This window comes from Kocuria rosea, assembly GCF_023715525.1.
Classification (GTDB): domain Bacteria; phylum Actinomycetota; class Actinomycetes; order Actinomycetales; family Micrococcaceae; genus Kocuria; species Kocuria rosea_A.
The window spans coordinates 112,409-168,157 of record NZ_JAMBOG010000006.1; the positions used below are offsets into that span (position 1 = coordinate 112,409).

Here is a 55,749-nt window from a genome sequence, read left to right on the forward strand (position 1 = left end):
CCCGCGGTGGCGGCGCTCGGCGTCGTCGTCCGTGGCCTCGGGCAGGGGCTCACCCCGCAGGACGACGGCGTCCGGCCCGGCCATGCCCACGAGCACGGGCGGGACGGGCTCCCCCTCCCCCGGGTCCTCCTCGCCCTCGAAGCGGCTCACCCAGGGCACCACGGCGCCGTAGTCGAAGCGGATCCGCAGCTCCTGGTACATCTCGACCTCGCCCGTGAGGCCCTCGACGCGGCGGACCACGTCGGTGCGGGAGGTCAGGGGCATGAAGTCGGTCACGCGCACGGAACCGGCGTCCGTGACCCAGACCGTCTGCAGCACGAAGGTGTTCTCGACGTAGAACCGCTCGGCGACCTGGGCCCCGCCGTCGTCGTCCTCGAGGAGCTCGCCGTCCGCGCCCTCCCGGACGGTGCACGCGGGGGCGAGCAGCCACCGGCCGTGGTCGGCCTCGCCGAGCAGGGCGCCGAAGACCGAGGGCGAGTCGAACCGGGGAGCGCAGAACCAGTCGACCGACCCGGTGCGGGAGACCAGCGGACCGGTGCGCATGTTCGAGAGCAGGGCGTAGTCCTCGATCAGTGAAGCCATGCCTCCAGATTCCCACACTCCGCAGGGACCGCCGGACGGACCGGCGGCTGGGCGGGCGCCGCGTCCTTCCCCGTCGCACGCCCGGGGGATCCGCGCGCGGAGCCCTCGTGACCGGCTCCCCGGCCCGCAGCCCCCGCGGCGTCCCCCTCCGCCGGAGGGCACTTGAAGGATACCCCGGAGGGGTATAAGCTGGAGGCCGACGACCCAGGAGGACGCATGAGCCAGACCCTTCCGCCGCACGGCTACACCCAGGACAAGGACGCCTACCTGAAGCGGCTGCGCCGCATCGAGGGCCAGGTCCGCGGCATCCACCGGATGGTCGAGGAGGACAAGTACTGCATCGACATCCTCACCCAGATCTCCGCGATCCAGTCCGCGCTCAAGGCCGTGAGCCTGGGGCTGCTCGACGAGCACCTGAGCCACTGCGTCGTGGGCGCCGTCGAGGCCGCCCGGGAGTCCGGGGACGCGGCCCGCGTCGACGACAAGCTCCAGGAGGCGTCCGCGGCCATCGCGCGCCTGCTGAAGAGCTGACCCCGGCGGCACGCCCCGCGCCGGAGCACCGAAGAACCCCACCCCAGAGGAGAGCACCGTGCAGACCACCGTCAACGTTTCCGGGATGACCTGCGGCCACTGCGTCATGTCCGTCACCGAGGAGCTGAGCGAGCTGGCCGGCGTCGAGTCCGTCGACGTCGAGCTCGTCGCGGGAGGCGTCTCCCCCGTCACCGTGACCTCCTCGCGCGAGCTGGGCGACGACGAGATCGAGGAGGCCGTCAAGGAAGCGGGGTACTCCGTTGTCTGAGGCCGGCACCCGCGCCCCCGTCCCCACCGAGGCCGCCGGACCGCTGCGCACCCTCGAGCTCGGCATCACGGGCATGACGTGCTCCTCGTGCGTGAGCCGCGTCGAGCGCAAGCTGGGCAAGCTCGACGGCGTCGACGCCTCCGTGAACCTCGCCCTGGAGTCGGCGACCGTCCGGGTGCCCGAGGGGGTGAGCGACGAGGAGATCGTCCGGACCGTCGAGAACGCCGGCTACGGGGCCGTCCTCAGGGCCGCGCCCCGCCCCGGGGGCGCCCAGGGCGGCGACGGCGCGCCCGCGGGCAGCTCCGACGCCATGACGAAGGTCGCCGGGCGCGAGGCGTCGTCGCTGCGCTCCCCCGCGTCGCTGCGCCGGCGCCTGGTCTGGGCCGCCCTCCTCTCCGTCCCGGTGCTGCTGATCTCCATGGTCCCGGGACTGCAGTTCCCCCACTGGGCCTGGGCGGCCGCGCTGCTCTCGCTGCCGGTCGTCACCTGGGCGGCCTGGCCGTTCCACCGCTCGGCGGCCGTCAACGCCCGGCACCTGACCTCCACCATGGACACCCTCGTCTCCCTGGGCGTGTCCGCCGCCTACCTGTTCTCGCTGTGGAACCTGCTGCGGGACCCCGGCATGACGGGCGACGCCGTGCCCGGCCACGCCATGGCGATGGGCGAGCACCCGCTCTACTTCGAGACCGGGGCGCTGGTCACGGCGTTCCTGCTGCTCGGGCGCTGGCTGGAGGCCCGGGCGACGGCGAAGTCCGGCGAGGCGCTGCGCGCGCTGCTGGAGCTCGGCGCGAAGGACGCCGTGGTCCTGCGCGACGGCGAGGAGACGCGGATCCCGGCCGAGCGGCTGCAGCCCGGCGACGTCGTCGTCGTGCGCCCGGGCGAGAAGATCGCCACCGACGGGGTGGTCCTCGAGGGCCGCTCCGCCGTGGACGCCTCCCTGCTGACCGGGGAGTCCGTGCCCGTCGAGGTGGGCCCCGGCGACACCGTCACGGGCGCCACCATCAACACCGACGGACGCCTGCTGGTCGAGGCCACCCGTGTGGGCGCGGACACCACCCTGGCCCAGATGGGCCGGATGGTCGCGCAGGCCCAGACGAGCAAGGCCCCCGTGGCCCGCCTCGCCGACCGGATCTCCGGGGTCTTCGTCCCCGTGGTCCTGGCCGTCGCGCTGCTCACCCTGGCCGGCTGGCTCGTGGCGACGGGGGACGTCGACGCGTCCTTCGTGGCCGCCGTCTCCGTGCTGGTCATCGCCTGCCCCTGCGCCCTCGGCCTGGCCACGCCCACGGCCCTGCTCACCGGCACCGGCCGCGGCGCCCAGCTGGGCATCCTCATCAAGGGCGCCGAGGTGCTCGAGGACACCCGCACCGTGGACACCGTGGTGCTCGACAAGACCGGCACCGTCACCAGCGGGCAGCTCGCCGTGACCTCGGTGACGCCCGTGTCCACGTACTCGAAGGACCAGGTCCTGGACCTCGCGGCCTCCGTGGAGCAGCACTCCGAGCACCCGATCGCCCGGGCGATCGCCGCCGCGACCCCGCACCGCTTCGCGGCCACCGGCTTCGCCTCGGCGCCCGGCGGCGGCGTGCGCGCCAACGTGGCGGACGGGATGCGCTCCCGCTCGATCGTCGTCGGCCGCACCACCTGGCTGGAGCGGAACGGCGTGCGCCTGGACGAGCTCCAGCGCGAGGCCCTGCGCCGCGCCCAGGAGGGCGGGGTCACCACGGTCCTCGTGGCCGTGGACGGGGCGCTCGCCGGGTTCGTGGACCTGCGGGACACGGTCAAGGGAGGCTCCCGCGCCGCGGTCGAGGAGCTCAGGCGGCTGGGCCTGCGCCCGATGTTGCTGACCGGGGACAATGAGGCCGTGGCCCGGGCCGTGGCCGAGGAGGCCGGCATCCCCGCCGGGGACGTCGTCGCCGACGTCAGCCCGGAGGGCAAGGTCGCGGTCGTGCGCGACCTGCAGGACGACGGGCACGTGGTGGCCATGGTCGGCGACGGCGTCAACGACGCCGCGGCCCTCGCCCGGGCCGACCTGGGGATCGCCATGGGCTCCGGCACGGACGCGGCCATCGAGGCCGCGGACATCACGGTCGTGCGCGACGACCTCCGGTCCGTCCCGACGGCGATCGCGCTGTCCCGCCGGACCCTGGCCGTCATCAAGTCGAACCTGTTCTGGGCGTTCGCCTACAACGTGGTGGCCATCCCCGTGGCCGCCGCGGGTCTGCTCAACCCCGTGATCGCGGGCGCGGCGATGGCGTTCAGCTCCGTGTTCGTGGTGCTGAACTCGCTGCGGCTGCGCGGTTTCGGCCGCTGAGCCCGTCCGGGGACCCGGCGCACGGCAGCGGCCCGGGAGGGATTCGAGGTCCCTGCCGGGCCGCTGCCGCGGCGGAGCGCGGTGGTCCGCTCAGGCGTCGGTGCTGCCGGGATTGGCCAGGATGTCGTCGCGCTGCTCCAGCACGGGCAGCTCGGACTTGCTCATCTCCTGCGGCGACTGGGTGCTGGAGTCCTCCGGTCCCGCCTCGGCCTGGTTCTCCACGAGGCGCCGGTCGACCTCCTCCTGGAACGCGTCGGAGTCCATGGCCTCCGCGCCCTGCCACTCGTTGCCGGTGCCCCGCTCCTGGTCCGCCCCGGAGGGGTCGGCGCCGTCGTCGGTCGGTGGGGTGGACTGGTTGCTCATGCTGGCTCCCGCCATCGGGTCTCGAGCAGGGCGCGGTCCGCTCCTGCTGCTTCAGGTGCAGTTCAATCTACCGAGGCCCCGGGGAGCGGCCAAGGACGCCGGCGGCCGGGGCGCTCCGCCGCTCAGGCGTTGGCGCCGCCGGGGGTGACCGGGGCGTCGTCCTGGTCCTCCGGGCGGGGCTGCGTGGTCCCGCCCTCGTCCTGCCCGTCGCGCTGCTGCCCGAGGCGCTGGTCGACGACGTGCTGGAGGCCCTCGGTCCCCGTGCCCTCGGGCTGGCCGGCGGAGTCGACGGGCGGGGTGGACTGGTTGCTCATGCTGGCTCCCGTTCTCCGGTCCCGCGCGGGGCGCGGTCCGCTCCTGCTGCTTCGGACGGGTTCCAATCTAGTGAGCCGGGGCCCCGCTGCCAAGCATGCTGTGCGTCGGCCGGCGGGCGGGCCGGGTCAGGCGCGCGGCGCGGTGGGCCCGTCGTCGCCGGGGCGCTCGGAGCCCTCCGCGGAGCGGCGGCCCAGGAGGTCCTCCCCCTCGGTGTCCGGGCGGAGCCGCTGGCCGAACTGCGCCTCGTCGGTGCGCTGGGCGGCGGCCTCGCGCTCCCGCTTGGCGCGCGCCTCGGCGTAGAGCTTCGCGGAGGAGCGGTTCACGCCGGTGCCCTGCCCGAGGTGCGCCTCGTTGGGCTTCTCGACGATCATGAGGGTCGCGCTGACCACCACGGCGACGATGAACACGATGCCGGCGGCGACGAAGGCGAGGTCCAGGCGCAGGGCGTTGTCGGTGCCGCCGCTCGCGAAGATCGCCACGGCGACGAACGCGACCGCGGCCAGCACGGCGGAGAGCATGAGCGGTCCCTTGACGTCGGCCCGGGAGCCCTTGCGCTGTGCCACTCGTCCTCCTGTGTGGTGTTCCTGCGGGCGCTCGCCGGCGGGGTAGCCCCCGGCGTGCGGTAGCCCAGTCTACGCCGTCCCCGCGGGGGCCCGTCCCTGCCGGTCCTCGTGCCGGAGGGTCAGCGCGGCCAGCAGGTGGGCCACCCCGATGACGACGGCCGCTCCGCCCACGACCCCGAACAGCGCCTTGGCGCCGAGGTCCACCACGAGCACGAGCCCGGTCGCGGCGAGCACCGTGACGAGCCCGGCGATGGTCCAGTCGCGGCCCAGGGGGAAGCCGGTGCGGAACTTCAGGCCCAGGGCCAGCTCCGTGAGCCCGGCGACGCCCATGATCAGCGCGGCGTAGAGCACGAGACCGCTCGCGGTGTCCCCGCCGAGGACCGTGAGAATCCCGCCCACCGCGTACAGCACGCCGTAGGACTGCGGGACCTGCCGGCTGGGTCCCATGTCGACGTGGTCGTTGCCGTTGAGCCGCAGCTGCAGGAAGACGCTCGCCGCGCCGGTCAGCAGCAGGTACAGCCCCACCCCCCACGCCACCACGGCGAGCGAGGGCTGCTGCCAGAAGATGGTCACGGCGCCGAAGGCCAGGGCCACGAGCGCGCGCAGCAGCGTGGGCGCGAACAGGTCACGGTGGATGCCGGTGCTCGGGTCGGGGATCACGGTGCGCCTTTCGGGAGGGGAGCCGGTCGGGCCGGAGGACAGTCTAGCGAGCCGCTCCGACGGACGGCCGGGCGGGCCCGGCGAGCACGCGGGCCAGGACGGCGAGGGCGTCGGGCAGCGCGTCGGCCCCCCGGGCCGCCCCGGTGGCCCCGAAGCCGACGACGACGCCGCGGCGCCCGCCGCGGGCGGCCTCCGCCCAGTAGGAGCCCAGCGCCGCGACCCGCACCCCCGCCGCGGCGGCGCGGGCGACCACGTCCTGCTCCTCGAGCGGGACCTCGCCGGTGAACTCGAGCACCGCGTGCAGCCCGCCGTCCATGGGCACCGCCCGGATCCCGGGCACGCCGGTGAGCGCGGTGGTGAGCAGGTCCCGGCGGCGCCGGTACTCGCGCCGCATCCGGGCGGTGTGCCGGCGCAGCCCGCCGCCGGCGAGGAAGCGCGCCATCGCGTCCTGGACCACCGCGGAGGCGGGGTTGCCGAGGTCGGTGCGCAGGTGCAGCAGCTCGTCCCGCAGGGCCGGCGGGGCCAGCAGGTAGCCCACGCCCAGCCCCGGGGCGAGGACCTTGGTGAACGAGCCCAGGGTGGCCACGTGCCCGCCGGCGCCGAGCAGCCGCCCGGGCGCCGGGGCCTCCGCGGCGGCGCCGGGAGCCCGGTCGAGGGAGGCCAGGGCCGGCAGGGGCTCGCCCACGTAGCGCAGCTCGGAGTCGTAGTCGTCCTCCACGACCAGGGCGTCGTGGGCGCGGGCCCACCCGAGCAGCTCGAGCCGCCGGGCCGCGGGCATCGACGCGCCCAGCGGGTACTGGTGGCTCGGGGTCACGACGACCGCGTCCGGGGCCCGCTCGACCTCCCAGGCACCGCCCCGGGACCAGGCGCCGGCGGGCAGGCGGGCGGGGTCGAGGCCGTGGTCGTCGATGGGCACGGGCAGCACCTCGTGGCCGAGCCGCTCCGGGACCCGGCGCAGCGAGGGGTAGCCCGGGTCCTCGACGGCGACGCGCAGGGGCCGGCCGGCGTGGCCCTGCAGCACGGCGAGCAGCAGCTGGAGGCCGTCGCGGGCGCCGGTCGTGACGAAGAGCTCGCCGGGGTCCCGGACCACGCCCCGCATCAGCCGCAGGTGCTCGGCAATCTGCTCGCGCAGCGCCTCGGAGCCCTGGGGCGGGGGCGGCGCGGCTCCCGCGGCCGCCGCGGCGGCGTCCCGCCAGGCGGCGCGCCACGGCGGGGTGGCCAGGCGGGCCGTGTCGGGCCGTCCCGGGGTGAGGTCGATCATCGGCCGCCCCCGCGCCGGGCGCCGCGGCACCGCCGGCGGGGCGGGCTCCGGGCGGGCGGCGGGGGACCCGGCCCCCGGGCGGGCGAGGTCGGGGTGGACGACCGTGGCCCCGTTGGTCGCGTGCAGGTATCCCTCGCCGTGCAGCTGGTCGTAGGCGGCGACCACGGAGCCGCGCGAGATCCCCAGCCGCGCGGCGAGCCCGCGGGTCGAGGGCAGGGGGTCGCCCGGGCGCAGGGTGCCGGAGACCACGAGGCCTCGCAGCTGCTGGACGAGCTGGGCGGGCAGCGGCGCAGGGTCGTCGCGGTCGACGTGCACGGGCAGCTCGACGTCGTGGGGATGGCGCAAGGGCTTCCTCCTTCCGGACAGAAGTGGTCCATTGAATTCTACCTTTGGTGGACCTGGGAATGGACCACTTTCGGCCCGAGGATGGAGTCCATGACCGATCTGCAGACCTCCCCTGCCCAGACCACCGCCGCCACCCCGCTCACGGGCTCCCCGCTCGTCAAGCGCGGCCTCGCCGACATGCTCAAGGGCGGCGTCATCATGGACGTCGTGACCGCCGAGCAGGCCCGCATCGCCGAGGACTCCGGCGCCGTCGCCGTCATGGCCCTCGAGCGCGTGCCCGCCGACATCCGCGCCCAGGGGGGCGTGGCCCGCATGTCCGACCCCGACCTCATCGAGGGCATCCAGGCCGCCGTCTCGATCCCCGTCATGGCGAAGGTGCGGATCGGCCACTTCGTGGAGGCCCAGGTGCTCGAGCACCTGGAGGTCGACTACATCGACGAGTCCGAGGTCCTCTCCCCCGCCGACTACGTCAACCACATCGACAAGCAGCACTTCACCGTCCCATTCGTGTGCGGGGCCACCAACCTGGGCGAGGCCCTGCGCCGGATCGCCGAGGGCGCCGCCATGATCCGCTCCAAGGGCGAGGCCGGCACCGGTGACGTCTCCGAGGCGACCAAGCACATCCGCACCATCCGCGGGCAGATCGCCGAGCTCCAGGCCATCCACAAGGTGTCCCCGGACGCCCTCTACGTGAAGGCCAAGGAGCTCGCGGCGCCCTACGACATCGTGCTCGAGGTCGCCCGGACCGGGAAGCTGCCGGTCGTGCTGTTCACCGCCGGCGGCGTGGCCACCCCGGCGGACGCCGCCATGATGATGCAGCTCGGCGCCGACGGCGTGTTCGTGGGCTCCGGGATCTTCAAGTCCGGCAACCCCGCCGCCCGCGCGCAGGCCATCGTCAAGGCCACCGCCTTCTACGACGACCCCGAGAAGATCGCCGAGGCCTCCCGCGGGCTCGGCGAGGCCATGGTCGGGATCAACGTGGGCGACCTCCCCGCGCCGCACCGGCTCGCGGAGCGCGGCTGGTGAGCTCCGCTCCGCGCGTCGGGGTGCTCGCCCTGCAGGGAGGGGTCGCCGAGCACGCGGCCATGCTGCGGGAGCTCGGCGCCGAGCCGGTGCTCGTGCGCACTCCGGAGCAGCTCGCCGGGCTGGACGCGCTCGTCCTGCCCGGCGGGGAGTCCTCGACCGTGGACCGGCTGCTGAGGCTGTTCGGGCTGCGGGAGCCGCTGCGGGAGGCGGTGCTCGGCGGCCTGCCCACCCTGGGCACGTGCGCGGGGCTGATCCTGCTGTCCGGGGGGATCGAGGACCCCGCCCCCGGCCAGCAGACCCTCGAGGTCCTCGACGTGACGGTCGCCCGCAACGCGTTCGGCGCCCAGACGGCCTCCGAGGAGGCCGAGCTCGCCTGGGGCGGCGAGGGGGCCCCCGTGCGCGCGGCGTTCATCCGGGCCCCCGTGGTGACCCGCGTCGGGGACGGGGTCGAGGTCCTGGCCCGGCACCGCGGCGAGGTGGTCGCGGTGGCGCGGGACCACGTCCTCGGGATCTCGTTCCACCCCGAGCTCACCGGGGAGACGGCGGTGCACGAGCACCTGCTCGCCCTGGTGGCGGCGCGGCGGGCGGCCCCCGCCGCGCCGTGAGCGCACCCCGGGGACCCGTCAGTCCTTCTTGCGGGCCGGGACGATCATCACCGGGCTCTCCCCCTCGTTGAGCACCGCCTGCGAGACCGAGCCCATGAGCAGCCCACGGAACCCGCCGTAGCCGCGGCTGCCCACCACGACGAGCTCGGCCGAGCGACTGGCCCGGACCAGTTGGTCCGCCGGGACGCCCGAGAACACGAAGGTCTCGACGTCGAGCCCGGGGCGCTCGGCCCGCACCGCGGCCGCGACCTGGTCGACCAGGGCGTGGGCCGGGGCGGTGAGCTGCTCGCGCACCGCGCGGTCCAGCTCGGCCGAGCCCGTGGGCACGTTCGCGGCCTCGGGCACCACGGTGACCAGGGCCAGGCCCAGTCCGTGGCGCCCGGCGTACCGGGCGCCCGCGACGACGGCGGGGTTGTCCCCGCCGAGCCGGTCCACGCCGGCCACGACGCGTCCCGCGAAGGGACCGGCCCCCCGGCGCCCGGCCCGGGCCTCCGGGTCCCAGCGGTCGGGCAGCACGATCACCGGGCACTTCGCGTGCGCCGCCACGGCCGCCGAGACCGAGCCCACGCGCCCGCGCACGCCGTGGCGCCCGCGCTTGCCGACGACCAGCGCCGACGCGGGCTCCGACGCGTAGACCAGCACCCCGGCGGCGTCGCCGCGCTCCACGACGCCCACGGCCCGGACACCGTGCTCCTGGGCGCGGGCGACCGCACGGCCGGCGATCCTCTCCGCCTCCTCCTCGATGGCCTGGAGGAAGGGCCCGTACAGGCTGGGGTCCACGGCGACGGGGCGGCCCACGGAGACCACGACCTTCAGCTCGGCCGAGAGCGCGGCCGCCTCCTGGACGGCCCAGGCGAGGGCGCGGTCGCTGTACTCGGAGCCGTCGTAGCCGACGACGATCTGCTCTGCCATCTCGCGCTGCTTCCTCCTCCGCTCGTGATCGGGGCGTGCCGGCGCGGCCGGCGGGACCGGGCCCGGCTCAGGCGGGGTGCGACGGCACGATCATGACCGGGCCGGTGGCGTTCTCGAGCACGGCCTGGGACACCGAGCCGAGCAGCAGCCCCCGGAACCCGCCGATGCCGCGGGAGCCGACCACGACCAGCTCCGCGGAGTCGGTGGCGTGCATGAGGATGCGCGCCGGACGCCCGACGAAGATGTGGTGCTCCACGGCCAGCTCCGGGTGCTCCTCGGCGATCTCCCGGGAGATCTCGGCGAGCCGCTCGTCCGCCTCGTGGAAGTACCGGGCCTGGTTGAACTCGTCCTGGAACCAGGTGGGCGTCCCGGACAGCGCCCCGTTCACGGACAGCAGCGCGAGCTTGCGGCCGTGCCGCTGCGCGTACTCCACGGCCTTCCACAGGGCGGGGTTGCGGGAGCCGAGGGCGTCCACGCCGACGACCACCCGGCCGGCGAAGTCGACGTCGTCGACCGAGACGGGCCCGCCGGGCTCGAGCGCGACGTCCGTGGCGCCGCCGACGTGCCGGGCGTGGCGCCCCTCGCCGGCCTCGGGGACGATGATCACCGGGCACTTCGAGTGGGCCGCGACGGCCGCGGAGACCGAGCCGAGACGTCCGCGCAGCGCTCCGCCCCGCCCGCGCTTGCCCATGACGACGAGCGCGGCGTCGCGGGACTGCTCCACCAGGGCCTTGGCGGCGTCACCGGCGGCCTCGACGACCTCCACGGGCAGCCCGGCCCGCTCGACGAGCTCGCGCGCCTCGGCCAGGTGCTCGGCGTTCTCCTTCATGACGGCCTCGGTGAAGCGCGTCTCCAGGCCGGGATCCCCCACCCCGATGACGGGATAGGCGCCGACCAGACGGACCGACATGCTCTGGGCCCGGGCCTCCTCGACGGCCCGTTCGAGGGCGTGCCGGGCCTGGTCCGAACCGTCGACGCCGACGAGCACGGCGCCGCGCCCGGCGCCGTCGCCGGTGGCCTGGTTCTCTGCGCTCAGCTCACTGTCCATGGTGAAATCGTAGGTGATCCGCGCCACACGGGCCGGTGGAATTCGGCTTGTTACCGTGCGTTGACCAGCAGCCACGTGTCGCCCCGCGCGCGCAGCCCGAGGGTCAGCGCGCGGGCCCCCAGGTAGCCGCCCGCGTAGGCGCTCCACAGCCACACCAGCCCGGCGGCGCCCGGACCGGCGAACGCCGCCACGAGGCCCAGGAGCGGCAGGTACAGGGCCAGGTTGAGCACACCGGCCACCGCGAGATAGCGGGCGTCGCCCGCGCCGATGAGCACGCCGTCGAGGACGAACACGTAGGCCGCGAGCGGCTGGCCCACGGCGACGACGACGAGTGCCGCCGCGAACAGCGCCTGCACCCCGGGGTCGGGGCTGAGCAGGAAGCCCAGGCGCGTGCCGAGCAGGCCCACGAGCACGCCCGTGACCACGCCGAAGCCGAGACCCCAGGCGAGCAGCCGGTTCATGAGGTCGCGCAGCGCCCGGCGCTCGGCCGGGTCGGTGAGGTCGCGGGCGCCCATGTCCCGGCCCAGCAGGGCCTGGGCGGCGATGGCGAGGGCGTCCAGGGCGAAGGCCAGGAAGTTGAACACCGTCATCACGAGCTGGTGCGCGGCGAGGTTCTGCGCGCCCTGGCCCGTGACCACGAGGACGGTGGCCAGGATCGCGATCCGCAGCGACAGGGTGCGGAGCATGAGCCACGAGCCCACGGTCAGGTGCCCGCGCACGCGCGCCCACGACGTCGCCGCGCCCACCCCGTGCGCGCGGGCCAGCCGGCGCAGGATGCCCAGGAAGGCCAGGGCCATGGCCCACTGCACGGCGGACGTGCCGATCGCGGCGCCGGCCACCCCGAGCCCGGCCCCGTGGACGAGCACGAGGTTCAGCCCGGCGTTGGCGGCCGCCCCGGCCCCCGCGATGAGCAGCGGCGTCCTCGTGTCCTGCAGCCCTCGCAGCACGCCGGTCGCGGCGAGCACGACGAGCATGGGGGTCAGCCCGGGCAGGGACCAGTGCAGGTACGTCACCGCGTGCTCGAGGACGTCGCCGCGGGCGCCCATGAGCTCCAGCAGCGGCCGGGCGAGGGCCCAGCCCGCGGCGGAGAGGACCGCGCCGAGGCCCGCGGCGAGCCACAGGCCGTCCCGGCCCACCGCGACGGCCTCGGCGAGCCGGCCGGCCCCGAGGTGGCGGGCCACCGCCGGGGTGGTGCTGTAGGCGAGGAAGACCATGAGCCCCACCACGGTCTGCACCGCCGTCGCCGCCACGCCCACGCCCGCGAGCTGGGGCGTGCCGAGGTGGCCGACGATCGCGGAGTCCGCGAGCAGGAACAGCGGCTCCGCCACGAGCGCCCCGAAGGCCGGGACGGCCAGGGCGAGGATCTGGCGGTTGAGGCCGCGGGCGCGGGAAGTCGTGGTCACCGGACCAGGCTACCGACGCCCGGTCAGGCGGGCCCGCCGCCGCGGAGCCGGTCCATCTCCCGCCGGTCCTTCTTCGTGGGCCGGCCCGCGCCGCGGTCGCGCCGGGGCACCGCGGCGTGCAGGGGTGCCGGCGGGGGCGGGCTGTGGTCCACGTAGGCGGTCGCGGCCACGGGCGGGCCCACCCGCTTGACCAGCAGGCGCACGACCTCGAGCACCTGCTCGTGGCCGGGACGGCGCACGGTGACCCGCTGGCCCGGGCGCACGGGCTGGGCGGCCTTGACCGAGGTGCCGTCGATCCTGACGTGGCCCGCGCGGCACGCGGCCGTGGCCGCGGAGCGCGTCTTGAACACGCGCACCGCCCACAGCCACACGTCGACGCGGACGCTCGCGGGCTCCTGGGCCGTCATCACGGCCTGCCCCCAGGGGCAGGGACGCCGGGGGGGTCGATGGTCCCGGCCCGGTGGGGGACGTCGATGCAGGTCATGCGCTCCATTGTGCCCAACCCCAGCCCGGGCGGTCCGCGCCGGCGGCGCCGGGCCCACCGGGCAATGTGCTACCGACCGGTGTTCCGCAGCACATGTGCAGCGCGAATGCCCCTACACTGAGGCACATTCAGCGGTCGGCCGCCCGCGGGGCACGACGTCGCGTCCCGGAGCGGTCACCCACCTCCTGAGGGAAGGACAGATCCATGAAGAGCAGGTTCCGCGGGGCGGGCACCCTGTCCGTGCTGGCCGTCTCCGCGCTGGCGCTGAGCGCGTGCTCGAGCACCGGGGGCGGCGAGCAGGCCGGCGGCGACGCGAGCGGCGGGGAGATCAGCCTGGTCACCCCGGGCACGCTCACGGTGTGCTCGGACATCCCCTACCGCCCCTTCGAGTACACGGAGGACGGGCAGACCGTCGGCTTCGACGTCGACCTGGTGAACAGCATCGCCGAGGACATGGGGGTGCAGACGGAGTTCATCCGCACCGGCTTCGAGGGCATCCAGTCGGGCGTGGCCCTGGACTCGAACCAGTGCGACCTCGCCGCCTCGGGGATGACCATCAACGAGCAGCGCGAGTCCGTCATGGACTTCTCGGACCCCTACCTCGACGACAACCTCGCCCTGCTGGTGGCCCCGGACGCCGACATCGACTCCTTGGCCGACGTCCAGGGCAAGCGCGTGGGCGTGCAGCAGGCCACCACGGGCGAGACCCAGGCCGAGGAGAACAACGCCGAGGTCGTGCAGTACGAGGACTCGGCCCTGATGATCCAGGGGCTCAACACCGGCGACGTCGAGGCCGTGATCGGCAACATCTCCGTGATGGGCCCGGCCATCACCGACAACCCCGAGCTGCGCCTGGTCGAGGAGATCGAGACCGGCGAGCAGCTGGGCCTGGCCGTGAAGACCGGCAACACCGCCCTGCTCGACCAGGTCAACGAGTCGCTGGCGGCCATGAAGGAGGACGGCACCCTCGAGGAGCTCGAGGGCAAGTGGCTGGGCACCGGGGAGGCCGCCGGATCGGCGAGCCCGGAGCCGTCCGCGAGCTGACGCACGGCACCACCCCGCGGGACGAGCCGGGGCGGTGTGAGGAGCACCACGGACGCCGTGGCCCGCACGGGGCGGGCCACGGCGTCGTCGTCCGTAGGCTGGGCGCAGGACGCGGCCCGCTCGGACCGCGAGACCCATGACCCCACGACGACGACAGGGGATGCGCCCGTGACGACCGCCTCCGGCCTCGAGCTGCAGCACGTCCACCCCGGTGTCCGCCCGCAGGACGACCTGTACCGCCACGTCAACGGCGGGTGGATCGAGGCCCACGAGCTGCCGGACGACCGCTCGGCCGACGGGGCGTCCGCGATCCTCACGGACCGCAACACCGAGCGGGTGCACGAGATCATCCAGGAGGCCCCGCCCGGTTCCCGCATGGGCGCGCTCTACCGCTCCTTCCTGGACGAGGAGGAGATCGAGCGCCGCGGCCGCGCCGCGCTGGAGCCCGACCTCGCGCTGCTGGACGCCGCCCGCGACAAGGACGGGCTCGCCCGCGCCTCGGCGGCCCTGCAGCGCACCGGCGTGGACGGGCTGCTGTCCTTCTTCGTGGAGAACGACTCCCGGGACTCCTCCCGCTACTCCTTCTTCCTGTGCCAGGACGGGCTGTCCCTGCCCTCGAAGTCCTACTACACGGACGCCGTGCACGAGCGGCTGCGGGCGGCGTTCACGGACCACGTCGCGGCGATGCTCGCGCTCGCCGGCCTCCCGGCGCACTGGGGGGTGGACCCCGCCCAGGCCGCCGCCACGGTGATGGCCATGGAGACCCAGCTGGCCGCCGCGCAGTGGGACACGGTCGCGGCCCGGGACGTCGAGGAGATGTACAACCCCGTGGACGTGGCCGGCCTGCACGCGATGGCGCCGGGCCTGCCGTGGGCCGCGTGGCTCGAGGGCACCACCCCGGGCCGCGGCACGGGGATCTTCGACCGGATCATCGTGCGCCAGCCCTCGTTCGTGGCCGGGCTCGGCCGGCTGTGGCAGGCGTGGTCCGAGGAGCAGATCCGGATCTGGCACGCGTGGCGGATCGTGTCCAAGCGCGCCCCCTTCCTGCCCGGGACGTTCGTCGAGGAGAACTTCCGCTTCTACAGCACCGCGCTGTCCGGGATCACCCGCCCCCGCGAGCGCTGGAAGCGGGCCGAGTTCCTCGTCACCCGGATCCTGGGCGACGACGTGGCCCGGGCCTACACGGCCCGCTGGTTCCCGCCCGCGCACAAGGCCCGCATCGAGCAGCTCGTCGAGCACCTGCTGGCCGCCTACCGGGAGCGGATCGGGCGGCTGGAGTGGATGTCGGAGGCCACCCGGGCGCGCGCCCTCGAGAAGCTGTCCACGTTCACCGTCAAGGTCGGCTACCCGGAGACGTGGCGCGACTACTCCTCGCTGCGCCTGGACCCCCGGGACCTGCTCGGCAACGTCCGGGCCGGGCTGGCGCTGGAGCACGACCGGACCGTCGGGAAGATGGGCACCCCGGTGGACCGGGGCGAGTGGTTCCTCTACCCCCACTGGGTCAACGCTTACTTCCACCCCGTGCTCAACGAGGTCGTCTTCCCCGCCGGGATCCTCCAGCCGCCGTTCTTCGACATCGACGCCGACGACGCCGTCTGCTACGGCGCGATCGGCTCCGTCATCGGCCACGAGATCGGCCACGGCTTCGACGACCAGGGCGCCAAGTACGACGCGGCCGGTCACCTCGAGAACTGGTGGACCGAGGAGGACCGCGCCGAGTTCGCCCGGCGCACGGCCGCACTGGTCGCCCAGTACGACGGCTACACCCCCGGCGGACTGGACCCGGCCGAGCACCACGTCAGCGGCGCCTTCACCGTGGGGGAGAACATCGGGGACCTCGGCGGGCTCGAGATCTCCCTGGTGGCCTACCGGATGGCCCTGCGGGAGCGGGGGCTGGACCTGGACACCGCCCCGGTGCTCGACGGGCTGACGGGCCGGGAACGGTTCTTCTACGCCTACGCGGCGCTGTGGCGCTCGACCGCCCGGCAGCAGGAGCTGGTCAACCGGCTCGCCACCGACCCGCACGCCCCCGAGGAGTTCCGCTGCAACGGCGTGGTGCGCAACATGGACGCCTTCCACGCGACGTTCGCGACGTGCCCCGGGGACGGGCTGTGGCTCGCCCCCGGGGAGCGGGTGCACATCTGGTGACCCCAGTGCGCGGGCCCGGCCCCGGTCAGCACCCGATCTGCCCGAGCAGGCCCGTGCCGGCGGCTCACCGCACCGGCACGGTCACCCCTGCAGGGGCGGGGTGCGCGGCGGGGCGGTGCGGCGGGCGCCGGTGGCCTCGAACGCTGCCGCCAGGCGCAGGAGCTCCGTGTCGTCCCAGGCGCGGCCGGCGATCGTGAGCCCGACGGGCATGCCGATGTCGGCCATCGTGCCCATCGGCACGGTCACCGTGGGGATGCCGAGGTGCCGGGGCACGAGGTTGCCGTTGGCCACCCACACGCCGTTGCGCCACGCGAGCTCCGCGGACGCCTCGTCGACGTCGGCGTCGGCCGGGCCGACGTCGGCGACGGCCGGGAAGACGACGGCGTCGAGGCCGCGCTCGTCCATCCACTGCTCGAGGTCCACGCGGCGCGTCCGCTCGAGCCCGCGCAGCCCGTCCTCCAGGCCGGGGATCCCGGTGAGCACGGGGACGCCGTGCTCGCGCACGAACGCCGGGTAGTCGGCGATGTCGTCGTCGAAGCCGTCGTAGCGGTCGGGCAGCGCGCCGGCCGGGTGGGGGAAGATCCTGGCGCCGTCGACGTCGGCGAGGCGGTGCAGGGCGGGGTCGCCGTTGGCGGCGAGGAAGTCGTGCCAGGACCAGGCGGAGAGGTCGAGGATCTCCCGGCGCAGGTACTCGGGGCTCACGAACCCGCGGGTGGCGATGGTCGGGGCGCCGGGGCGGTCGCCCTCGTAGTTGGTCACGGCGGGGAAGTCGACCTCGACGACCTCGGCGCCGGCGGCCTCGAGGTCGCGGCGGGCGGCCTCCCAGAGGGCGAGCACCGACGCGCGCGGCTCAATGCGCCGCCCGGTCGGCCCGCCGATCCCCGGGTGCTCCGCGGTGCCGGCCTCGGGGTCGGCCCCGATGTACATGCGCGGCACGCCCAGGCGCACGCCGGTCAGGACCCGGGCGGCCGCGGCGGCGTCGGCCACCTCGAGGGCGCGGTAGGAGGCGGGGCGCACGGCCGACGCCGTCGGGATCTCGACCCAGGGCTGCACGCGCCAGAAGTCGCCGCGGGTCTCGGCGTCGTCGGCGACGACCACGTCGAGCACCTCGAACAGGTCCGCCATGGTGCGGGTGTGCGGCACGACGACGTCCATCGTCGGCACGAGCGGCCAGTTGCCGCGCACGGAGATGATCCCGCGCGAGGGGGTGTAGGCGCACAGCGCGTTGTTGGAGGCCGGCGCCCGGCCCGAGGACCAAGTCTCCTCGCCGAGGCCGAACGCCGCGAAGGAGGCCGCCGTCGCCGTGCCCGAGCCGTTGGAGGAGCCCGAGCCGAAGGCCGCGGTGAGGTGGTCGGCGCTGTACGGGCTCTCGGCGCGGCCGTAGACGCCGCGCTGCATGCCGCCGTTGGCCATCGGGGGCATGTTGGTCAGCCCGATCAGCACCGCGCCTCCCGCGCGCAGGCGCTCGATCGTGAACGCGTCGCGCTGGGCGACGAGGTGCTCGAACGCGGGCGAGCCCGCGGCCACGGTGAGCCCGCGCACCTGGTAGCTGTCCTTGGCGGTGTACGGGATGCCGTCCAGCGGGCCCAGCGTCTGCCCCCGGGCGCGGCGGGCGTCGGAGGCGCGGGCCTCGGCCAGGGCCTGCGGGTTGTCCACCACCACGGCGTTGAGGCAGGGGCCGCCCCGGTCGTAGGCGGCGATCCGCTCGAGGTAGAGCCGGACCAGCTCCTCGCTCGTCGTGCGCCCGGCCTCCAGGGCGGCGCGCAGCTGCCCGATGGTCGCCTCGACGACGTCGACGGTGCTCATCGGCGGCCCTGCCCGTGCCCGGCGCCCGTGCGGGCGGCCGGCTGCTGCTGGGTGATGCAGTGGATGCCGCCGCCGAAGGCGAAGATGTCGCGGGCGTCGACCGGCTCGACGGCCCGCCCGGGGTAGGCCTGCCCGAGGATCCGGGCGGCGACGGCGTCGTTCGGGTCGTCGAAGGCGCACAGCACGACGACGCCGTTGGCGACGTAGTGGTTGATGTAGGAGAAGTCGACGAACCCGTCGCCGGCGTCGAGGACGGTGGGGGCGGGGACGTCGACGACGCGCAGCCGGCGGCCCTGCGCGTCGGTGGCCGCCTCCAGCACGGCGCGGATCTGCCGGGACACCTCGAAGTCCGGGTGGGCCGGGTCGTCCTGGCGGTGCACCAGGACGGTGCCCGCGCCGGCGAAGGCGGCCACGATGTCGACGTGGCCGCGGGTGCCGAACTCGTCGTAGTCGCGGGTCAGCCCGCGGGGCAGCCAGATCGCCCTGGTGGTGCCCAGCCGGGCGTGGATCTCGGCCTCGACCTGCTCCTTGGTGGCGCCGGGGTTGCGGCCGGGGTCCAGCTGCACGGTCTCGGTGAGCAGGACGGTGCCCTCGCCGTCGACGTGGAAGCCCCCGCCCTCGTTGACCAGGGCGCTGGGGACCACCTCCGCACCCGACCGCTCGGCGACGAAGCGGCCCAGGTGCTGGTCGCTCCCCCAGGCGGCCCACTCCTGGGCGCCCCAGCCGTTGAACACCCAGTCCACGGCGGCCACCGACCCGTCGGCCCCGTGGGCGAAGGTGGGCCCGGAGTCGCGCAGCCAGGCGTCGTCCAGGGGGGCCTGGACGACCTCGATCCCCTCCCCCAGTGCGGCCCGGGCCGCGGCCGCGTCGACGGGGTCGGCCACGACGGTCACGGGCTCGTGGCGGGCGATCGTGCGGGCCACGGCCGACCAGGCGCGGCGGGCCCGCTCCAGGGTGTCGGACCCGGCGGGGCCGAAGGTGTCGTTGGGGGGCGGGAAGGCCATCCAGGTCCGCTCGTGGGGAGCCCACTCGGCGGGCATCACGGTGGCCGTCGTGGCGGCCGCCGCGGCGGGGTCGGCGGCGGGGCGGGTGGCAGGGTGCATGGTCTCGGTCTCCTGGGTCGGTCGGTGATCGGGGTCGGGGGCGCGGCGCTCAGGCCACCGCGGCGGCCGCGGCGAAGGCGATGCGGCCGCCGACGGCGGTCAGGCGCGCCCGGTTGGTCAGCAGCCGGGCCGCCTCGGCGGCGAAGGGGTCGGCCTCGAGGACGGTGAAGTCGGCGAGGTGTCCGGCGAGGATGCGGCCCTCCTGGTGCTCGGCGCGGCAGGAGAAGGCGGCGTCGCGGGTGGCGTGGCACAGGGCGTCGGCCAGGTCCAGGGCGTAGCCGGGCACGTTGGCGGGCAGCGAGGGGTCCAGCGCCGACCTGCGGGTGGTGGCCACGTACAGGTTGGGCAGCGGCTGGTGGGGGGCGGTGGGCGCGTCCGTGCTGATCGCCAGGGTGGCGCCGGCGGCGAGGAACTCGGTCCACGGGTAGGCCCGCTCGGTGCGGGGCCCGCCCAGCACGGCCCGCCAGTTGTCCTGGATGGCCGGGTCGGCGTGGACCGGCTGCACGGAGGCCACCACGCCGAGGGCGGCCAGGCGGCGCACGCTGGCCTCGGTGACCGTCTCCAGGTGCTCGATCCGGTGGCGGCGGTCCCGGGGGCCGTTGACCCTGTGGGCCTGCTCGAGGGCGTCCAGGGCGATCTCGGAGGCCTCGTCGCCGATGGCGTGCAGGGCGACCTGCAGCCCGGCGGCGTCGGCGGCGACCACCACCGGCGTCAGCGACTCCCGGTCCCAGATGGGCTCGCACGTGCTGCCGTCGGCGTAGGGCTCCTTCATGGCCGCGGTGCAGCTGTCGATGACGCCGTCGACGACCAGCTTGATCCCGCAGATGCGCAGCCACTCCCCGGAGAGCTCCTGGGCCAGCTGCGCCGCCCGGGCGACCTGGGCGAGGTTCTCCGCGTCGCTGCCGCGGCGGTGGACGAGCCAGTGGCCCTTCACGCGCAGGGGCAGGGAGCCGCCGTGGCGCTCGGCGGCACGGCGGAAGGCGGCGAGGTCGTCGTCCTGGACGGCCATGTCCACGGCGCCGGTGACGCCGACGGCCAGGTAGTGCTCGAACGCCGACTCCAGCTGGGCGTCGCGGTCGGCGTCGGTGGCCGCCCGGGCGAGGGCGGGCCAGACGATCTGCTGGGCGGCGGTCTCGTGGAGCATCCCGTCGGCGGCCCCGGTCACGGGGTCGCGGCTGATCCGGCCGCCGATCGGGTCCGGTGTCGCGTCCCCGATGCCCAGCTCCGCGAGGGCTGCGCTGTTGACCCACACCGAGTGCAGGTCGTTGGCGTCGAGGTAGACGGGGCGGTCGGGGACGGCCTCGTCGAGCAGCTGCCGGGTCGGCGCCGCGCCACCGAGGGCGCTGTAGAGCCACCCGGCCCCCAGGATCCGGGGCGCGTGCGGGTTCTGCCCGGCCGCCCGGCGCAGCCGCCGCTGGATCTCGGGAAGGTCCGCGGCGTCGCGCAGCGCCACCTTCTGCAGGGCCTGACCGGTCATCAGCAGGTGGGTGTGGGCGTCGATGATCCCCGGCAGGACGAACCCCCCGGCGAGGTCCACCTCGGCGGCGCCGGGTCCTGCGGCGCGCCGCGCTCCGGCCTCGTCGCCGACGTACAGGAAGCGCTCGCCCTCGACGACGAAGGCCGCGGCGTCGGCGCCGTCGGCGGTGAACACGGTGGCGTGGGTGTACAGGGTGCGTGTGAGCACGGGACTGCTCTCCGTTCGCAGGGAGGAGGACGGGGGAGTGGAGGACATCAGACGATCGCCGCCTGCGGGAACCCGGGCTCCGGCACCGGCCGGGCGGCGGCCTCGACCCGCACGGAGCGGCGGGAGATCAGGACGAGGGGGACCAGCAGGACGAACGTCATCCCGGCGAGGACGACGCCCAGCACGGGGTAGCCGGCGGCGGCCGAGAGGGCGGTGCCGAGGACGGGGGCGAAGGAGGACCCGATGAGGTAGACGCCCAGCACCGGGGCCGACCACTTCCCCGAGGCGTCCAGGGCGGCGGCGACAGCGACGATGTAGATGAAGGCCAGCATGTAAATCGTGTTCCAGGCGATGACGACCACCATGTACCACCCGGGATCGGTCACCGTCCCGGCCAGCAGCTTCAGCACGCCCCCGGCCACCAGGGCGACCGCCAGCGGCACCGTGCGGCCCAGGCGCGGCCCGGCGAGCCCCACGAGGGCCGAGGCGATCAGCCCGCCGAGGGTGGACAGGCTCAGCACCAGGCCCATCCCGGTCTCGTCGAGTCCGGCCTGCTCGGCCCCCATCGTGGCCGCGACCGCCCACAGCGAGTCCTCGCTCAGCGCCCACAGGGCGAAGCAGACCAGCAGCCCGATGCCGGTGACCGTCGTCGCCCGGGACGTGGTGGCCGGCGCGGCGGCGGAGGCGCCGGCGGTGGTCGCGGTGGTGGCGGCCGCCTCCGGTGCGGGGCGGTCGGGCAGCCACCCCGCGGTGAGCAGCGCGGCCAGGGCCAGGCCCGCGAGCAGGCCGAAGGCGCTGCCCGTGCCCGCGCCCAGCACGGGGATCACGAACAGGACCACCGAGACGATCGCGCGGTTGGCGAAGCCGCTGATGCCCGAGGCGCGGTCGGGGTTGCGCAGCGCGCCCAGGGCCGCTCCCCCGGCGGAGACCGCCCCGCCCGCGCCCAGGCCCCCGAGCACGACGCCGGCCACGGCCACCGGCACGGAGGGAACGAAGGCGGCGGCGCCGAAGCCCAGGGCGGTCAGGGCCAGGCCGGCGCGGGCCACGGCGTGGCGCCCGGACCGGGCCGCCCAGCGGGAGGTGGCCAGGCAGGACGCGGCGCAGGCCAGCAGCGCCACCGTCATCAGCGTCCCGGCCCCCGTGACGGAGAAGCCGAGATCACCGGTGAGGGCCACGATCATCACCGGGACCAGGTTGGCGGTCATGAAGCCGACCACGCTGATCCCGAAGACGGACACGGCGCGGGCGGCCGTCAGCGGGACGCGGCCGGAGTCGTCCGGCACAGGGCGGTTCTCGGGCATGGTCTTCCCCCGTCGGTGGAGTCGGAAGTGAGTGCCATCACACTAAATGAAAGGCTTTCATTAGTATGTGGGCGGCCCGGCGGCACGGCAAGGGTTTGGTGAAAGGCTTTCAGTGAAGTTCGTGCAGCACCTGCGCCCGCAGTCCGGCGATCAGCACCTCGAGCCCGAAGGCGAAGGCCGCCTCGGCGCGCTCCTCCACGGTGCCGAGGCGCTCGATGGCCCGGCTCAGGACTGGGAAGCCGCCCTCCGGCGGGGCCCAGACCACCTCGGGCGCCGTCAGGTCGAGGGCCGAGCCCAGGGCCAGGTAGTCGATCGCCGAGACGGCCGGGACGATCGCCTCGCGCGCCAGCCCGGCGCGCTCGAGGACGACGGCCATGTCCTCGTACACCGCGATCACCCCCGGGTCCTGGACGGTCTGGGTGATCAGCAGGGGCACCAGGCGCGGATGGGCGACCATGCAGTCCCGGTAGGCCCGCACGAGCGCCCGCAGCGCGTCCTCCCACGGCAGGTTCTCGACGTCGACCGGCGCCGGGTCCGCGAACACCCGGCCGCGCATCAGCTCGACGATGTGCTCCCGGTTGTCGATGTGGTTGTACAGCGCGGACTGGCTGACCCCGAGACGCCGGGCGATCCGGGGGAAGCTGAAGTCCCCCGTCTCGTCCACCAGGGCGAGGGCGGCGGTGACGATGGCCTCGACCGACAGCAGCGGTGAGCGGGGACGCGGCATGGTGGGGCTCCTCGGGTAGCGCGGCTGCTGACGAATCTACCGAGGATCCGCCCACGGCACCGCGCGGCGGACCGGGGCACCCCCGGACCACCGCGCGGCCCCCGATCGCCGGCCGGGCTCAGTCGAGCACCGGCAGCTCCGTGGTCTCGAAGCGCTCCCGGAAGAAGGACGGGTCGCGGCGGTACTGCAGGAGCATCACCACGAGGCCCAGCAGCAGGATGCCCACCCCCAGCACGAACACGAGGCCCACCCCGCCGATCTCCGAGCCGGAGCCGTACTCCGGGTCCATCGAGTCGTAGGACGTCTGCACGAAGAAGACCAGCAGCAGGATCCCGCCCAGCAGCGGCGCCAGGAACTTCGCCAGGAAGTCCTTGGCGCTGCGCAGCGCGTCGCCGCGGAAGTACCACACGCAGGCCAGGGCGGTGACGCCGTAGTAGAAGCACACCATCATGCCCAGCGTGGTGATGGTGTCCCACAGGACGTTCTCGGAGACCACGCGCATCACCGCGTAGAACACGGAGGCGATCACGGCCGAGGCCACGGTGGCGTAGCCCGGGGACCGGAAGCGGGAGGCGATCCGGGCGTACTTCGCCGGCAGGGCCCCGTAGTGGCCCATGGCCAGCATCGTGCGGGCCGGGGAGATCATGGTCGACTGCAGCGAGGCCGCCGAGGAGGACAGCACGGCGAGGGACATGAGGATGGCGAACGGGCCCATGACCGGTCCGGCGAGCGACGCGAAGATGTTCTCCTGGATCTCCTCGTTGCCCAGGCCCAGGCCCTCGGCCGAGATCCCCGAGTACGACAGCACGGCGAGCGCCACGGCCATGTACAGGGCGACGATCACGAGGATCGTGGCGATGGCCGACTTCCCGGGCGTGGTCGCCGCCCCCCGGCTCTCCTCGTTGAGGGTGAGCACCACGTCCCAGCCCCAGTAGATGAACACGGACAGGGAGACCCCGGCGGCGAACGCGGAGAAGGAGTCGATGCCGAGCGGGTTGAACCACTCCGGGCGCAGGGTCAGTCCGTCGAAGGCCGTGCCGCCGGCCACGTGGCCGAACGCCGCGACGGAGAACCACAGCAGCACGAGCAGCTGGAAGGCCACGAGCACGTACTGGACCACCTTGGTGGCCTCCATGCCGCGGTAGGAGACCCACGCCGCGACGGCCACGAACGCCAGGCAGGTGGCGACGTTGACGGGCACGTTGCGGGTGAGCTCGGCGATCCCGTCGTTGCCCGTGAGCTGGGCGAGCGCCAGGTAGAAGAAGTCCACCGCGATGCCCGCCAGGTTGGACAGCACCAGGATCGTCGCGGCCAGCAGCCCCCAGCTGCCCATCCAGCCCACCCACGGGCCGAAGGCCTTGGAGACCCAGGTGAACGTCGTCCCGGAGTCCGGCATGGCCCGGTTGAGCTGCCGGTAGCCCACGGCCACGAGGAGCATGGGGAGGAAGCCGACCAGCAGGATCGCCGGGAGGTGGGTGCCCACCTCGGCGGCGGTCGGGCCGAGGGCCCCGGAGAGGGTGTAGGCCGGGGCGATGGTGGACACGCCGATGACCACGGAGCCGAGCAGGCCCACGGAGCCCTTGCTGAGCCCCTTGTCGTGCCCCGCGACCTGCCGGTCCGTGCGGGCTGCTTCGTTGGTGCCTGCGCTCATGACGCGGCCTCCTTGTCCTGGACCGGCCGGGGCGCGACGGCCACCGGTACGGGGAGCTGGCTGAGGATGCGGGCGGGGGCCCCGCCCGGGGCCGCCGTCATCGCGACGCGCCCTCGAGCACGGCGGTGCCGGCGGTCGGGGTGGTGGTGCCGAGGACCTCGGACGCGGCGAGACGGCCCTGGCGCAGGGCGCCGTCGACGTGCTGGTAGCCCTCGGCGGCGAGGTCGGAGCAGGCCCAGCGGATCGGGCCCACGGGGATGCGCTGGTGGGCTCCGTAGCGGTGCAGCCCGCCGAGGTCGTAGCTGGCGGCGTAGGCGCCGCGGGTCCACTCCTCGGAGCCGAAGTCGGACTCGTAGTAGACGACCGGTTCCAGCGCCTCGTCCCCGAGGTAGCGGGCGATGGACTCCAGGATGGCCCGCCGGCGCTGCTCGGCGTCCAGCGCGAACACCTCGTCGGCCTTCTCGTCGGAGACGAAGCCCACCAGGGTGCCGCGGGGGTCGGCGTGGTTGGTGTTGTCGTAGACCTCCTGGACGAGCTCCCCGGCCCCGAACCCGGTGCCGGACAGGCCCGCCTCCCGCCAGAACGGCCTCTCGTAGACGGCGTGCACCTTGATGACCAGGCCCAGGGACTGGTGCTGGTGCATCTGGTGCTGCAGCCGGGGCAGGGGCGGCTCGAAGGAGATGCGGGAGTAGAGGTTCGGCGGGACCGCCACCACCACGTCGCGCGCCTTCACGGTGAGTCGGTCGGACCACACGGTGACCGGGGTGCCGGGCACGTGCTCGGCGTAGGTGTCCTCGGGCCCGCCCCAGCGGATCGTGCGCACCGGGGTGTCCAGGAACACCACGTCCTCGCCCAGCTGGGCGGCCATGGTCTCGGAGACCGACTGCATGCCCCCGACCACGCGGCGGTCGAGGATGAAGTCCTCGTCCACGAGGTTCGAGAAGGACCCGGCGGAGGCGGCCATGAGCACGGCCTGCAGGGCGGAGAACGCGTGGGAGGGCTTGGTGAGCATCGCCCCGGCGATGAACATGCCGATGTTGGTGCACGCCTCCTCGTCGTCAGACTGGGCCCGCAGCCAGTGGTGGAAGGAGACGGTGTCCAGCTCCCGGGCCAGCGGGTGCGCCCACGGCTGGGCGACGCCGATCTGCTCGACGAGGTCGTCGAGGATGCCGATGAGCTTCTCCATCTCGGCCACGGTCCGCTCGGACGCCGGGAAGAGGGAGCCGGAGTAGGTCCGGCGGACCCCGTCCGAGCCGATGTAGACGGAGGCGCCCTCGCGGTAGCGGGCGAAGGTCTCCAGCCCCAGCTCCTCGACCAGGCCCAGCAGCTCCGTCTGGTCCGGGGAGATCCACTGCCCGCCGATCTCGAGGAACGCCCCGTCGACCGTCTTCGACCAGGTGCGCCCGCCCACGCGGTCACGGGCCTCCAGCACGGCCACGGACTTCCCGGCGGCCACGAGGGTGCGGGCGGCCGTCAGCCCCGCGGGCCCGGCGCCCACCACCACGACGTCGCGCTCGATCGCCGTCTCGCTGCCCAGGGTTCTCTGGTCGGTCACTGTGTTCTCCTTCACACTCAAAATGAATTAGATTCATTAAGAGGCACGGGGGCGCTGCCCGTCAAGGGGCGAAACGAAGTGTTCACACGACGCCCCCGCTCCCGGACGCCGCCCGGGGGCGCCCCGGACCGGGGGCGGGGATCGGGGGACGGCCTACTTCTTGGTGCGCCGGCTCCCGGCGTGCCAGTCCTCCTGCACGCCGGCCTCCTCGGGCTCCACCCCGAGGCCGCGCAGCCGGGGCCGTTCCCGCAGGCTGCGCTTGAGCTCCGCGAACCCCGGGAACCGGGCGAGCGCCACCACGTGGTCCCACAGCTCGACGGCCTCCTCCTCCCGCGGCAGGCGGCTGATCACCGGGCCGAAGAAGGCGACGCCCTCCGGGGGCTCGAAGTGGATGACGGGCGTGCCGACGTCCTTGCCCGTGAGCGCCAGCGCCTCCTCGGTCTCCGCGCGCACCACGGCGTCCAGGGAGTCGTCCTCGAGGGCCTCGGCGAGGCCGGCCGGGAGCCCCGCGGCGGCGAGCACGGGCTCCAGGAACGGCCGCGTGCCCCGGCGGTCCTCGCGCGGGTCCTCCTCCGCCGGCAGGGGGTCGGAGTCGAAGATGCGGGCCCCGAGGGCGGAGTACAGGGCGCCGACGGCCTCGCGCCCGTGCTCCTCGCGGGTGCGGGCGGCCACCCGCAGCAGGCGCAGGCCCGCGGTGTGGCCGGCCTCGTACTCGGGCGGGAACCACGCGTCGTAGTCGACGTCCGCGTTGAGCAGGCGCAGGGAGATGAAGCGCCAGTCCACCCGGTGGTCCCGCCGGTCGCCGACCGTGCGGACCCACTGGCTGGTCATCCAGGCGAACGGGCAGACGGGGTCGAAGTAGAAGTGGATGTCGGCGGGCCTCATCGTCCCCACGCTAGGAGCGGCCCCGGCGGCGGTCAAGGAGGACCGGAGGTCGCCGCGGCCCTAGACTCGAGGAACCCGCACCCGCCCCGCAGCCCCGCCCCCAGGAGGACCCGACCATGGCATCCGCCAGAACCGCTCCTCGCCGGCGCGGCCGCCCGACCCAGCCGGTGCTGTCGGTGGAGGGGATCACGGACGCGGCGATCAGGATCGTCAGCACCCGCGGCTACCAGCACCTGACGATGACCGAGCTCGCCCGCGAGCTGAAGGTCTCGGCGTCGGCGCTGTACAACCACACGCCCTCCAAGCGGGACGTGCTCATCCGGGTCCAGGACCGGATCAACGGCGGCATCGACCGCTCCGGCTTCGGCGAGCTGCCCTGGGACGAGGCCCTCGAGCAGTGGGCGCGGTCCTACCGCGACTGCTACGCCCAGCACACGCCCCTGATCCCGATCATGGCCGTGCTGCCGGTCGCGAACTCGCCCCACACCCTCCAGATGTACGAGACGGTGGCCCGGGGCCTCGCCGACGCCGGCTGGGACCGCTCGTGGATCGTGGACGCGATCGTGTCGGTCGAGTCGCTGGTCTTCGGCGCGGCCTACGACGCCACGGCGCCCGCGGACATCTTCGACCCGGGGGACCGGGCCGACCTGGCCCCGGTGTTCGCGGACGCCGTGCGCGCGCGTCCGGCCGATGCCCGGGAGGCCGCCGACCAGGCGTTCGACGTCGCCCTGCGCGCGATGCTGGACGGCTTCCGGGCGCGCCTCGCGGCCGGGCGGGACTGAGCCCGCCCGGCCGCGCCCGGCAGCCCGCGGACCGCTCAGACGTCCAGCGCGTGCATGACGTGCTTGACCTGCGTGTACTCCTCGACGGAGTAGAGCGAGAGGTCCTTGCCGTAGCCGGAGTTCTTGAACCCGCCGTGCGGCATCTCGGAGACGAGCATGACGTGGGTGTTGACCCACACGCAGCCGAACTCGAGCTCGCGCGAGACGCGCATGGCGGTGCCGTGGTCGGTGGTCCACACGCTCGAGGCGAGGGCGTAGTCGACGTCGTTGGCCAGCTCGAGGGCCTCCGCCTCCGTGGCGAACGGCTGCACGGTGAGCACGGGGCCGAAGGTCTCGTCCTGGACGAGCTCGTCGTCCTGGTGCACCCCGGTGACCACCGTGGGCTCGAAGAAGTAGCCGGGGGAGCCCTCGACCGGCTTGCCGCCCGCCACCACCGTGGCGTGCTCGGGCAGCTCGGCGAGCTTGCGGCAGACGGTCTCGAAGTGGTGGACGTTGTTGAGCGGGCCGTAGAAGTTCCTGGAGTCGTCCGGGTCCCCCGTGACGATGTCGCGGGCCGCCGCGGCGAGCAGCTGCACGAACTCGTCGTGGACGCTGTCCTGGACGAGCACGCGGGTCACGGCGGTGCAGTCCTGGCCGGCGTTGAACGTGCCGAACTCCACGAGGGCCTTCGCGGCCGCCGGCAGGTCCGCGTCCGCGAAGACGAGGGCGGGCGCCTTCCCGCCCAGCTCGAGGTGGCCGCGCGTGAGGTTCTGCGCGGCGGCGAGGGCGACCGCGCGCCCGGCGCGCACGGAGCCGGTGATGGAGACCATCGCCGGGACCCGGTGCCCGGTCATGAGCGCGCCCGTCGAGGCGTCCCCGAGCAGGACGTTGACCACGCCGGCGGGGAAGATCCCGTCGATCAGCCGGGCCAGGACGAGGGTGGACTCGGGGGTGGTGTCCGAGGGCTTGAGCACGACGGTGTTGCCGGCCGCGAGCGCGGGACCGAGCTTCCAGATCGCCATGAGCAGCGGGTAGTTCCAGGGCGTGACCTGGGCGACGACGCCGACCGGCTCGCGCCGCACGTACGAGGTGTGCTCGCCGAGGTACTCCCCCGCGGCCTTGCCCTCGAGGGTGCGGGCGGCGCCGGCGAAGAAGCGGAGGTTGTCGGCGCCCGCGCCGACCTCCTCGTCCGCGATCATCTGGCGGGGCTGGCCGGTGTTGCGGTGCTGGGCGTCGACGAGCTCGGCGCTGTGGGCCTCGAGCGCGTCCGCGAGCTTGAGCAGCATCATCTGCCGTTCGCTCGGCGTGGTGCGCCGCCAGGTCCGGAACGCGCGCTTGGCGGCGGCGAAGGCCTGGTCGACGTCCGTGGCGTCGGAGACGGGTGACACCGCGGCGGTCCGGCCCGTGGTGGGGTCGACGACGTCGATCCGTCCGGTGCCGTGGGCGTCGACGAAGGCGCCGTCGACGTAGTTCTGCAGCACGTCGCTCATGGTGGGTCCTCTCTGCGGGGCGTGCACGTGGTTGCCGCCACTCTAAATGAGTGGCATTCATTTTAGAAGAGCTCCGCGTGATCCCGGGCACGGCCCGGCTCCGGCGGGCCGGCGCCCGGACGGGCACGGGGTCGCCCCCCGCCCGCCGCGGGTGCGGTGGCCAGGGGGCGACGGGACGTGCGGAGCGGGCTACTTGGCGTGGCGGGCCAGTAGCTCCTCCACGACGTGCGGGTCGGCGCTGCGGAGGTCCCAGCTGCCGATGGTGTCGTGGTAGTCCTGGGCGGCCTCGGTGATCTTGAACGCGCTGGCATCGCGCGGAGGGGTCGAGGTCTCGAGCACGTGGATCAGGTGGGTCTCGGCGGCGGCCAGGGCCTGGGGGTCGTACATGGCGGTTCCTTTCACAGGGGCGGTTCTCACGGGGCGGTCCTGAGCGCCCGCGGGCCGGGCGCGGGCCCGGGGGCGGGCGGGGTCAGCGGTCGACCTTGAGCACGGAGCCGTTCTCGACGTTGACGTACACGTCCACCGAGGTGCCGTCGGGGTCGTCGACGTCGACCTCCCACACCGTCGTCCCGCCCTCGGTGTCCAGCTGGGCGCCGTCCAGGGTGCCGTCGACCTCGTCCAGGGCGGTGCGCACGGCGACCTCCAGGGGGACCTGGACCTGGGCGAGGTTCTCCCGGTCCGCCTGGTCCAGGGCGTCGTCGCCCTCCTGGGGGGTGACCTCCTGCCCGTCGGCGGAGACCTCCACCTCCTGCTCCCGGTCCTCCACGGCCAGCTTCACCTCCCAGCCGTCGCCGTCCTCCTTGCGGTCGATCTCGAAGACCTGCCCGCCGGTCACGGACTCCTCGGCGGCCACGATCGCCCCGGCCACCGCGCCGGCCTCCGCCCCGGCCCCGGTCGTTCCGGAGGCCGAGGGGGACGCGGTGCCGGTCTCGTCGCCGGTGGCCGTGTCCGACGGGGACGCGGTGGCGCTCTCGTCCGCGGTGGCGCTCTCGTCGGCGGTGGCGCTCTCGTCCGCGGTGGGGCTCTCGTCGGCGGCGGGGCTCCCCTCCGCCGTGGTGGTGGCCTCGCTCGTGGTGGTGGCCTCGCTCGTGGCCTCCCCGCCACCGCCCTGGCCGCCGCCGCCGGCGCAACCGGTCAGCAGGAGCGCGGAGAGGGCGAGAGCACCCAGGGACAGGACGTTTTTATCAGTGTGCTTCATAAATAGTCATTGTTCCGGGGACCGCCACCCGGCGCAAGAGGGAGCGCACGCGCAGGATCGTGCCGGCGGCCCACCGGCGCGGCGGCCGGCCACGCGGGCTCAGGAGGTCCCGCCGGGGGCCGGCGCAGCCCAACCCCCGCCCTCCGGAGCGGGGCTGCTCCTACGCGGGGGCGTGCGGGCGGGAGCCCCGGTGGAAGAGCTCGGCCTGCTCCACGAACCACTGCAGCGCCTCCGGGTTGGCCACCGACATCGGGTTCACGGCCCGGTCGGGGGCGACCCCGGAGAACAGCTTCTTGATCGGCACCTCCACGCGCTTGCGGGTGTGCGTCACGGGGATGGCCGGGGCCTGCAGGATCCGGTCGGGCACGTGGCGGGCGGAGGCGCGCTCCCGGATCCGCCGCCGGATCCGCCCGGCGAGCTCGTCCGTGAGCTCGGTCCCCTCGGCCAGCACCACGAACAGGGGCATGAAGTAGCCGCCGTCCGGCTGCTCGGCGCCCACCACGAGGGCGTCCTGCACCTCCGGCAGGCCCTCGAGGGCGGCGTAGATGTCGGCGGAGCCGATCCGCACGCCCTGCCGGTTGAGGGTCGCGTCCGAGCGCCCGTGCACCACGAAGGTGCCGTGCGGGGTCTCCGTGACCCAGTCGCCGTGGCGCCACACGCCCGGGTACGTGGCGAAGTACGCGGCCCGCTGCTTCTCGCCGTCCGGGTCGTCCCAGAAGAACACCGGCATGGCGGGCATGGGGCGGGTGACGACCAGCTCCCCGAGCTCGCCGACCACCCGCTCCCCGTCGTCGTTCCACGCCTCCGCCGCCACGCCGAGGACGGGTCCCTGGAGCTCCCCCAGGTGGACGGGCTCGAGCGGGTTGGAGCCGATCAGCCCGCCGCACACGTCCGTCCCGCCCGAGTCGGAGCCGAGGTGGACGTCCGCCTTGACGGCACGGTGGACCCACGCCCACGTCGAGTCCGGCAGCGGGGAGCCCGTGGACAGGATCGAGCGCAGGGCGGACAGGTCCCGGTCCCGGCCCGGCTCCAGGCCGGCGCGCTCGACGAGGGACAGGTACGCCGCCCCCACCCCGAACATCGTGGCGCGCGTCAGCGCGAGGACGTCGAACTGCCGGTCCGCGCGCCCCGCCGTGGGCGAGCCCGCGCTGGTGACCACGGACGCGCCGACGAGCAGGTTGTGCGCCAACGTGTTCCAGACCATCCAGGACGTGCTGGCCGCGACGTAGTAGCGGTCGCCGGGGCCCATGTCCTGCTGCAGGCCCACCCCCTTGTGCGCCTCGAGGGTCATGCCGCCGTGGCCGTGGACGATGCCCTTGGGGCGGCCCGTGGTCCCGGAGGAGAACAGCACCCACAGCGGGTGGTCGAAGGGCACCCGCTCGTAGGCGGGCACCGCCTCCCGGGCCAGCAGCTCGTCGAAGGCGATCCGCCCCTCCCCCGGCGCGGCCCCGGGACGGAGGCCGCGCACGACGACGACCCGCTCCAGCCCCGGCAGCCCGGCCACCACCTGCGCGAGGTGCTCGGAGCGGTCGAGGGCCCGGCCGGCGAAGACGTACCCGTCGGAACCGATGAGCACCTTCGGCGCCAGCTGGCGGAGCCGGTCCAGGGTCGCGGCCGGCGAGAGGTCGGGCGAGCTGATGCTCCACACCGCCCCGACCGACGCGGCGGCGAGCAGCCCGACGAGGGCCTCGGGAACGTTGGGCAGGACGGCGGCCACCCGGTCCCCCGGGCGCACCCCCCACGCCCGCAGGGCCGACGCGACCGAGGCGACCTGCGCCTCGAGCTCCCGCCAGGTGAGAGCGTCGGTGCGGTCATCCTCGTGGACGGCGAGCACCGCGGCCGTGCCGGCCAGGGCGGGATCGCCCGCGTGGCGCAGGACGTTCTCCGCGTAGTTGAGGCGGGCCCCGGGGAACCAGACGGCCCCCGGCATGCGGTCCTGCGCGAGCGCCGGCCCCGCCAGCCCCTCGCCCACCACGCCGCAGTACGCCGCGACGGCCTCCCAGAAGGCGGACAGCTCCGTGACGGACCACCGCCACAGCTGCCGGTAGTCGGCGAGGTCCACCCCGCGCTCCCGGCGCAGCCACGCCAGGAAGTCCCACAGGCGGGTGGCGCGCACCTGTTCGGGGGTGGGCCGCCACGTGACGGGGCGGGCCGGGGGCCGGGGGCTCACCGGGCCGCCGCCACCGAGGGCTGGCCGGCCGCGGCGTCCCGCCCGTCGCGCTTGCGGAGGGCGGGGCCCAGCAGGAAGGAGCACACGGCCGAGAGCACGAGGGGGATCGCGAACAGGTAGAAGATGTTCTGCGGCTGCAGCCCGCCGGCCAGGAGGTAGCCGACCACGATCGGGGCGATGATCGACACGAGGCGGCCGACGCCGATCATCCAGCCGAAGCCGGAGGCGCGGGCCTTGGCGGTGTAGATGGGCGGGACGATCGTGTAGTAGCCGACCACCCCGGAGTTCGTCAGCATGCCCAGGAAGATGCCGACGACCAGCGCCAGGCCCACCTGGTTGAAGGAGGACGCGAAGACCACGTACATCACGGCGGAGGCGAGCAGGCCGAGGACGTTGAGGGTCCGGGGGTTGATCCAGGAGGTCAGCAGGCCGAAGCCGAGGGAGCCGACGATGCCGCCGAGGCTGACCAGCACACCGGCGGTCACGCCCGTCTGGGGGTCGCCCGAGGCCTCGGCGAGCAGCTTTGGGGTCCAGGTGTTGGCGAAGTAGAACGAGGCGATGAGGAAGGCGTAGCCGAACCACATGAGGACGGTCTGCGAGAGCACCCGGGCCCCGAAGACCTCCTTGACCACGGTCTCAGACGCGGCGTCCTGCACGGGGGCGGGCGGCAGCTCCGTGAGCGGGGCGTGGCCCATCCTGCCCAGGATGCGGTTGAGCTGGGGCAGGGACTTCTCGTCACGCTTCTCGATGAGGTATTCGAAGGACTCCGGGAGGGTGAAGAAGCAGACGACGAGCATGAGCACCGTCATGCCGGCGCCCAGGGCGAAGGCGGACCGCCAGCCGAACTCCGCGATGAGGAACCCGGAGAGGAAGCCGCCCACCGTGGCGCCGATGGGGTAGCCCGCGGCGTAGACGCCCATGGCCAGCCCGGCGCGCTTGCGGTTGGAGTACTCGGCGACGATCACGGAGAGGTTGGCGATCATGCCGCCGATGCCGACGCCTGCGAGGACGCGGGAGGCCAGCAGGGACGTGGTGTCCCAGGAGAAGACCGACCACAGCATGCCCGCGGAGATGATGACGAGGCAGATGAGGGTCAGCGGCCGGCGGCCGATCTTGTCCGCGACCGGCGTGAGGAAGATCGAGCCGAACGCCATGCCGAACAGCCCGGCGCTGAGCAGGTAGCCGAGCAGCACGGGCTCGATGCCCCACTCCCGCGACACGGTGGGGGCGGCGAAGGACATCACGAGGACGTCGAAGCCGTCGATCATGATGAGGATCAGGCAGATGACGACGGCCCGGACCTGGAAGGAGGTCATGGGCGCGTCCTTGAAGGCCGCTTTGAGGTCCATCGGGAGTTCTCTCTCTGGTGGTGCCGGCGGGTGCGTGCCGGACTATGACGTGCGTCACAGCACGAGAACCACGATAGTGGACGATCTCAATGAAGTCACTATGCGGGTAGTTATTTTGCGTCCGGGCTTCCCCGCGGCCCCGGCGGGGGAACGGTTGTGCGCACGGACGCCCGGCCGCATGCTGGGGCGGGAGTCCCCGCACCCCGCTCGGGGACCCGTCGACATGCCGGAGGTCCCCGTGCGACGACCCCGCCCCGCCACTCCCGGCCCGGGGCAGGAGTCCGTCTGGGACTACCCCCGGCCGCCCCGCGTGGAGCCCAGCCGCGAGCACGTGGAGGTGTGGCTGGGCGGGGAGCGGATCGCGGCCACCTCCGCGGCGCTGCAGGTGCTCGAGACCAGCCACCCACCCACGTACTACCTGCCCCGGGAGGCGTTCGCCGACGGGTGCCTCGTGCCGACGGAGGGCGCCACGTGGTGCGAGTGGAAGGGCGAGGCCGCGTACTTCGACCTCCGGGGCGGGGGGCGGACGGCGCCGCGGGCGGCCTGGACCTGCTCCGCCCCGCAGCGGGGCTTCGAGGTGCTGCGCGAGCACGTCGCGGTGATGCCCGCGGCCGTGGACCGGTGCCTGGTCGACGGCGAGGAGGTGCTCCCGCAGGAGGGCGGGTTCTACGGCGGCTGGATCACCTCGCGCGTCACCGGCCCCTTCAAGGGCGGGCCCGGCAGCCACGGCTGGTGACTCCGGACCCCTCGGGCGCCGATCCGACAACTTTTGTTGCACAACGGGAAACAGAGCGCCACACTTGTGCTCCGGACCACACGGCGCCGTCCGGCTCGGCCGCGCCGACCCCGGCCGCGCACCCCTCAGGAGAGAACCCCATGCAGATCGCGATCCTCCAGGCCCAGGCGGACGTCCTGGACATCGAGGCGAACCTCGCCACCATCGACCGGGCGGCCCGGCAGGCCAGAGAGGAGGGCGCCGAGCTGCTGCTCACCCCGGAGCTGTTCACGTGCGGCTACAGCCCCGAGCGCGTGCGGCGGGAGCTCACCGCCGGGGACCTGGACCGCATCGCCGAGCGCGCCGCGGGCATCGCGCGCCGCCACGGGATCTCCCTGGTCTACAGCGCGCCCCGGATCGGCGACGGAGGTGACTGGCACATCTCGGCCGTGCTCCTCGACGGCGCCGGGCGGCGGCTGCTCGCCTACGACAAGGTGCACCTGTTCGGCGAGGAGGAGCGGCGGGCCTTCGCGCCGGCGTCGGCCGGGCCGCGGACCGTCGCCCACGGCGGGCTGCAGGTCGCCCTGCTGATCTGCTACGACGTGGAGTTCCCCGAGAGCGTGCGCGCCGCCTCGGACGCGGGGGCGCAGCTCGTGCTGGTGCCCACCGCGCTCGGCGCGGGCTTCGCCGCGGTCTGCGACGTCCTCGTCCCCGCCCGGGCGCTCGAGAGCCAGGTGGTCGTCGCCTACGCCAACCACTGCGGCACCGAGGACGGGCTGGAGCTGGGCGGGCGCAGCGTGGTCGCGGCCGCCGACGGCACGCTGCTCGCCCGCGCGGGCGGGCAGCCGGAGCTCCTGCACGCGAGGGTGGACGCCGCGGACGTCGCCGCCGCGCGCGAGCTGGTCCCCTATCTGCGGGACCGCCGCCCGGACCTCTACGGGCAGTGGAGCGGCCCCCGCCCCGCCTGAGCCCCGGCCCGCTCAGGGCTCCTCGGGCACGAACTGCAGGGCGATCAGCAGCTCAGCCCGCTGGCGCGCGTCGTCGAGGTCCACGTGCAGCAGCTCCGCCACGTGGCCGACGTGCCGGCGCACGCTGTTGCGGTGCAGCCCGAGCTCCCGGCCGCAGGCGTCCCAGCTGCCGTGGGCGCCCAGCCAGGAGCGCAGGACCGTCAGCAGCAGCCGGCGCCGCTCCCCGGGCAGGGCGGCGAGCGGGGCGAGGAGGCGTTCGGCGACCAGCCGGCCGGACTCCGCCCCGAGCAGGCCGGCCACGGAGCACGGGACGTCCTCGACCCGGGCGCTGGCGCCGTCGACCCGCAGCCGCCGCCGCACCGCCGCCACCCGCTCGCCGGCGCGCGGCAGCTCGGCCGGGCCGACCGGCTCCCCGACCGCGACCAGCCAGCCGGAACGCTCCAGCGCCGCCACCAGCCGGTCCGGGACCGCGGAGCGGGTGATGGTGACGAACCCGTAGTCGGTGAGCTCCACCAGCCGCGTGTCGAACAGGCGCCGCAGCTGGATCAGCTCGTGCAGCTCGTCCGCGGCGGGCGGAGGCCAGGAGGGCTCGTGGTCCTCGCGGCGCACGCCCTGGACGACGCGCACCGGGTCCCGCTCGGCGCCGGACATGCTCTGCGCCAGGGACCGCGCCAGCGCCCGGCCGTCCCCCGGGGAGCTGCGCAGCAGCGCCTCCGGGTCCAGCAGCAGGGCGGTGGCCAGGCGGCTGGGCCCGAAGTTGCCCACCGTGCGCTGGCGGAGGAGGACCTCCAGGAGCCCGACCGCGAGGGAGACGGCCGTGCTCTGCGGCGGCGTGAAGCCGCTGCCCGAGCCCAGCACCAGGGTGCCCAGATTGACGTCGCGCTCGCTGCGCAGCGGGTGGCCCACGACGTGGCCCGCCCGGGGCGCCTCGAAGCCGGCGACCTCGACCCGCGGGCCCCTCCCGGCCAGGATCCGCTCCTGGAGGGGCTTCAGCTGGTCGGCGGGCACGGCGCGCTGTCCGGCCGAGGCCGTGGTCCGCCCGTCCGCGTCCGTGAGCACCACCCAGGCGCCCAGCTCCCGGGCGAGCACGGCGAGCAGCTCCCGCTCCGGGCTGCCGGAGAGCACGGCCCGCAGCATCCGGCGGTTGATCCGCAGCAGGTCGTGCGCGGCGCGGGCGCTCTCGGCCTCGAGCAGGTCGGCGAACCGGCGGGTGACGGCCACGAACGGCGTGCGCTCGCCGACGCGCAGCAGGGGCAGCCCCTGCCGCCGGCACTCCTCCAGCAGGCCCGGGGGCACGACGTCGTGCACCGGCGAGAGACCGAGGCCGAGGGCGGTGACCCCTGCGGCCACCAGGCGGCGCACGTAGGCCTCGGCCGTGCGCGCCGGGCCCCCGGCGAGGACGACGCCGGCGGTCAGCAGCAGCTCCCCGCCCAGCAGGAAGGGCGTGGGGTCCTCCAGCTCGCTCGTGGCCACCCAGCGCACGGTCTCGGACAGGCTGCCCCCGGGGGCGTGCAGCACCTCGAGCTCGCCGGGCATGCGGGCGACGAGACGGTCGAGCGGCAGCCGGGCGGCGACCGGGCCGACCGCAGCGTCTGGTGCACTTTGTCCCATGAGAGGTGATTCTAGGGCACATCGCCCCGGATGAGATCGGCGTCACACTCGTAGGGTCGGGGGTGACACGCAGGCCGCTCATCGAAAGGGACGCCTCCATGACCATGTCACCGCCGACGCAGCAGCGCCGGAGCACGGAGCTCACGCTCAGCCGCCAGCTCACCCGCCGGAAGCCGCTGCGGCAGATGATGCGCGAGTCGGGCACGGAGCACACCGGGCTGCTCCGCAGCTTCGGGCTGCTGCAGCTCACCATGATCAGCGTGGGCGCCACGCTCGGCACCGGCATCTTCGTGGTGCTCGGGGACGCAGTGCCCATCGCGGGCCCGGCGGTGTGGATCTCCTTCGTCGTGGCCGGCGTCGCCGCCATGCTCTCGGCGCTGTCCTACGCGGAGATGGCCGGCGCCGTGCCCGTCTCCGGCTCCAGCTACTCCTACACCTACGCGACGATGGGCGAGGGCCTGGCCTGGATCTGCGGCTGGTGCCTGCTGCTGGAGTACGCGGTGTCCGTGGCGGCCATCGCCGTGGGCGCCGGCGAGTACCTCACCGAGATCGCGGACACCTTCGGCGTCGCGCTGCCGGCGGCGTTCATCCAGCCGCCCGGGGACGGCGGGCTGTTCAACGTCCCGGCCGTCGCCGTCGTCCTCCTCGCCACCGTCCTGCTGATCCGCGGCTCCCGCGAGAGCGCCCTGGTCAACACCGTGCTGGTCGCCCTGAAGGTGGCCGTGCTGCTGCTCTTCGTGGCCGTGGCCTTCACCGCGTTCGACTCCCGCAACTTCGCCCCGCTGCTGCCGATGGGCTCCGCCGGCGTCACCGCGGCGGCGTCGCGCCTGTTCTTCTCCTACATCGGCTTCGACGCGGCGTCCACGGCCGGCGACGAGGCGCGCAACCCGCAGCGCGACCTCCCCCGGGCCATCGTCCTGTCCATGGTGATCATCACCGCCCTCTACATCCTCGTGGCCCTGGCCGCCGTCGGCGCCCGCCCCTGGGGCTGGTTCGACGGCCAGGAGGCCGCCCTGGTGCGGATCCTGGAGGAGATCACCGGCAGCCCCTGGGTGTCGCTGGTCTTCGCCCTCGGGGCGGTCGTGGCGATCGTGAGCATCGTGCTCGTCGTCCTCTACGGGCAGACCCGCATCCTCATGGCGATGTCCCGGGACGGGCTCGTGCCGCCGGTCTTCGCCCGCGTCTCGCCCCGGACCGGCACGCCCGTGGCCAACACCCTGATCACCGGCGGCGTCATCGCCGCCGCCGCCGGGCTGGTGCCGCTGGGCGAGCTCGCCGACGCCACCAGCATCGGTACACTGTTCGCCTTCGGCCTGGTCAGCGTGGCCGTGATCCACCTGCGCAGGACCCGCCCGGAGCTGCCGCGCACCTTCCGCGTCCCGCTCTACCCCGTGACCCCGGTCCTGGCCGTGCTCATGTGCGTGCTGCTGATGGTCAACCTCGGCAGCAGCACCTGGGTGGTGTTCGTGCTGTGGATGGCCGTCGGCTCGGCGGTCTACCTCGGCTACGGGCGCCGGCACTCGACCGTGGCCGCCCTGACCGACGAGGAGTACGCCCGGGCCTCCGCCGAGGCCCTTCCCGCCCCCGGGACGTCCGAGACGTCCGTGACCCCCGAGATCCTGGAGACCACGAAGTGACCATCGCGACCGACATCGACCACTCGGGCCCGGGCACCGCGCCCGTGACCATGCTGAACCCCGACTTCCCGTTCAGCTACGACACCTACCTCCAGCACCCGGCAGGCCTGGGCAGCGTGCCCGAGGCCGCGCACGGCACGAAGGTCGCCGTGATCGGGGCGGGGCTGTCCGGGCTGGTGACGGCCTACGAGCTGATGAAGCTGGGCCTGCACCCGGTGGTCTACGAGGCCGGGGACATCGGGGGGCGGCTCAAGACCGCGTCCTTCGCCGGCGCCCCGTCCGTGACCGCCGATCTGGGCGGGATGCGCTTCCCGGTCTCGGGGCGGGCCTTCTACCACTACGCGGACACGATGGGCGTGGCCACCGAGGCGTTCCCGAACCCCCTGGCCGACGTCACCTCCAGCACCGTGATCGAGCTCGGCGGCAAGGCCCACTACGCCCGCACCCCCGAGGACCTGCCCCCCTTCTTCCACGAGGTGGCCCGCGCCTGGCGCGACGCCGTCGACGACGGCGCCTGCTTCAACGAGATGCAGGAGGCCATCCGCGCCCGGGACACCGGGCGGATCAAGCAGCTGTGGAACCGGCTGGTCCAGGACCTCGACGAGCAGACCTTCTACGGCTTCATCGCCGCCAGCAAGGCCTTCCAGGAGGCCGGCTTCGAGCACCGCGAGGCCTTCGGGCAGGTCGGCTTCGGCACCGGCGGGTGGGACACCGACTTCCCGAACTCGATCCTGGAGATCCTGCGGGTGGTCTACACCGACGCCGACGACGGGCACCGGCGGATCGTCGGGGGCGCCCAGCGCCTGCCCGAGGCGCTGTGGCAGCACGCCCCCGAGGACCTCGTCCACTGGCCGGCGGGGACCTCCCTGGCCTCCCTGCACGCCGGCTCCCCGCGCGGGGCGGTCGCCCGGATCACCCGTCCGCCCCGGGCCGACGGCGGGGTGGGCGACTTCCGCATCGAGGAGAAGTGGGGGCGCGCGGCGGAGTACCCGATCGTGGTCTCCACCTGCCAGTCGTGGCTGCTGTCCACCCGCATCCACACCGAGGAGGCGCTGTTCTCCGCGCCGATGTGGACCGCCATGGAGCGCTCCCACTACATGCAGTCCTCCAAGACCTTCGTCATGGTGGACCGCCCGTTCTGGAAGGACGTGGACCCCGCCACCGGGCGCGAGGTGCTGAGCATGACGCTCACCGACCGGCTGCCGCGGGCGACGTACCTGCTCGACGACGGGCCGGACAAGCCCGCCGTGATCCTGCTGTCCTACACCTGGAACGACGACGCCCTGAAGTGGCTGTCCCTGGACGCCGACGGGCGTGTGGAGCTGATGCTGCACTCCCTGAAGCAGATCTACCCGGACGTCGACATCGCCTCCCACATCCTCGGCGAGCCGATCACCGTCTCCTGGGAGGCCGACCCCAACTTCATGGGCGCGTTCAAGGCCAACCTGCCCGGGCACTACCGCTACCAGCAGCGCCTGTTCACCCACTTCCTCCAGGACGGGCTGCCCGAGCACCAGCGCGGGATCTTCCTGGCCGGGGACGACATCTCCTTCACCGCCGGGTGGGCCGAGGGCGCCGTCACGACCGGCCTCAACGCCGTGTGGGGCGTCGTGCACCACCTCGGGGGCGCCAGCGCCCCCGGCAACCCCGGCCCCGGCGACCTCATCGACGAGCTCGGGCCCGTTGCCCTCGACTGAGCCGGGCGGAGCGGGAGGGGCCGGGGGTCGGGGCCGGGGGTCAGGGGACGTCGACGGTCACGACGGCGGCGGAGCGGCTGCCGGCGTCCCCGGCCGCGCCCGAGACGGCGCGGGAGACGCAGCAGCACATCCTTGTGTTCGGCGCCTTCTGCCGGTCGGAGTAGAAGACGTCCCGGTGGTCGACCGTGCCGTGCAGGTCGAGGACCTTCACCTGGCACAGCCCGCACTCGCCCCGGCGGCAGTCGGACATCATGTCGACGCACTCCCGCTCGAGGGCCTCCAGCATCGACTCGTCGGAGCCGACGACGGTCTCGACGCCCAGCCGCGGGACGCGCACGACGAACGGCTCGGCCTCGAACCAGCCGCTGTTGCCGAAGGTCTCGTAGCGCAGGTTCGTGGGATCGAGCCGGCGCTCGGCCCAGCCGCGTCGCACGGCGTCCATGAGCCGGATGGGCCCGCACATGTAGAGCTCGGCGTCCCGGGGCACCCCGGCCAGCAGGGCCCCGACGTCCAGGGACGTGCCCTCGTCGTCGACGTGGGCCTGCAGGCGCTCGCCGTGCAGGGCGGCGAGCTCCTCGGCGTAGGCCATCGCGGCCCGGGAGCGGGCCACGTAGACGAGCCGGTAGTCCGCCCCGAGCCGGCGCAGCAGCGCGGCCATCCCGGCGATCGCCGTGATGCCGATGCCGCCGGCGAGTAGCACGTAGGAGGGGGCCCCGACGCGCAGCGGGAAGTTCTGCAGGGGCTGGGTGATTTCCAGGACCTGCCCGGGCACCAGCCCGTGCATGAACACGGACCCGCCCCGGGAGGCGGGGGTGCGGAAGACGCTGATGGCGAGCCGGCCGCCGTCGTCCGTGGCGTCGACCACGGAGTAGGAGCGCACGGCCTGCTCGCCGTGGATGAGCACGCGCACGTCGACGTGCTCGCCCGGCTTCGCGGGGCGGGGCAGCTCGGGGCGCAGGACGATGCGGCGGATGCCGGCGGCGACCTCCTCGACGGAGTCCACGACGGCGTTCTGCCACACCTCGGAGCGGGAATCGGCCACGGTGGTCCCTCCTGCCTCAGGCCCGGCCGGAGGCGGCCGGGGCCGCCGCGTCCACGGCGGCGAGACGGCCCTCGGCCTTGAGCGCCCGCTCGAGCAGGCGGCGCACCCACATGCCGCCCATGTCGATGTTGAGGTTGTAGAACTCGTAGTCGGGGTTGGCGTCGATGGCGGCCTGCTGGGCCTGGAGCATGGCCTCGTCCTCGCCGAAGACGCCGTGCACGCCGTTGCGCAGCTGCGTGGTGATCAGCTGGCTCTCCAGCCGGTAGTTGCGCATGAACGCCCAGAAGTAGTGGCAGGAGCGCTCCGTCTCCGGCGTGATCGTGTTCATCACGTAGCCGTTGACGCCGCGGGAGCGGTCGCCCTCGGGCGCCCCGGTGCCGGCCTCGGCGACCCCGACGTCGATGCAGATCGTGGACGGGAAGTAGTAGTGGATGATCTGCCAGCGGTCGACCCTGCCCTCGAAGCCGGGGAACTTGTCCCGCATGTTCTTCAGCCAGAAGGGCGGGGCGTCGATGTCGCGCATCCACCGCGTGACGGTCACGGAGTGCTCGTCGTGGGTGACCTCGAACTCCGACTCGGACAGCTCCTCCTGCCCGATCGAGGAGGAGTGCACGAACTCCTCGTGGGTGAGGTCCATGAGGTTGTCGAGCACCAGCTGGTAGTTGCACGGCGCGTGGATCGTCTCGCCGTCCCCGGCCCACTCGGGGCTGTCCAGCTGGTGCATGTCGGGGACCAGCGCGGGGTCGGCCAGGGTGGGGTCGCCCAGCCAGACCCAGACGTAGCGGTAGCGCTCCAGCACGGGGAAGGACGGCACCGTGGCGGACGGGTTCAGCGTCTCCTGCGCGGGCATCGAGGTGCAGCGGCCGGCGGCGTTGTAGCGCAGGCCGTGGTAGGGGCACTGGATCTCCCCGCGGCCCACCAGCTTGCCCTGCGACAGCGGGGCCAGCCGGTGCCAGCAGGCGTCCGCCAGGGCGACGGCCCAGCCCTCCTCGGTGCGGTACAGGGCCAGCGGGCGGCCGGCGACGGTGCGGGCCAGGATCCCCTTGCTGGTGAGCTCGTGGTCCCATCCCGCCACGTACCAGGCGTTGAGCGGGTGGGACAGGAGCTTGGCGGTCGTGGTGGTCTTCGTCGCGGCGACGGTCATGGCGCGGTCCTCTGCTGAGCGGTCCGGGGAGAGCACACGGTACTCACTATCTACATAGATAGTTGGTGACGTGGAACACACAATACCTAGGTTCATAGTGAGTGCCAACCCCTGGAACGGCGGGCCTCCGGCTAGGCTCGTCCTACGACCGACCCGCCCGCTGCGAAAGGACCCCCCGTGAGTCTCCGCTCGGCCCTGCTGGCGCTGCTGTCCTCGGGCCCCATGACGGGCTACGACGTGGTGAAGCAGTTCAGCACCTCCGTGGGCCACGTGTGGCACGCGCCGGACTCCCAGATCTACCCGGAGCTGCGCAAGATGCACGCCGAGGGCCTGCTCTCGAGCCGCGCCGTGCCGTGGGGCACGCGCGGGGCCACCAAGACGGAGTACACGATCACCCCCGAGGGCGAGCGGGCGCTGCGCGCGTGGCAGGACCAGCCGCTGACCTACGTCCGGGAGCGGGACCCCGCCCACCTGAAGGCCGCCTACTTCGAGTGGGCCGCACCGGGCGCCGCGGCGGAGCAGCTGCGCGCGCACATCGCGCACTACGAGGAGCAGCGGCGCCAGGCCCTCGAGCAGATCGCGGGGCTCCAGAACCGCACCAGTCCCACGCTGGCCCGCCGCCTGGCCGCGAACCCCGAGGAGCAGTGGGAGCGGATCACCCGCTTCAAGGTCTACGCCTACGAGGGCCAGGTGGCCCGGGCCGAGCAGGAGATCGCCTGGGCGCGCTCCGGCCTGCGCCTGCTCGAGGAGCTGGGCGATCCGGACCCGGCCGCGCACACCCCCGCCCAGGACGCCCGGTGAGCCGCCCCGCCCCGCGCCGCCTGCTCGCCGTGCTCCTGAGCGCCGGGCTGCTGCTGGCCGGCTGCGCCCCGGACGCCGGGAGCGGCACCGCCGCGCCGGGACCGGCCGGCGCGGCGGCGTCGCCGTCCACCTCCTCCGCGTCCTCCCCCGAGCCCACGCCGAGCCCCACGGAGGAGCGCGCGGAGCTGGTCGGCGGGGGCACGGAGGTGTTCCCCGGCCGGCGGATGGTCGCCCTCTACGGCCGGCCCGGCATGCCGGCGCTGGGCGTGCTCGGCGAGCAGGGCCCGGAGGAGTCGGTCGCCCGGGCGAAGAAGCTCGCGGCGCAGTACGAGCCGTACAGCGCCGAACCGGTGGTCCCCGCGTTCGAGATCATCACCACCACGGCGTCGGCGGAGCCGGGTCCCGACGGCGACTACTCCGACGAGATGACGGTCGACGAGCTGCGCCCGTTCGTGGAGACCGCCGCGGAGCACGACGTCTACGTGGTGCTCGACCTGCAGCCGGGCCGCCAGGACTTCACCAGCCAGGCGCGGCAGTACGAGGAGCTGCTGAAGCTGCCCAACGTGGGGCTCGCCCTGGACCCGGAGTGGCGCCTGGGCCCGGACCAGGTGCACCTCGTCCAGATCGGGACCGTGGACGCGGCGGAGGTCAACGCGACGACGGCCTGGCTCGCCCGGCTGACCCGCGAGCACGACCTGCCGCAGAAGGTCGTGGTCCTGCACCAGTTCGCGGAGTCCATGATCACCGACCGCCACCTCGTGGACACCACGCACCCGGAGCTCGCGCTCGTGCTGCACGCCGACGGCCACGGCACCCCGGAGCTCAAGCGGGGCACGTGGGAGCGGCTGAAACAGGGGCTGCCCAAGGGGATGCGGATGGCGTGGAAGAACTTCTACGACGAGGACACGCCCACGTTCACCCCCGAGCAGACGTTCGCGCTCACGCCGAAGCCCTGGTTCGTCTCCTACCAGTGATCCCGGCGCTGCCGGGCACCGGGCCGTGGAGCCGGCCGTCCGGGCGGACCGGGCGGTTGCTAGCGTGGGGGCCGTGGGCAACGACAGACTCCAGAGCGACCGGCAGCGCAGGACCATCGACCGGCTCGCCCGCTGGCTGACCCGCACCCACGGCGCCGAGCCCGGCTGGGACGCCCTCGTGCTCGACGTGCTCAGCGTGGGCCGCGACGTGCGCCTGCAGGTGCGCGAGGTGCGCGGCGGCACCACCACCTCGCACGCCGTGGACGTCACGGGCCGGCGCAGCAGGCCCCGCCGGCTGGTCCGCGCCCTCCAGGAGGACTACGCCGACCTCGTGGACGGGACGTGGCTGTCCGCCACCCTGATCGTCACGGTGTCCGGGCGGCGCTGGGCGCACCCGGGGGTGGAGCTCATCCTCAACTACGACGACGAGCCGCTGCTGCCCGCGCACGCCCCGCACCCGGTCGCGGCCGAGGAGTACCAGCGCCACCTCGCCCGCCACCGGCGGATGGACCGCAGGATCCCCGGCTGGCTGCGGGAGCGGGTCGCCGGGGCGGGCCTGGAGGTGCCCGAGCGCTGACCCGGCGCGGACCGCTCATCCGTTCGCCCAGCGGATAACCCGGCGCCGGCCCGTTCCCCCGGCACGCCGCGAGGTCTAGTCTTGAGTGACCTGTTCACCGACCGGAGGGAGAGCCCATGGGACTCGGAGACAAGATCAACAACGCCGCGGAGAAGGCCTCCGGCACCGCCAAGCAGAAGCTCGGCGACGCCACGGACAACCGGGATCTGCAGGCCGAGGGCACTGCGGACAAGGCCTCCGCCGACGCGAAGCAGGCCGGTGAGAAGGTCAAGGACGCGGCGAAGAACTTCACGGACGGCCGCTGACCACAGTGCCGTCGAGGAGCCCCGGTGCCGACCACGGCACCGGGGCTCCTCCCTGTCCGGCCCCGCCGCGACGCCGGACGGGCCCGGTCAGCCCAGCGAGTGCAGGCTGAACGCGGCCAGGAAGCCCAGCGTCGCGATGAGCCCCGAGTACAGCGCCGCCTTCTCGAAGGCCTCCGGGATCATGGTGTCCGTGATCATGGCGAGGATCGCACCGGCCGCGAGCGCGTTGACGAAGGCGAGGGTGGCCGGTGCGGCGCCGTCCAGCAGCAGGTACCCGGCGAGCGCGGCCAGGCCCGAGGCCACCGCGATGGAGCCCCAGATGCCGAAGACGTAGCCCGGTCCGCGCCCGGCGTTCTTCCACCCGGCGGTGCTGGAGAGCCCCTCCGGGACGTTGGAGATGAACACCGCGGCGAACATCGGCAGGCTCAGGCCGGACCCGCCCAGGAAGCTCAGCCCGAGCACCATGGACTCGGGCACGCCGTCGAGCAGGGCGCCGATGGCGATGGCCCCGCCGCTGCCTCCCTGCTCGGCCGGGGAGGGCTGCTGCGTCCCCGAGCGCTTGCGGTGGCGCGCGCCGTGGCGGGCCAGCAGGACGTTGAGGGCCACGTAGACGACCGAGCCGGCCAGGAAGCCCCACGCCGTGGGGGCCAGGCCGCCCTGCGCCACGGCCTCCTCCACCAGCTCGAAGGACAGCGCGGAGATCAGCACGCCGGAGCCGAACGCCATCACGGCGGCGACGAGCCCGGCCGGGACGGCGACGAACCAGGCGATGAGGCTGCCCAGCAACAGCGCGCCTCCGGCCAGCAGACCGGCACCGCCTGCGGCGAGCCACTCGGGCATGGGGATCCTCCTGCACGGGACGTCGGGTGTCGTGGCCAGCTCACACCCGTAGCGCAGCGGGGTCAAATTGCCGGGTCCTGGCGGGCCGCGTTCCGGCGGTGCCGGTCCCGGGGCCCACCGTCCGCTGCCGGGGGGCGGCGACCCACGACGGCGACGTCGGGGCCGTGGGCCCCTGACGCGGGGCGCTCCCGGGATCCGCCCCCGGGAGCCGGCTCAGGGGGCGGACGCGGCGGTGCCGGGGCGGAGGACCGGCGGGACCCCGGCCGCACCCGTGGCCAGGTCGGCCGCCAGGACGCCGATGAGCGGGGCGAACTTCGCGCCGTGACCCGAGCACGCCGAGACCACGGTGACACCCTCGGCGGTGTCCAGGACGAAGTGCTCGTCCGGGGTGGTGGTGAACAGGCACGTGGTCTCGGCGTAGGGCTCGGGCACCACTCCCGGCAGCCACCGCCGCACGTACTCGACGACACGGTCCCGGTTGCCGGGGTCCACCACCCCGGTGCGCCGGGCCGCCGAGGCCATCACCCGCCCGCCGTTGTACTCGGCGACCTTCAGGCCCGCGAAACCGGCGTCCCGGCCGCCGGGGAGGCCGTAGACGGGCATGGCCGCGTCGTGGATGAGCGTGGGCCAGGCCTGCTCGAGGTCGCGGTAGGGGAAGTGGAACGCGTTCTCCTCCCGGACCGTGAACTGCGGCAGCGCGCCGAGGAAGGCCGGGGGCAGGGAGAGCTCGCCCAGCAGGTCGGGCAGCCAGCCGCCGGCGGCGACCACCACGTGCCCGGCCTCCACCGTGGCGCCCTGCGGCCCGTGCACCGTGAAGCCCGCGCCGGTGCGCCGGATCCGGGACACCGGCCAGTCCGTGCGCAGCTCGGCCCCGACGGCCACGGCGAGGCCGACCAGGGCCTCCACGGTCGACCCGGCGTCGAGCACCCCGGCGGTCGGCTGGTACAGGACGGGGGTGTCGAAGAGGAGCTGCGGCCACCGGGCCGCGGCCTGCTCGGCCGTGCAGAGGACGTGCTCCACGCCGGCGTCGTCGAGGACCCGGGCGAGCTGTTCCGGGTCGCGCCCGGGCCCGTGGTCCACCGCCCCGCAGCGCAGGAGCAGCTCCCGGCCGGACTCCCGCTCCACCTGCTCCCACAGCCGCTCAGAGCGCACGACGAGCCGGGCGTAGAACGGGTCGGCGTAGGCGTAGCGGAAGATGCGGGCCGACCCATGGGAGGAGCCCTGGTCGTTGCCGGGGACGGTGCGCTCGAGCAGCACGACCTCCTCGCCGCGCGAGGCCAGCTGCCATGCCGTGGCGGCACCCATCAGTCCGGCGCCGATCACCGCGTAGTTGCCCATGGCCGCCAGCCTAGTGCGGAACGCCTGAACGCCCCGGCCGGGGGCATGTTACAGCGGAAGAACGCCCTGTGGACGACGTGTTTAATTTCACCGGCCCTGCGGGACCCGCGCCACATCCCCCGCCCTCCGTCCCGGCAGAGGCAACCGCCGGAGGTTGCCCGCCCGGAGGGGTGTGACGGATCTCAACAGCCCCCGCACCGAGTGGCCGCGTCCCGGAAATCTCCCGGCCACACAACGGCCTCATCATGGAGGGGTCAGCACGACGCTGACCACGACACGCATCAGGACAGGAGGTGGCGTCATGACCGCTGCTGAGAAGTGGACGACCGATCTGAGCCAGGTCCGATCCGGGGACCGGGTCGAGATCTGGGACGAGGACTACGAGCGCTACATCGGCACCGTGGGGCAGGTCGCGCCCCACCTGGGCGTCCTCTGGATCCTCGAGGCCGGCACGGGGGTGCGCCGGCTGTTCCCCTTCGAGGGGTGCCGCCTGCGCCACGCCCCCCTGGCCCTCGCCGCCTGACCCCCACGGCCCCGATTCCCGCGGCCCCGATTCCCGCGGCCACGGCCCGTCCGCCCCGGCACCCACCGGGGCGGCCGGGCCGTTCCCCTACCCTGAACGGGTGACCACCCTCGCCTCATCCCCCGGCACGAAGCTGCGTCCCACCCTGTACGTGCTGGCCGCGGTCGTCTCCGTCCAGTTCGGCGGCGCCCTGGCCGCCGTGCTCGTCCCGCTGATCGGGGCCTCGGCCACGGTGACCATGCGCCTGCTCATCAGCGCCGTGCTCATGGTGGCGGTGATCCGTCCCCGGCTGCGCGGGCGGAGCGGGCAGGCCTGGCGGGCGGGCCTGTTCTTCGGGGCGTCCCTCGCGGGGATGAACTTCGCGTTCTACCAGTCCCTCGCCACGCTGCCGCTGGGCGTCGCCGTGACCATCGAGTTCCTGGGCCCGCTCGCCCTCTCGGCGGTGCTGTCCCGGCGGCTGCGGGACATGGCCGCCGTGGTGGCGGCGCTCGCGGGCGTCGTGCTCATCTCGCAGGCGCTCACCGTGCCGTGGCGGGAGCTGGACCTCGGCGGCATCGCCTGGGCGGCGCTGGCCGGCGCGGGCTGGGCGGCCTACATCCTGGGCAGCCGCTCGGCGGGACGGCACTTCGACCAGCTGGACGGGCTCGCCGTCGCCCTCGTGGTCGCCGCCGCCCTCGTGACCCCGGTGGGGATCGCCACCGCCCACGCCCCCGCGCTGACCGGGAGCGTGCTGGCCGGGGGCGTGGGCATCGCGCTGCTGTCCTCGGTGCTGCCCTACTCGCTCGAGCTGCTGGCGCTGCGCAGCATCCCCCCGGCCGTCTTCGGGATCCTGCTCAGCCTGGAGCCCGCCGTCGCCGCCCTGGCGGGGCTCGTGGTCCTCCACCAGGTCCTCGCCGTGCCGCAGCTGCTGGGCATGGCCCTCGTCGTGGCCGCGAGCGCCGTCGTCATGGTCGGCGGCACCCCGGAGGCCGCACCCGCGGACCCGTCCTCCACCGGCGGCTCCCGCTAGGTCGGGGTCATGACACGGACTGCGGTGATCGGCGCCGGGATCGTCGGGCTCTCCACGGCGCAGGCCCTGCGCCGCCGGGGGGCCGACGTGACGCTCTACGAGTCCGGGGCCCGGGCGGCGGGCAGTCCGCCGGCCGGTCCCGGGTCTTCCGCCACGCCCACGAGGACCCCCGGCTGGTCGCCCTGGTGGCGCACAGCCGCTCCCTGTGGCGGGAGTGGGAACGGGAGTTCGGCGTCGAGCTGATCTCCCCCGACGGCGCCGTGGTGATCGGCGACGGCGTCGAGGACAAGCTGCGGGCGCTGGAGGAGGTCCCGGAGGTCCGCGCCCGCCGCCTGGCGCCCGAGGAGCTGCACGAGCGCCTGCCCCTGCTCGCCGGGTGGACGGGCCCGGCCATGCTCGACGTCGACGGCGGCGCCATCCGCACGCTCGCGGCCGTCGGGGCGCTCACCGGGCGCCTGCGCGACGCCCTGGTGCAGGACCACGTCCTCGCGGTCGGGCGCGCGGGGCCGCACCGCGTGGAGGTGCGCACCGGCACCGGCGTCGAGGCCTACGACCACGTGGTGCTCTGCGCCGGCCGGGGCACCGCTCCCCTGGCGCGCGGGGCGGGACTGTCCCTGCCCGTGGCCCCCGCCGCCCACGCCCGCGCCACGTTCGCCGTGCGCTCCGGCACCGCCCACGGGCTGCCCACGTTCCAGGACGGCAGCGGGGCCTTCGGCGAGACGGGCGTGTACGCGGCGCCGTACCCCGACGGCCGCCACTTCTCGGTGGGCCTGAGCGGGACGACCGGTGTCCACCCCGACGGGGGCGTCGCCGACCCCGCCGCCCTGGCCGCGCTGGTCGAGCGGACGGTCGCCTACGTGGAGCGCGCCCTGCCCGGGCTCGACCCGGCCCCGGTCGGCCACGTGCACTGCTGGGTGACCCGGCTGCCGTGGGGCGACGACGGTGTGGGGATCTGGTCCGAGGACGGCGTCACCGCGCTGGCCGGGCACAACCTGTTCAAGCAGGCCCCGGCGCTGGGCGAGGCCCTCGCCCGGACGGTCGTCGAGGGCGCGGTCCCCGGGGACCTGCACCACGCGTGCGAGCTCGGCCGGTCCGCCGGGTGGCCTCCCGCGCGGCCGGCCCGTCTCCGGCGGTCAGGGCACCGGTCGTCAGGGCGCCGGTGCTCAGGGCGCCTGCGGGATGATGATCCAGAGGGCGATGTAGACGAGCTCCCCGACGCCGACCAGCCCGAAGACCACGAAGCCGAGGCGGACGAGGAACGTCGGCAGGCCGAGGCGCGCCGCCAGGGCCGCGCAGACGCCGGCGACGAGCTTGCCGTGGCGGGGGCGAACCAGTGCACCAGTCATGGCCGGATCCTACCGCCGGCCCCCGTGCCGGCGCCGAAGATGACTGCGCACGACGTTCATCAGCCCCCTGTCGAAAACGGAGGATCCGTGGTTGGCTGGGAGCATGGACGCCAACGAGATCATGGACCGCATCCGCCAGGCCCGGGACCACGCCCTGGAGCAGGAGAAGGAGGAGCGTCAGCGCATCGCGGACGCCGACACCGCCGAGCTGCAGAGCGCCGCGAGCGTGCGCCTGGCCACCCGGCAGGCCGTGCGCGAGGCCTTCGACGACATCCTGGGCGAGAGCACCGACCCCGCCCAGGACGCCTGAGCCCGGTACCGGCCGCGGCCGGTGCGGGCGGGGACGCTCAGAGGTCGACGACCTCGTTGTCGCCCTTGAGCCGCCGACCGGTGACCGAGGCCTTGAGCAGGTTGGCCACCTGCGTGAGCTTGTGGCCCCCGGGCGAGTCCCAGTACTCGGCCGTGTCCGGGGTGACCTCGATCAGCACGTTGTTCGGGTTCTCCGGCCCGCCCTCGAGCCACGCCCCGGTGAAGGTGTCCCACAGCTCCCTGAGCTTGGCGACGTCGTCCACCACGCGGGCGGCGCCGGCGAGGGAGACCCACGCCCCGTCGCCCGCGTAGGCGACGTTGACCGCAGGCCGCTGCTGGAGGTGCTGCACCTGGTCGGAGTCGCGCTCGGCGATGAAGTACACGGTGCCGTCGAAGTCGACGTCCTGGGTGGCCATCGGCTTGGCCACGAGCCGGCCCTCGGGGTCCACGTGGGTGAGCAGGGCGATGCGGGTGTTCTTGATGATGGCGCGCACCTTCGCGGTGCCGTCGTCGGCGCCGTCCTTGCGGTGGGTCATGGCAGTCCTCTTCTCTCGGGCTCTCTCGGATCGGGGTGCTGCGGGACGGCCAGCCTACAAGCCGCGGCACGGCTCGCACGAGGGTGTCCCCCAGGAGCGTCTGAGACGATGGGGGCACGGACGACGACGGAAGGCGACCCCATGAACTTCGAACTGGACCCGCAGGTGCGCCACGCGGTGGAGCACCCGGCCGAGACCGTGCGCGGCCCCGAGGACGCGCAGCTGCGGATCCGCCTGGCCGGCGAGCCCGCCCGCCGGGCGCTGGCCGCCCACTGGGACGGCACCGCGCAGGGCCCCGCCGGCGAGGCGGACCGGTTCGCCGCCGCCGTGCTGCTCGCGACCCTGTTCGACGACAGGCACTACCTCGAGCGCGCCGCGTCGACGCCGGGCGACGTGCCCGGCTGCCCGTCGGCCCCGCCGCGCGGGCTGCTCGAGCTCACCCGCGTGCCGGGGGCCCGGGCCGCGGCGGCCCCCGTCCTCCAGCGGCCCCTGCTGACCGGCCTGCTGGAGTGGGCCACCCGCCCCCTGCCGGACCAGCCCCCGATCGCCGTGGCGGAGGCGGCCCGCGACCTGGGGATCGACGACGACGGCCGCGTCTTCCGCGAGGTGCGCCGCCGCGCCGAGCGGCTGATGTCGGGACAGTACGACGGCTCCCCTGCGCTGGAGCGCTTCGTGGCCGTGCTGCGCGAGGCCGAGAAGCGCACGCGGGCCGACGGGCCGGCCCTGTCGGGCGAGGTGCTGCCGGGAGCGGCGGGCCCTGCGGGACCGGCGGCCGCCGCGCCGCCGTCGGCGCCCGCGGGAACGCCCGAGGCCCCCCGCTGGGCCCCGGGCGGCGTGCCGCCCGTCGGGGGCCCCGCGGGGCCGTCGGCGCCGCGGGCGCCGATGTACGGACCGCCCGCCGGCCCTCCGGCCCCGCACCCGGGCCGGGTCGAGGACGACGATCCGGGCGCCCTCAAGAACTGGGGCATCTTCGGCCTGGTCATCGTCGGGATCATCCTGCTGCTCGTGTTCCTGCTCTGACCGGGCGGGCCGGCGGCCCCACCCGAGAACATTTGCTTGCACGGGAAACCTTCGCGGCGCTACTCTTGAGGATGTATCAACAAGCGGGGGCGCCGTCGCCTCCGGTCCTCACCACGGAAAGCCGTCCCATGCCGATCTTCGCCCAGCACCCCGACCCCCGTTCCCTGCAGCCGCGTCCGGCCGAGGACCTGCTGTCGGCCGGCACCCGGATGGGCGCCGTCGAGCTGCTCGTCGCCGACCTGGACACGATGCTCGCCTACTACACCGGCGCGATCACCCTGGAGGTGCTCGAGCACGCCGGGGACACCGCGGTCCTGGGCCGCCATGGGCGCACGGTCGTGCGGCTGCGCCAGGTCAGGGAGCTCCCGCCGGCCCGGCGCGGGCAGGCGGGGCTGTACCACACCGCGGTCCTCTTCGAGGACGAGCCCGCGCTGGCCGCGGCCCTGGCCTCGGTCGCCGCCGTGGCGCCGACGTCGTTCACGGGCAGCGCCGACCACCTCGTCAGCCAGGCCTTCTACTTCGACGACCCCGAGGGCAACGGGGTCGAGCTCTACGCCGACCGCCCCCGGGACACGTGGCGGCGCGAGCCCAGCGGCCTGGTCACCATGGCCTCCAACCCCCTGGACCCGACCGTCTTCCTGAGCACCCACCTGCGCGAGCAGGACCTGGGCCGCCCCACCGCCGCGCGGGCGGGCCTCGGGCACGTCCACCTGCAGGTCGGGGACATCCCCCTCGCCCGGCGGTTCTACGTGGACATCCTCGGCTTCGAGGTCATGGCCGACGTCGGCTCGGCCCTGTTCGTCGCCGCCGGCGGCTACCACCACCACATCGGGCTCAACACCTGGCACAGCGCCGGGGCCGGCCCCCGGGCGGCCTCCCTGGGCCTCGGGCAGGTCAACATCGACCTGCCGACCGCCGACGACGTCGCCGCCCTCGAGGCGCGGCTGAGGGACCACCGGATCACCACACGCCACGACGGGGCCGTGCTGCGCTTCGAGGACCCCTGGAGCACCCTCATCCAGGTGGGCGTCGCGGCCTGACGCCCCGGGCGGGGCTCATCGGCGCCCGGGAACGGCCCGTCGGCCGGGCAGGAGCCGGGGCACGAGCCGGACCAGGGCGACCATCCCCACCAGCTCGACGAGCGTCTGGGCGACGACGACGAGCGGCGTCAGCGCCAGCCGCTCCGGCAGCGCGAGCGCCAGCGGCAGCACCACGAGCGAGTTGCGCGTGGCCCCGCCGAACACCAGGGCCCGGGCCGAGGGGACGTCCAGGCGGGCGGCCCGGGCGGCCAGCAGGCCGAGCGGGACCATGAGGACCAGGAACCCGGCGTAGAGCGGCAGCACCGCCGCGAGCTCGGCCACCCGCTCCCCCACGCCGCGCACCTGCGAGGCGACCACGGTGAACAGGGTCAGGACCATCAGCGGCACCATCCCGGCGCCCATGACGCGGTCGACCCGGCGGGCCAGGAGGAGCCGCGGCGCCGCCCGTTGGACCGCCGCGGCCACCAGCAGGGGCAGGACCACGAGGACCAGGAACGCCTCCGCGAGGGGGCCCGGGTCGACCGTCGCGACCGCGGCCGGGCCGGCGAAGAGCAGCAGCCAGAGCGGGAGCAGCAGCGTCTGCGCCAGCATCAGCAGCGGCGAGGCGGCGAGCAGGCGGTCGGCCGCGCCCCCGGCGAGGCCGGTGAAGACGATGACGTAGTCCACGCACGGCGCCAGCAGCACCAGCAGCACGCCCAGCAGCAGGGCCTCCCGGTCGACGACCGCCCGCGAGAGCACGAACACCACCGCGGGGACCACCAGGAAGTTCAGCCCGAGCACCGCCCCCAGGAAGCGGAGGTCGGCGAAGGCCCGGCCCAGCGCCGTGAACGGCACGGCGAGGAACGTCGCGAACAGCAGCAGCCCGAGCACCGGGGTGATCGCCGCGCCGAGGGCCTCCGCGCCCGGGACCGTCCAGCCGGTCAGCACGGCCGCCGCGATCGCCGCGAGGTACAGGGCGACCTGGTGGCGCTCCAGCCAGGCCACGGTCGTCGTCGAGGTCATCAGCCCACCCTACGGTCCCGGGCCCACGGCCCCGGCCGGCGGGGCGGCTGCCGTGCGGCGGTCAGGTCCGGTCGATCCGGCGGTAGCGGGACGGCGTCGTGCCGGTGGTGGCGCGGAAGTGGCGGTTGAAGTTGGAGAGGTTGGTGAAGCCGACACGGTAGCAGATCTCCGCGACGGACAGGTCCGTGCTGCGCAGCAGCCGGGAGGCCTCCGTCACGCGCATGCGGATCACGGTGCGGCTGAAGCCCACGCCGGTGGCCTTGGCGAAGAGCCGGGAGAAGGCGGGGCGGCTCAGGCCCACCTCGTCGGCGACGTCCTGGACCAGCATCCGGTCCGCGAGGTGGTCGGTGATGTAGCCCAGCGCCCGGTTGAACCGCTCGGCCTCGCCGGCGTCCAGCCGGTAGGTGCCGCCGTGGCTGTCGAGGTAGCGGCGCTCGGCCTCGGGGGACTCGGCCAGCACGCCGAGCAGCTCGGTGACGGCGGCCAGGCGCCGCAGGCCGAAGGTGCCCTCGACGGCCTCGAGCGCGGCCGCCCCCTCGGCGGCCGTGCGGCCGAGGAACTCGATGCCCCGGGCGGCGGCCCGCAGCAGCGGGCGCAGGGACTCCAGCTCCGGCAGCGCCTCGGCGGCGGCGAAGAAGCGCTCCTGGTCGAACTGCAGCACGGCGTCACGGTTGCGCACCACCTCCGTGTCGTCGCGGTGGGAGATCCAGTTGTGGGGCAGGTAGGAGCCGATGAGGCTCAGGTGGCCCGGGTCGAAGGGCCCGGCGTAGTCGCCGACCATCGTCGTGCCCGAGCTCTCCCGGACGAGGTGGACCTCCACCTCGGGGTGGTAGTGCCAGCGGGCCAGCGGGTGCGGCCAGTCGTGCTGGTGCCACCGCACGGAGCTCGACGGGTCCGGGACCACGAGCTCCCGCACCGGGGAGGTGGTCTCGTCCGCCGAGCTCCGTGCCGTGACGTTCACGTCAGGCGCCCGCCACGCGGATCTGGATCTTCGTGTCGGTGGACCGGCCCTCGGCACCGCGCTCGAACGCGGCGACGGCCTCCTCGAAGGGATAGGTCGCGCTGATCAGGGCCTTGAGGTCCACGGCCGGGGAGGCCGCCAGCTCGATGGCCCGCTGGTAGGAGTTGGCGTAGCGGAAGACGGTCTCGATCCGCAGCTCCCGGGCCTGGGCCGCGGCGATGTCCAGGGGCACCGGGTCCACCGGGATCCCCACCAGCACGACCGTCCCGCCCGGGGCGGGCACCTCCCACAGGGAGCCGAAGACCCGCGGGCTGCCGCTGGCCTCGAACACCACGTCGGCGCCCCAGCCGTCGGTGGCCTCGCGGACCACCTCGCCGAGGTCCTGCCGGGTGGCGTCGACCGGGTGGATCGTCGGATAGGCCTCGACCTGGGCGAACTTCTCCGGGGCCACGTCCGAGATGTACACGCGGGACGCGCCGCTCGCCGCGGCCGCGACGGCCGTGAGCACGCCGATCGTGCCGGCGCCCACGACGGCGACGACGTCGCCGGGCGCGATCCGGGCCTTCGTCGCCGCGTGCACCGCCACCGCGAAGGGCTCGATCAGCGCGCCCTCCTCCAGGGAGAGCTGCTCGGGCAGCCTGTAGGTGAAGTCGGCGGGGTGGAGGATCTCCGGCTGCAGGCAGCCGTGCACCGGGGGCGTGGCCCAGAACTGCACGTCGGGGTCCACGTTGTACATGCCGAGGCGGGAGGCGCGGGAGCGGGGGTTCGGGATGCCCGGCTCCATGCAGACCCGGTCGCCCACGGC

The 55,749-nt window shown here is 74.4% G+C and carries 55 protein-coding genes and 1 pseudogene (2 of these 56 only partly in view); 22 read left to right on the forward strand and 34 right to left on the reverse strand.

The window, feature by feature from the left end:
- Positions 1–600: the start of a glycoside hydrolase family 15 protein gene (locus M3185_RS06160; protein ID WP_308222177.1), read on the reverse strand. It extends 1,416 nt beyond the left edge of the window; only the first 600 of its 2,016 coding nucleotides appear in the window; the start codon lies at positions 598–600; its stop codon lies off the left edge, out of view.
- A gap of 198 nt (positions 601–798) precedes the next feature.
- Between M3185_RS06160 and M3185_RS06165 the strand changes: the two genes are divergently transcribed.
- From M3185_RS06165 to M3185_RS06175, 3 genes are all read left to right on the forward strand, one after another.
- Positions 799–1,113: a metal-sensitive transcriptional regulator gene (locus M3185_RS06165; RefSeq protein ID WP_251332793.1), complete on the forward strand. Its 315-nt coding sequence runs from the start codon at positions 799–801 to the stop codon at positions 1,111–1,113.
- 58 nt (positions 1,114–1,171) lie between these two features.
- Complete coding sequence (locus M3185_RS06170; RefSeq protein ID WP_308222178.1) at positions 1,172–1,381, forward strand: heavy-metal-associated domain-containing protein; 210 nt, start codon at positions 1,172–1,174, stop codon at positions 1,379–1,381.
- Positions 1,382–1,454: 73 nt separating this feature from the next.
- On the forward strand, positions 1,455–3,692 hold the full coding sequence (locus M3185_RS06175; protein WP_251332863.1) for a heavy metal translocating P-type ATPase: 2,238 nt from the start codon (positions 1,455–1,457) through the stop codon (positions 3,690–3,692).
- A 90-nt stretch (positions 3,693–3,782) separates the two neighbouring features.
- Here the strand turns inward: M3185_RS06175 and M3185_RS06180 are convergent, their stop codons facing one another.
- The 5 genes from M3185_RS06180 to pdxR form a co-directional block, all read right to left on the reverse strand.
- A complete protein-coding gene (locus tag M3185_RS06180) occupies positions 3,783–4,055 on the reverse strand; it encodes a hypothetical protein (RefSeq protein ID WP_251332794.1) in 273 nt (90 codons plus the stop codon).
- A gap of 122 nt (positions 4,056–4,177) precedes the next feature.
- Positions 4,178–4,369: a hypothetical protein gene (locus tag M3185_RS06185; RefSeq protein ID WP_251332795.1), complete on the reverse strand. Its 192-nt coding sequence runs from the start codon at positions 4,367–4,369 to the stop codon at positions 4,178–4,180.
- A 126-nt stretch (positions 4,370–4,495) separates the two neighbouring features.
- A complete protein-coding gene (locus M3185_RS06190) occupies positions 4,496–4,933 on the reverse strand; it encodes a hypothetical protein (protein WP_251332796.1) in 438 nt (145 codons plus the stop codon).
- A gap of 69 nt (positions 4,934–5,002) precedes the next feature.
- On the reverse strand, positions 5,003–5,593 hold the full coding sequence (locus M3185_RS06195; protein ID WP_251332797.1) for a DUF308 domain-containing protein: 591 nt from the start codon (positions 5,591–5,593) through the stop codon (positions 5,003–5,005).
- Between the two features lie 43 nt (positions 5,594–5,636).
- Positions 5,637–7,199, reverse strand: a complete 1,563-nt coding sequence (gene pdxR, locus M3185_RS06200) for a MocR-like pyridoxine biosynthesis transcription factor PdxR (RefSeq protein WP_251332798.1) — start codon at positions 7,197–7,199, stop codon at positions 5,637–5,639.
- A gap of 90 nt (positions 7,200–7,289) precedes the next feature.
- Between pdxR and pdxS the strand changes: the two genes are divergently transcribed.
- Complete coding sequence (gene pdxS / locus M3185_RS06205; RefSeq protein WP_251332799.1) at positions 7,290–8,225, forward strand: pyridoxal 5'-phosphate synthase lyase subunit PdxS; 936 nt, start codon at positions 7,290–7,292, stop codon at positions 8,223–8,225.
- Positions 8,222–8,830: a pyridoxal 5'-phosphate synthase glutaminase subunit PdxT gene (gene pdxT, locus M3185_RS06210; protein WP_251332800.1), complete on the forward strand. Its 609-nt coding sequence runs from the start codon at positions 8,222–8,224 to the stop codon at positions 8,828–8,830. The genes pdxS and pdxT overlap by 4 nt, the downstream gene beginning before the upstream one ends.
- A gap of 18 nt (positions 8,831–8,848) precedes the next feature.
- Here pdxT and M3185_RS06215 read toward each other — a convergent pair whose 3' ends face one another.
- The 4 genes from M3185_RS06215 to M3185_RS06230 all read right to left on the reverse strand — a co-directional run bounded on the left by M3185_RS06215 (position 8,849) and on the right by M3185_RS06230 (position 12,600).
- The gene (locus M3185_RS06215; protein ID WP_251332801.1) at positions 8,849–9,742 is read right to left on the reverse strand and encodes a universal stress protein; all 894 of its coding nucleotides are present in this window, start codon (positions 9,740–9,742) and stop codon (positions 8,849–8,851) included.
- 67 nt (positions 9,743–9,809) lie between these two features.
- Complete coding sequence (locus tag M3185_RS06220) at positions 9,810–10,790, reverse strand: universal stress protein (RefSeq protein WP_251332802.1); 981 nt, start codon at positions 10,788–10,790, stop codon at positions 9,810–9,812.
- A 50-nt stretch (positions 10,791–10,840) separates the two neighbouring features.
- The gene (locus M3185_RS06225; RefSeq protein ID WP_251332803.1) at positions 10,841–12,193 is read right to left on the reverse strand and encodes an MATE family efflux transporter; all 1,353 of its coding nucleotides are present in this window, start codon (positions 12,191–12,193) and stop codon (positions 10,841–10,843) included.
- A gap of 23 nt (positions 12,194–12,216) precedes the next feature.
- The gene (locus tag M3185_RS06230) at positions 12,217–12,600 is read right to left on the reverse strand and encodes an RNA-binding S4 domain-containing protein (RefSeq protein ID WP_251332804.1); all 384 of its coding nucleotides are present in this window, start codon (positions 12,598–12,600) and stop codon (positions 12,217–12,219) included.
- 281 nt (positions 12,601–12,881) lie between these two features.
- Between M3185_RS06230 and M3185_RS06235 the strand changes: the two genes are divergently transcribed.
- Both M3185_RS06235 and M3185_RS06240 read left to right on the forward strand, forming a co-directional pair.
- Positions 12,882–13,721, forward strand: a complete 840-nt coding sequence (locus M3185_RS06235) for an ABC transporter substrate-binding protein (protein WP_251332805.1) — start codon at positions 12,882–12,884, stop codon at positions 13,719–13,721.
- Between the two features lie 168 nt (positions 13,722–13,889).
- Positions 13,890–15,869 carry a M13 family metallopeptidase gene (locus tag M3185_RS06240; protein WP_251332806.1) on the forward strand — a complete coding sequence of 660 codons (1,980 nt, stop codon included), beginning with the start codon at positions 13,890–13,892 and terminating at the stop codon, positions 15,867–15,869.
- Between the two features lie 81 nt (positions 15,870–15,950).
- On the opposite strand, the gene M3185_RS06245 is transcribed toward M3185_RS06240, so the two are convergent.
- From M3185_RS06245 to M3185_RS06280, 8 genes are all read right to left on the reverse strand, one after another.
- Positions 15,951–17,675: an amidase gene (locus tag M3185_RS06245; protein ID WP_251332807.1), complete on the reverse strand. Its 1,725-nt coding sequence runs from the start codon at positions 17,673–17,675 to the stop codon at positions 15,951–15,953.
- Positions 17,672–18,778, reverse strand: a complete 1,107-nt coding sequence (locus M3185_RS06250; RefSeq protein WP_251332808.1) for an agmatine deiminase family protein — start codon at positions 18,776–18,778, stop codon at positions 17,672–17,674. Before M3185_RS06250 ends, M3185_RS06245 begins: the two co-directional genes overlap by 4 nt.
- 49 nt (positions 18,779–18,827) lie before the next feature.
- Complete coding sequence (locus M3185_RS06255) at positions 18,828–20,462, reverse strand: amidohydrolase (protein WP_251332809.1); 1,635 nt, start codon at positions 20,460–20,462, stop codon at positions 18,828–18,830.
- Between the two features lie 47 nt (positions 20,463–20,509).
- Complete coding sequence (locus M3185_RS06260) at positions 20,510–21,763, reverse strand: MFS transporter (protein ID WP_251332810.1); 1,254 nt, start codon at positions 21,761–21,763, stop codon at positions 20,510–20,512.
- A 109-nt stretch (positions 21,764–21,872) separates the two neighbouring features.
- On the reverse strand, positions 21,873–22,490 hold the full coding sequence (locus M3185_RS06265; protein WP_251332811.1) for a TetR/AcrR family transcriptional regulator C-terminal domain-containing protein: 618 nt from the start codon (positions 22,488–22,490) through the stop codon (positions 21,873–21,875).
- A gap of 118 nt (positions 22,491–22,608) precedes the next feature.
- A complete protein-coding gene (locus M3185_RS06270; protein WP_251332812.1) occupies positions 22,609–24,141 on the reverse strand; it encodes an APC family permease in 1,533 nt (510 codons plus the stop codon).
- Between the two features lie 97 nt (positions 24,142–24,238).
- Positions 24,239–25,696, reverse strand: coding sequence for a flavin monoamine oxidase family protein (locus tag M3185_RS06275; RefSeq protein WP_251332813.1), 1,458 nt, complete (start codon positions 25,694–25,696; stop codon positions 24,239–24,241).
- 153 nt (positions 25,697–25,849) lie between these two features.
- Entirely contained in the window at positions 25,850–26,581 is a 732-nt protein-coding gene (locus M3185_RS06280; RefSeq protein ID WP_251332814.1) for a DsbA family protein, read from the reverse strand.
- Positions 26,582–26,697: 116 nt separating this feature from the next.
- Between M3185_RS06280 and M3185_RS06285 the strand changes: the two genes are divergently transcribed.
- Positions 26,698–27,363, forward strand: a complete 666-nt coding sequence (locus M3185_RS06285; protein WP_251332815.1) for a TetR/AcrR family transcriptional regulator — start codon at positions 26,698–26,700, stop codon at positions 27,361–27,363.
- 35 nt (positions 27,364–27,398) lie between these two features.
- On the opposite strand, the gene M3185_RS06290 is transcribed toward M3185_RS06285, so the two are convergent.
- From M3185_RS06290 to M3185_RS06310, 5 genes are all read right to left on the reverse strand, one after another.
- On the reverse strand, positions 27,399–28,832 hold the full coding sequence (locus tag M3185_RS06290) for a gamma-aminobutyraldehyde dehydrogenase (protein ID WP_251332816.1): 1,434 nt from the start codon (positions 28,830–28,832) through the stop codon (positions 27,399–27,401).
- Between the two features lie 189 nt (positions 28,833–29,021).
- Complete coding sequence (locus M3185_RS06295) at positions 29,022–29,219, reverse strand: hypothetical protein (protein WP_251332817.1); 198 nt, start codon at positions 29,217–29,219, stop codon at positions 29,022–29,024.
- A gap of 82 nt (positions 29,220–29,301) precedes the next feature.
- The gene (locus tag M3185_RS17110; protein WP_285859550.1) at positions 29,302–30,030 is read right to left on the reverse strand and encodes a PepSY domain-containing protein; all 729 of its coding nucleotides are present in this window, start codon (positions 30,028–30,030) and stop codon (positions 29,302–29,304) included.
- A 160-nt stretch (positions 30,031–30,190) separates the two neighbouring features.
- Positions 30,191–32,200, reverse strand: a complete 2,010-nt coding sequence (locus tag M3185_RS06305) for an acetoacetate--CoA ligase (RefSeq protein ID WP_251332818.1) — start codon at positions 32,198–32,200, stop codon at positions 30,191–30,193.
- Positions 32,197–33,549, reverse strand: a complete 1,353-nt coding sequence (locus tag M3185_RS06310; protein ID WP_251332819.1) for an MFS transporter — start codon at positions 33,547–33,549, stop codon at positions 32,197–32,199. The genes M3185_RS06305 and M3185_RS06310 overlap by 4 nt, the downstream gene beginning before the upstream one ends.
- A gap of 238 nt (positions 33,550–33,787) precedes the next feature.
- Here M3185_RS06310 and M3185_RS06315 point away from each other — a divergent pair, with 238 nt between their 5' ends.
- The gene (locus M3185_RS06315) at positions 33,788–34,285 is read left to right on the forward strand and encodes a DUF427 domain-containing protein (RefSeq protein ID WP_251332820.1); all 498 of its coding nucleotides are present in this window, start codon (positions 33,788–33,790) and stop codon (positions 34,283–34,285) included.
- A gap of 140 nt (positions 34,286–34,425) precedes the next feature.
- Entirely contained in the window at positions 34,426–35,232 is an 807-nt protein-coding gene (locus M3185_RS06320) for a nitrilase-related carbon-nitrogen hydrolase (protein WP_251332821.1), read from the forward strand.
- Between the two features lie 12 nt (positions 35,233–35,244).
- Here the strand turns inward: M3185_RS06320 and M3185_RS06325 are convergent, their stop codons facing one another.
- The gene (locus M3185_RS06325) at positions 35,245–36,843 is read right to left on the reverse strand and encodes a PucR family transcriptional regulator (protein ID WP_251332822.1); all 1,599 of its coding nucleotides are present in this window, start codon (positions 36,841–36,843) and stop codon (positions 35,245–35,247) included.
- A gap of 98 nt (positions 36,844–36,941) precedes the next feature.
- Between M3185_RS06325 and M3185_RS06330 the strand changes: the two genes are divergently transcribed.
- Both M3185_RS06330 and M3185_RS06335 read left to right on the forward strand, forming a co-directional pair.
- Complete coding sequence (locus tag M3185_RS06330; RefSeq protein ID WP_251332823.1) at positions 36,942–38,480, forward strand: amino acid permease; 1,539 nt, start codon at positions 36,942–36,944, stop codon at positions 38,478–38,480.
- Positions 38,477–40,177, forward strand: a complete 1,701-nt coding sequence (locus M3185_RS06335; protein ID WP_374238473.1) for a flavin monoamine oxidase family protein — start codon at positions 38,477–38,479, stop codon at positions 40,175–40,177. Before M3185_RS06330 ends, M3185_RS06335 begins: the two co-directional genes overlap by 4 nt.
- Positions 40,178–40,217: 40 nt before the next feature.
- Here M3185_RS06335 and M3185_RS06340 read toward each other — a convergent pair whose 3' ends face one another.
- Both M3185_RS06340 and M3185_RS06345 read right to left on the reverse strand, forming a co-directional pair.
- Entirely contained in the window at positions 40,218–41,219 is a 1,002-nt protein-coding gene (locus M3185_RS06340) for a PDR/VanB family oxidoreductase (RefSeq protein WP_251332824.1), read from the reverse strand.
- A gap of 16 nt (positions 41,220–41,235) precedes the next feature.
- Entirely contained in the window at positions 41,236–42,363 is a 1,128-nt protein-coding gene (locus M3185_RS06345) for an aromatic ring-hydroxylating dioxygenase subunit alpha (protein WP_251332825.1), read from the reverse strand.
- 177 nt (positions 42,364–42,540) lie between these two features.
- Between M3185_RS06345 and M3185_RS06350 the strand changes: the two genes are divergently transcribed.
- From M3185_RS06350 to M3185_RS06365, 4 genes are all read left to right on the forward strand, one after another.
- The gene (locus M3185_RS06350; protein ID WP_251332826.1) at positions 42,541–43,164 is read left to right on the forward strand and encodes a PadR family transcriptional regulator; all 624 of its coding nucleotides are present in this window, start codon (positions 42,541–42,543) and stop codon (positions 43,162–43,164) included.
- A complete protein-coding gene (locus tag M3185_RS06355) occupies positions 43,161–44,138 on the forward strand; it encodes a hypothetical protein (RefSeq protein WP_251332827.1) in 978 nt (325 codons plus the stop codon). Before M3185_RS06350 ends, M3185_RS06355 begins: the two co-directional genes overlap by 4 nt.
- A 73-nt stretch (positions 44,139–44,211) precedes the next feature.
- The gene (locus M3185_RS06360) at positions 44,212–44,715 is read left to right on the forward strand and encodes a hypothetical protein (RefSeq protein ID WP_251332828.1); all 504 of its coding nucleotides are present in this window, start codon (positions 44,212–44,214) and stop codon (positions 44,713–44,715) included.
- 116 nt (positions 44,716–44,831) lie between these two features.
- The gene (locus M3185_RS06365; RefSeq protein WP_251332829.1) at positions 44,832–45,020 is read left to right on the forward strand and encodes a CsbD family protein; all 189 of its coding nucleotides are present in this window, start codon (positions 44,832–44,834) and stop codon (positions 45,018–45,020) included.
- Positions 45,021–45,107: 87 nt separating this feature from the next.
- Here the strand turns inward: M3185_RS06365 and M3185_RS06370 are convergent, their stop codons facing one another.
- Together M3185_RS06370 and M3185_RS06375 are read right to left on the reverse strand one after the other, a co-directional pair.
- Complete coding sequence (locus M3185_RS06370) at positions 45,108–45,860, reverse strand: ZIP family metal transporter (protein ID WP_251332830.1); 753 nt, start codon at positions 45,858–45,860, stop codon at positions 45,108–45,110.
- Between the two features lie 213 nt (positions 45,861–46,073).
- On the reverse strand, positions 46,074–47,198 hold the full coding sequence (locus M3185_RS06375) for an FAD-dependent oxidoreductase (RefSeq protein WP_251332831.1): 1,125 nt from the start codon (positions 47,196–47,198) through the stop codon (positions 46,074–46,076).
- A gap of 301 nt (positions 47,199–47,499) precedes the next feature.
- Here M3185_RS06375 and M3185_RS06380 point away from each other — a divergent pair, with 301 nt between their 5' ends.
- The 3 genes and pseudogenes from M3185_RS06380 to M3185_RS17350 all read left to right on the forward strand — a co-directional run.
- Positions 47,500–47,721 carry a hypothetical protein gene (locus tag M3185_RS06380; protein ID WP_251332832.1) on the forward strand — a complete coding sequence of 74 codons (222 nt, stop codon included), beginning with the start codon at positions 47,500–47,502 and terminating at the stop codon, positions 47,719–47,721.
- Between the two features lie 100 nt (positions 47,722–47,821).
- Entirely contained in the window at positions 47,822–48,730 is a 909-nt protein-coding gene (locus tag M3185_RS06385; RefSeq protein ID WP_251332833.1) for an EamA family transporter, read from the forward strand.
- Positions 48,731–48,739: 9 nt separating this feature from the next.
- Positions 48,740–48,808 (forward strand): annotated as a pseudogene (locus M3185_RS17350) (hypothetical protein); the annotation flags it as partial.
- A gap of 17 nt (positions 48,809–48,825) precedes the next feature.
- On the opposite strand, the gene M3185_RS17355 reads toward M3185_RS17350, so the two are convergent.
- A complete protein-coding gene (locus M3185_RS17355) occupies positions 48,826–49,287 on the reverse strand; it encodes a hypothetical protein (RefSeq protein ID WP_251332866.1) in 462 nt (153 codons plus the stop codon).
- A gap of 606 nt (positions 49,288–49,893) precedes the next feature.
- Positions 49,894–50,076, reverse strand: a complete 183-nt coding sequence (locus tag M3185_RS06400) for a PspC domain-containing protein (RefSeq protein WP_251332834.1) — start codon at positions 50,074–50,076, stop codon at positions 49,894–49,896.
- A gap of 91 nt (positions 50,077–50,167) precedes the next feature.
- Between M3185_RS06400 and M3185_RS06405 the strand changes: the two genes are divergently transcribed.
- On the forward strand, positions 50,168–50,386 hold the full coding sequence (locus tag M3185_RS06405) for a hypothetical protein (protein ID WP_251332835.1): 219 nt from the start codon (positions 50,168–50,170) through the stop codon (positions 50,384–50,386).
- Positions 50,387–50,423: 37 nt separating this feature from the next.
- Here the strand turns inward: M3185_RS06405 and M3185_RS06410 are convergent, their stop codons facing one another.
- Positions 50,424–50,921: a pyridoxamine 5'-phosphate oxidase family protein gene (locus M3185_RS06410; RefSeq protein ID WP_251332836.1), complete on the reverse strand. Its 498-nt coding sequence runs from the start codon at positions 50,919–50,921 to the stop codon at positions 50,424–50,426.
- Between the two features lie 141 nt (positions 50,922–51,062).
- On the opposite strand from M3185_RS06410, the gene M3185_RS06415 reads away from it, so the two are divergent.
- On the forward strand, positions 51,063–51,941 hold the full coding sequence (locus tag M3185_RS06415) for a hypothetical protein (RefSeq protein WP_251332837.1): 879 nt from the start codon (positions 51,063–51,065) through the stop codon (positions 51,939–51,941).
- A gap of 128 nt (positions 51,942–52,069) precedes the next feature.
- The gene (locus tag M3185_RS06420) at positions 52,070–52,981 is read left to right on the forward strand and encodes a VOC family protein (protein ID WP_251332838.1); all 912 of its coding nucleotides are present in this window, start codon (positions 52,070–52,072) and stop codon (positions 52,979–52,981) included.
- A gap of 15 nt (positions 52,982–52,996) precedes the next feature.
- Here M3185_RS06420 and M3185_RS06425 read toward each other — a convergent pair whose 3' ends face one another.
- The 3 genes from M3185_RS06425 to M3185_RS06435 all read right to left on the reverse strand — a co-directional run.
- On the reverse strand, positions 52,997–53,983 hold the full coding sequence (locus tag M3185_RS06425) for an arsenic resistance protein (protein ID WP_251332839.1): 987 nt from the start codon (positions 53,981–53,983) through the stop codon (positions 52,997–52,999).
- Between the two features lie 61 nt (positions 53,984–54,044).
- Positions 54,045–54,944 carry a helix-turn-helix domain-containing protein gene (locus M3185_RS06430; protein WP_251332840.1) on the reverse strand — a complete coding sequence of 300 codons (900 nt, stop codon included), beginning with the start codon at positions 54,942–54,944 and terminating at the stop codon, positions 54,045–54,047.
- A 1-nt stretch (position 54,945) separates the two neighbouring features.
- A protein-coding gene (locus M3185_RS06435; protein ID WP_251332841.1) for an NAD(P)-dependent alcohol dehydrogenase crosses the window boundary here: on the reverse strand, positions 54,946–55,749 show its 3' portion. It continues 303 nt past the right edge of the window; only the last 804 of its 1,107 coding nucleotides appear in the window; the start codon falls outside the window, past its right edge; the stop codon is at positions 54,946–54,948.

Coding starts and splice junctions, on each gene's coding strand:
- M3185_RS06165 (WP_251332793.1), top strand. CDS start 799: ATGAGCCAGACCCTTCCGCCGCACGGCTACACCCAGGACAAGGACGCC.
- M3185_RS06175 (WP_251332863.1), top strand. CDS start 1,455: ATGACGTGCTCCTCGTGCGTGAGCCGCGTCGAGCGCAAGCTGGGCAAG.
- M3185_RS06180 (WP_251332794.1), bottom strand. CDS start 4,055: ATGAGCAACCAGTCCACCCCACCGACCGACGACGGCGCCGACCCCTCC.
- M3185_RS06185 (WP_251332795.1), bottom strand. CDS start 4,369: ATGAGCAACCAGTCCACCCCGCCCGTCGACTCCGCCGGCCAGCCCGAG.
- pdxS (WP_251332799.1), top strand. CDS start 7,290: ATGACCGATCTGCAGACCTCCCCTGCCCAGACCACCGCCGCCACCCCG.
- M3185_RS06215 (WP_251332801.1), bottom strand. CDS start 9,742: ATGGCAGAGCAGATCGTCGTCGGCTACGACGGCTCCGAGTACAGCGAC.
- M3185_RS06220 (WP_251332802.1), bottom strand. CDS start 10,790: ATGGACAGTGAGCTGAGCGCAGAGAACCAGGCCACCGGCGACGGCGCC.
- M3185_RS06230 (WP_251332804.1), bottom strand. CDS start 12,600: ATGACGGCCCAGGAGCCCGCGAGCGTCCGCGTCGACGTGTGGCTGTGG.
- M3185_RS06235 (WP_251332805.1), top strand. CDS start 12,882: ATGAAGAGCAGGTTCCGCGGGGCGGGCACCCTGTCCGTGCTGGCCGTC.
- M3185_RS06245 (WP_251332807.1), bottom strand. CDS start 17,675: ATGAGCACCGTCGACGTCGTCGAGGCGACCATCGGGCAGCTGCGCGCC.
- M3185_RS06250 (WP_251332808.1), bottom strand. CDS start 18,778: ATGCACCCTGCCACCCGCCCCGCCGCCGACCCCGCCGCGGCGGCCGCC.
- M3185_RS06260 (WP_251332810.1), bottom strand. CDS start 21,763: ATGCCCGAGAACCGCCCTGTGCCGGACGACTCCGGCCGCGTCCCGCTG.
- M3185_RS06265 (WP_251332811.1), bottom strand. CDS start 22,490: ATGCCGCGTCCCCGCTCACCGCTGCTGTCGGTCGAGGCCATCGTCACC.
- M3185_RS06270 (WP_251332812.1), bottom strand. CDS start 24,141: ATGAGCGCAGGCACCAACGAAGCAGCCCGCACGGACCGGCAGGTCGCG.
- M3185_RS06280 (WP_251332814.1), bottom strand. CDS start 26,581: ATGAGGCCCGCCGACATCCACTTCTACTTCGACCCCGTCTGCCCGTTC.
- M3185_RS06285 (WP_251332815.1), top strand. CDS start 26,698: ATGGCATCCGCCAGAACCGCTCCTCGCCGGCGCGGCCGCCCGACCCAG.
- M3185_RS06290 (WP_251332816.1), bottom strand. CDS start 28,832: ATGAGCGACGTGCTGCAGAACTACGTCGACGGCGCCTTCGTCGACGCC.
- M3185_RS06295 (WP_251332817.1), bottom strand. CDS start 29,219: ATGTACGACCCCCAGGCCCTGGCCGCCGCCGAGACCCACCTGATCCAC.
- M3185_RS17110 (WP_285859550.1), bottom strand. CDS start 30,030: ATGAAGCACACTGATAAAAACGTCCTGTCCCTGGGTGCTCTCGCCCTC.
- M3185_RS06310 (WP_251332819.1), bottom strand. CDS start 33,549: ATGGACCTCAAAGCGGCCTTCAAGGACGCGCCCATGACCTCCTTCCAG.
- M3185_RS06320 (WP_251332821.1), top strand. CDS start 34,426: ATGCAGATCGCGATCCTCCAGGCCCAGGCGGACGTCCTGGACATCGAG.
- M3185_RS06325 (WP_251332822.1), bottom strand. CDS start 36,843: ATGGGACAAAGTGCACCAGACGCTGCGGTCGGCCCGGTCGCCGCCCGG.
- M3185_RS06330 (WP_251332823.1), top strand. CDS start 36,942: ATGACCATGTCACCGCCGACGCAGCAGCGCCGGAGCACGGAGCTCACG.
- M3185_RS06345 (WP_251332825.1), bottom strand. CDS start 42,363: ATGACCGTCGCCGCGACGAAGACCACCACGACCGCCAAGCTCCTGTCC.
- M3185_RS06365 (WP_251332829.1), top strand. CDS start 44,832: ATGGGACTCGGAGACAAGATCAACAACGCCGCGGAGAAGGCCTCCGGC.
- M3185_RS06370 (WP_251332830.1), bottom strand. CDS start 45,860: ATGCCCGAGTGGCTCGCCGCAGGCGGTGCCGGTCTGCTGGCCGGAGGC.
- M3185_RS06375 (WP_251332831.1), bottom strand. CDS start 47,198: ATGGGCAACTACGCGGTGATCGGCGCCGGACTGATGGGTGCCGCCACG.
- M3185_RS06380 (WP_251332832.1), top strand. CDS start 47,500: ATGACCGCTGCTGAGAAGTGGACGACCGATCTGAGCCAGGTCCGATCC.
- M3185_RS06400 (WP_251332834.1), bottom strand. CDS start 50,076: ATGACTGGTGCACTGGTTCGCCCCCGCCACGGCAAGCTCGTCGCCGGC.
- M3185_RS06410 (WP_251332836.1), bottom strand. CDS start 50,921: ATGACCCACCGCAAGGACGGCGCCGACGACGGCACCGCGAAGGTGCGC.
- M3185_RS06415 (WP_251332837.1), top strand. CDS start 51,063: ATGAACTTCGAACTGGACCCGCAGGTGCGCCACGCGGTGGAGCACCCG.
- M3185_RS06420 (WP_251332838.1), top strand. CDS start 52,070: ATGCCGATCTTCGCCCAGCACCCCGACCCCCGTTCCCTGCAGCCGCGT.
- M3185_RS06425 (WP_251332839.1), bottom strand. CDS start 53,983: ATGACCTCGACGACGACCGTGGCCTGGCTGGAGCGCCACCAGGTCGCC.